At 48.2% G+C, this 44,519-nt stretch carries 39 protein-coding genes; 24 read left to right on the top strand and 15 right to left on the bottom strand.

Annotation, left to right across the window (positions count from 1 at the left end; genetic code table 11):
- Positions 1-113: 113 nt before the first annotated feature.
- The 3 genes from FJ444_RS20725 to FJ444_RS20715 all read left to right on the top strand — a co-directional run bounded on the left by FJ444_RS20725 (position 114) and on the right by FJ444_RS20715 (position 3,258).
- The gene (locus FJ444_RS20725) at positions 114-1,214 is read left to right on the top strand and encodes a sensor histidine kinase (protein ID WP_140961770.1); all 1,101 of its coding nucleotides are present in this window, start codon (positions 114-116) and stop codon (positions 1,212-1,214) included.
- On the top strand, positions 1,211-1,822 hold the full coding sequence (locus FJ444_RS20720; RefSeq protein ID WP_140961768.1) for a response regulator transcription factor: 612 nt from the start codon (positions 1,211-1,213) through the stop codon (positions 1,820-1,822). Before FJ444_RS20725 ends, FJ444_RS20720 begins: the two co-directional genes overlap by 4 nt.
- A 116-nt stretch (positions 1,823-1,938) precedes the next feature.
- Complete coding sequence (locus FJ444_RS20715) at positions 1,939-3,258, top strand: mechanosensitive ion channel family protein (protein WP_140961766.1); 1,320 nt, start codon at positions 1,939-1,941, stop codon at positions 3,256-3,258.
- Between the two features lie 48 nt (positions 3,259-3,306).
- On the opposite strand, the gene FJ444_RS20710 is transcribed toward FJ444_RS20715, so the two are convergent.
- The 4 genes from FJ444_RS20710 to FJ444_RS20695 form a co-directional block, all read right to left on the bottom strand.
- Positions 3,307-4,173 (bottom strand): trypsin-like serine protease, encoded by an 867-nt coding sequence (locus FJ444_RS20710; protein WP_140961764.1) that lies wholly within the window; start codon positions 4,171-4,173, stop codon positions 3,307-3,309.
- Positions 4,160-5,662 (bottom strand): amidohydrolase family protein, encoded by a 1,503-nt coding sequence (locus FJ444_RS20705; protein WP_140961762.1) that lies wholly within the window; start codon positions 5,660-5,662, stop codon positions 4,160-4,162. Before FJ444_RS20705 ends, FJ444_RS20710 begins: the two co-directional genes overlap by 14 nt.
- Before the next feature lie 118 nt (positions 5,663-5,780).
- A complete protein-coding gene (locus tag FJ444_RS20700; RefSeq protein WP_181405260.1) occupies positions 5,781-7,319 on the bottom strand; it encodes a transcriptional regulator in 1,539 nt (512 codons plus the stop codon).
- A 35-nt stretch (positions 7,320-7,354) separates the two neighbouring features.
- Positions 7,355-8,935: an SUMF1/EgtB/PvdO family nonheme iron enzyme gene (locus tag FJ444_RS20695; RefSeq protein WP_140961758.1), complete on the bottom strand. Its 1,581-nt coding sequence runs from the start codon at positions 8,933-8,935 to the stop codon at positions 7,355-7,357.
- Positions 8,936-9,190: 255 nt separating this feature from the next.
- Between FJ444_RS20695 and FJ444_RS20690 the strand changes: the two genes are divergently transcribed.
- On the top strand, positions 9,191-10,636 hold the full coding sequence (locus tag FJ444_RS20690; RefSeq protein ID WP_140961756.1) for an amidohydrolase family protein: 1,446 nt from the start codon (positions 9,191-9,193) through the stop codon (positions 10,634-10,636).
- Here the strand turns inward: FJ444_RS20690 and FJ444_RS20685 are convergent.
- Positions 10,633-12,243, bottom strand: coding sequence for an RNA polymerase sigma factor (locus tag FJ444_RS20685; RefSeq protein WP_140961754.1), 1,611 nt, complete (start codon positions 12,241-12,243; stop codon positions 10,633-10,635). The genes FJ444_RS20690 and FJ444_RS20685 overlap by 4 nt on opposite strands.
- Before the next feature lie 160 nt (positions 12,244-12,403).
- On the opposite strand from FJ444_RS20685, the gene FJ444_RS20680 reads away from it, so the two are divergent.
- From FJ444_RS20680 to FJ444_RS20670, 3 genes are all read left to right on the top strand, one after another.
- Positions 12,404-12,997, top strand: a complete 594-nt coding sequence (locus FJ444_RS20680; protein ID WP_219993934.1) for a CIA30 family protein — start codon at positions 12,404-12,406, stop codon at positions 12,995-12,997.
- A 28-nt stretch (positions 12,998-13,025) separates the two neighbouring features.
- Entirely contained in the window at positions 13,026-14,228 is a 1,203-nt protein-coding gene (locus tag FJ444_RS20675) for an acyltransferase family protein (protein ID WP_140961752.1), read from the top strand.
- Positions 14,229-14,353: 125 nt separating this feature from the next.
- Entirely contained in the window at positions 14,354-15,817 is a 1,464-nt protein-coding gene (locus FJ444_RS20670; protein WP_140961750.1) for a DUF1593 domain-containing protein, read from the top strand.
- Between the two features lie 15 nt (positions 15,818-15,832).
- Here FJ444_RS20670 and FJ444_RS20665 read toward each other — a convergent pair whose 3' ends face one another.
- A complete protein-coding gene (locus FJ444_RS20665) occupies positions 15,833-16,867 on the bottom strand; it encodes a sterol desaturase family protein (RefSeq protein ID WP_140961748.1) in 1,035 nt (344 codons plus the stop codon).
- A complete protein-coding gene (locus FJ444_RS20660) occupies positions 16,842-17,915 on the bottom strand; it encodes a glycosyltransferase (protein WP_140961746.1) in 1,074 nt (357 codons plus the stop codon). The genes FJ444_RS20665 and FJ444_RS20660 overlap by 26 nt, the downstream gene beginning before the upstream one ends.
- Before the next feature lie 192 nt (positions 17,916-18,107).
- Here FJ444_RS20660 and FJ444_RS20655 point away from each other — a divergent pair, with 192 nt between their 5' ends.
- A complete protein-coding gene (locus tag FJ444_RS20655; RefSeq protein ID WP_140961744.1) occupies positions 18,108-18,803 on the top strand; it encodes an SDR family oxidoreductase in 696 nt (231 codons plus the stop codon).
- Between the two features lie 166 nt (positions 18,804-18,969).
- Positions 18,970-19,476 (top strand): S-ribosylhomocysteine lyase, encoded by a 507-nt coding sequence (gene luxS, locus FJ444_RS20650; protein ID WP_140961742.1) that lies wholly within the window; start codon positions 18,970-18,972, stop codon positions 19,474-19,476.
- Positions 19,477-19,540: 64 nt separating this feature from the next.
- Here luxS and FJ444_RS20645 read toward each other — a convergent pair whose 3' ends face one another.
- Positions 19,541-19,999 (bottom strand): hypothetical protein, encoded by a 459-nt coding sequence (locus FJ444_RS20645; protein ID WP_140961740.1) that lies wholly within the window; start codon positions 19,997-19,999, stop codon positions 19,541-19,543.
- A gap of 178 nt (positions 20,000-20,177) precedes the next feature.
- Positions 20,178-20,657, bottom strand: coding sequence for a hypothetical protein (locus tag FJ444_RS20640; RefSeq protein ID WP_181405259.1), 480 nt, complete (start codon positions 20,655-20,657; stop codon positions 20,178-20,180).
- 255 nt (positions 20,658-20,912) lie between these two features.
- On the opposite strand from FJ444_RS20640, the gene yghU reads away from it, so the two are divergent.
- The gene (gene yghU / locus FJ444_RS20635; protein WP_140961737.1) at positions 20,913-21,770 is read left to right on the top strand and encodes a glutathione-dependent disulfide-bond oxidoreductase; all 858 of its coding nucleotides are present in this window, start codon (positions 20,913-20,915) and stop codon (positions 21,768-21,770) included.
- Positions 21,771-21,854: 84 nt separating this feature from the next.
- On the opposite strand, the gene FJ444_RS20630 is transcribed toward yghU, so the two are convergent.
- The 4 genes from FJ444_RS20630 to FJ444_RS20615 are packed head-to-tail and all read right to left on the bottom strand — an operon-like array spanning position 21,855 to position 27,246.
- Positions 21,855-22,460 (bottom strand): hypothetical protein, encoded by a 606-nt coding sequence (locus FJ444_RS20630; RefSeq protein ID WP_140961735.1) that lies wholly within the window; start codon positions 22,458-22,460, stop codon positions 21,855-21,857.
- Between the two features lie 4 nt (positions 22,461-22,464).
- A complete protein-coding gene (locus FJ444_RS20625) occupies positions 22,465-23,421 on the bottom strand; it encodes a hypothetical protein (protein WP_140961733.1) in 957 nt (318 codons plus the stop codon).
- A gap of 17 nt (positions 23,422-23,438) precedes the next feature.
- Positions 23,439-26,270, bottom strand: a complete 2,832-nt coding sequence (locus FJ444_RS20620) for an SLBB domain-containing protein (RefSeq protein ID WP_181405258.1) — start codon at positions 26,268-26,270, stop codon at positions 23,439-23,441.
- Positions 26,271-26,292: 22 nt separating this feature from the next.
- A complete protein-coding gene (locus tag FJ444_RS20615; RefSeq protein WP_140961729.1) occupies positions 26,293-27,246 on the bottom strand; it encodes a VWA domain-containing protein in 954 nt (317 codons plus the stop codon).
- 446 nt (positions 27,247-27,692) lie between these two features.
- Between FJ444_RS20615 and FJ444_RS20610 the strand changes: the two genes are divergently transcribed.
- The 10 genes from FJ444_RS20610 to FJ444_RS20570 all read left to right on the top strand — a co-directional run bounded on the left by FJ444_RS20610 (position 27,693) and on the right by FJ444_RS20570 (position 38,087).
- On the top strand, positions 27,693-28,580 hold the full coding sequence (locus FJ444_RS20610) for a sulfotransferase (protein ID WP_181405257.1): 888 nt from the start codon (positions 27,693-27,695) through the stop codon (positions 28,578-28,580).
- On the top strand, positions 28,577-29,869 hold the full coding sequence (locus FJ444_RS21450) for a hypothetical protein (protein ID WP_181405256.1): 1,293 nt from the start codon (positions 28,577-28,579) through the stop codon (positions 29,867-29,869). Before FJ444_RS20610 ends, FJ444_RS21450 begins: the two co-directional genes overlap by 4 nt.
- Complete coding sequence (locus FJ444_RS20605; protein ID WP_181405255.1) at positions 29,866-30,972, top strand: glycosyltransferase family 4 protein; 1,107 nt, start codon at positions 29,866-29,868, stop codon at positions 30,970-30,972. The genes FJ444_RS21450 and FJ444_RS20605 overlap by 4 nt, the downstream gene beginning before the upstream one ends.
- Positions 30,973-30,994: 22 nt before the next feature.
- Positions 30,995-31,915, top strand: coding sequence for a glycosyltransferase family 2 protein (locus FJ444_RS20600; RefSeq protein WP_140961724.1), 921 nt, complete (start codon positions 30,995-30,997; stop codon positions 31,913-31,915).
- Between the two features lie 196 nt (positions 31,916-32,111).
- Positions 32,112-32,555: a UDP-N-acetylglucosamine--LPS N-acetylglucosamine transferase gene (locus FJ444_RS20595; protein WP_140961722.1), complete on the top strand. Its 444-nt coding sequence runs from the start codon at positions 32,112-32,114 to the stop codon at positions 32,553-32,555.
- Positions 32,552-33,025 carry a glycosyltransferase gene (locus FJ444_RS20590; RefSeq protein ID WP_140961720.1) on the top strand — a complete coding sequence of 158 codons (474 nt, stop codon included), beginning with the start codon at positions 32,552-32,554 and terminating at the stop codon, positions 33,023-33,025. The genes FJ444_RS20595 and FJ444_RS20590 overlap by 4 nt, the downstream gene beginning before the upstream one ends.
- A 17-nt stretch (positions 33,026-33,042) precedes the next feature.
- On the top strand, positions 33,043-34,356 hold the full coding sequence (locus FJ444_RS20585; protein WP_181405254.1) for a lipopolysaccharide biosynthesis protein: 1,314 nt from the start codon (positions 33,043-33,045) through the stop codon (positions 34,354-34,356).
- 296 nt (positions 34,357-34,652) lie between these two features.
- The gene (locus tag FJ444_RS20580; protein WP_140961716.1) at positions 34,653-36,344 is read left to right on the top strand and encodes a GMC oxidoreductase; all 1,692 of its coding nucleotides are present in this window, start codon (positions 34,653-34,655) and stop codon (positions 36,342-36,344) included.
- The gene (locus tag FJ444_RS20575; protein ID WP_140961714.1) at positions 36,344-36,946 is read left to right on the top strand and encodes a gluconate 2-dehydrogenase subunit 3 family protein; all 603 of its coding nucleotides are present in this window, start codon (positions 36,344-36,346) and stop codon (positions 36,944-36,946) included. The genes FJ444_RS20580 and FJ444_RS20575 overlap by 1 nt, the downstream gene beginning before the upstream one ends.
- A gap of 13 nt (positions 36,947-36,959) precedes the next feature.
- Positions 36,960-38,087 (top strand): ThuA domain-containing protein, encoded by a 1,128-nt coding sequence (locus FJ444_RS20570; RefSeq protein ID WP_140961712.1) that lies wholly within the window; start codon positions 36,960-36,962, stop codon positions 38,085-38,087.
- Positions 38,088-38,189: 102 nt separating this feature from the next.
- Here FJ444_RS20570 and FJ444_RS20565 read toward each other — a convergent pair whose 3' ends face one another.
- Positions 38,190-38,549, bottom strand: coding sequence for a hypothetical protein (locus tag FJ444_RS20565; protein WP_140961710.1), 360 nt, complete (start codon positions 38,547-38,549; stop codon positions 38,190-38,192).
- Positions 38,550-39,112: 563 nt separating this feature from the next.
- Entirely contained in the window at positions 39,113-40,453 is a 1,341-nt protein-coding gene (locus FJ444_RS20560; protein WP_140961708.1) for a C1 family peptidase, read from the bottom strand.
- A gap of 103 nt (positions 40,454-40,556) precedes the next feature.
- On the opposite strand from FJ444_RS20560, the gene FJ444_RS20555 reads away from it, so the two are divergent.
- The 4 genes from FJ444_RS20555 to FJ444_RS21525 all read left to right on the top strand — a co-directional run.
- Complete coding sequence (locus tag FJ444_RS20555; RefSeq protein WP_140961706.1) at positions 40,557-41,744, top strand: hypothetical protein; 1,188 nt, start codon at positions 40,557-40,559, stop codon at positions 41,742-41,744.
- The gene (locus tag FJ444_RS20550) at positions 41,734-42,813 is read left to right on the top strand and encodes a hypothetical protein (protein WP_140961704.1); all 1,080 of its coding nucleotides are present in this window, start codon (positions 41,734-41,736) and stop codon (positions 42,811-42,813) included. Before FJ444_RS20555 ends, FJ444_RS20550 begins: the two co-directional genes overlap by 11 nt.
- Positions 42,814-42,842: 29 nt before the next feature.
- The gene (locus FJ444_RS20545) at positions 42,843-43,736 is read left to right on the top strand and encodes a hypothetical protein (protein ID WP_140961702.1); all 894 of its coding nucleotides are present in this window, start codon (positions 42,843-42,845) and stop codon (positions 43,734-43,736) included.
- Positions 43,737-44,217: 481 nt separating this feature from the next.
- Positions 44,218-44,519: hypothetical protein (locus tag FJ444_RS21525; protein WP_219993933.1), on the top strand; the 302-nt coding region annotated here is incomplete at its 3' end.

The raw sequence follows: 44,519 nt of genomic DNA, 5'->3' as shown, positions 1-44,519 counted from the left end.
AGTTGACTACACTTCACTTGCGCTTCATTGTATAAACGTCGCACAGACTGCTGAAAAATCATACAGCAAAGATCAACGCGCCCTAATTTCAGTAACGTGTTTTTTGAGTAATTATGACAAAGCCAATAAGCCAGGTGGCGCGATTTATTCACGGTAAGTTGTTGCCGGATGACAGTGAGATAGGGGTATTACCGTACTTTTGGCTGGTGTACCTGGGCATGTTTTTTGTGCACTTTTTCTTTTACGATCCGCCAGTCTGGCACATTTGGCTGAGTGCGGCGGGAACACTGGCCTTTCTGGCCTGTTACTTCCGCGCCTACTGGGTTTGTGGCCTGCATACCCTTTACTACATTGCGGCGATTTGCGCGATAGGTTCCGTGATGACGATGGTAAACCCTGGCGCGGGCGTATTTTTTGTGTACGCCAGTGCGTTTGCTGCGCATATCGGCCCACCCAAACACAGTATTACCACTATTGCTGCAATACTGGCGTACATTGTGTTGCTCACCTGGTTACGTGATTTACCGGCTTATTTTTACGGCCCGGCGCTGATTTTTTCATTAATGATTGGCGGCATAAATGTGTTTCAGCGGGAAATAGCCAAAAAAAATGCCGAGCTTAAACTAACTCAGGAAGAAGTGAAGCGCTTGGCTACCACAGCTGAGCGGGAGAGAATTGCCAGGGATCTTCACGATTTAATTGGCCACACGTTTGCCATGCTCACCATGAAAGCACAGCTGGCGCAAAAGCTATTTGACCACGACCCCGCTAAAGCCCGGCAGGAAATTGCTGAGCTGGAGCAAATCAGCCGTCGGACGCTGTCGGAAGTACGCGAGGCGGTAACCGGGTACCGGCAGAAAGATCTCGCCTCAGAACTTGCCAATGCCAAAACCCTGCTGAATTCGGTGGACGTGGCATTTGCTTATTCGGTACCAGCGCAAACACTACCGGCACGCATCGACGCGACGTTGGGATTTATTGTAAGAGAAGCCGTCACCAATCTGGTGAAACACGCTAACGCCAATCGCTGCCAGATAGACGCGACGGCAACTAACACACACATTCAGCTTACTATTTCAGATAACGGCAGCAGCAAGGTGTTCACCGAGGGGAACGGGTTAAAAGGTATGCGCGAGCGCGTGTCAGCGTTAGGTGGTGATATTGTGTTTAGCTGCAAGCCCGGATTCAACATAACCGTAACGGTACCACTATGACTACACCCATTAAAATTCTGATTGCAGAAGATCAGGGCATGTTGCTGGGCGCGCTCTCTGCGCTGCTGGATCTGGAGCCTGATTTACAGGTAGTCGGCAAAGCCAGTGATGGCAAGCAGGCGTTGAGCTTAATCGAGTCTTTACATCCGGATATTGTACTTACCGACATCGAAATGCCAGTGATGACCGGCCTGGAGCTGGCGCAGTGCATTCAGCAACAATCACTGCCCTGCAAAGTGATTATTCTGACTACGTTTGCTCGCTCAGGGTATTTACGCAGAGCCATGGACTGCGGTGTAAAAGGGTATTTACTGAAAGATGCGCCCAGTGATGATTTAGCGAATGCCATCCGCAGAGTTATGCAAGGACGTAAAATGATAGCGCCAGAGCTAATTGTGGATGCCTGGGAAGAGGCCGATCCGTTAAACGACAAAGAGCGCAAAGCGTTAAAATTAGCCGCAGACGGTAAGCAAACCGAGCAAATCGCGGCGGAAATGCACCTGTCACCCGGCACGGTGCGCAACTACTTATCAAGTGCTTCCAATAAGTTAAATGCGTCAAACCGCATTGAAGCGGCGCGCATCGCCCGACAAAAAGGTTGGCTTTAATGAAGGTCTATGCAGGCGAGAGTACAGACAAAATTAAATAAACAACAGTAAATGCTTTACCCTGCTCTTATTTAGCGTTACAACATGCGCAACGTGCTTTCCACACAGGTTCGCCCATGGACACTATCATTGCTGAAATCCAGGAACAGCTTGCGCTGTTGCAACAAACCATTGTCAGCCCAACCTTTGTCTATCAGGCAGGAGCCATACTGCTGATTTATCTGGTGGCCTGGCTGCTATCCGTTAAAGTACGCGACCAGTTTGCGGTTACCCGTGAAGCGCCCCATGAAGGCGCACACTCGTTGCAAGTGCTAGGCTATAAAGCGGGTAGTACCTTTTTTCCCATCATTACTATTTCGTTGTTAAAGCTCACGTCCGTTTTGGGTAAACAATATCAACTGGACGCCTGGTTACTGGAAATTGCAGTGGTTATAGCTGTGATGATATTCCTGAATTCCTTCATCCGAGCGTTTGTTAAAAGCGTGGGTATTGCCACGTTTTTACGTTGGGTAGGGCTACCCATTGTATTCTTACATATGATCAATGTGTTACCCAAAGTCATCGGCGCCTTAACCGCAATATCGTTTAGTGTGGGCAATGTGGATGTGTCCGCTTATGGTATTGCCAGAGTGCTGGTGTTTGGCGTGTTGCTGTTCTGGCTGGGGCGGGCCTCTAACTCTATTGGTAAAGACATCATTCGCAATCACAAAGAATTTGATGTGCCCACCAAAGAAGTCTTTGCCAAGTTGTTTGAAGTGGCCATGTTCTGCGTGATTTTTCTGTTACTGCTGAATGTGATGGGCATCAACCTGACCGCATTAGCAGTGTTCGGTGGTGCATTGGGTGTAGGGCTGGGATTGGGCTTGCAGACCATCGCCTCTAATTTTATCTCGGGTATTATCATTCTGCTCGACCGCTCTCTCACCGTGGGCGACTTTGTAGAACTGGATGATGGCAGTAAGGGATTTGTGCGCGAATTTAAAATGCGATATGCGGTGCTGGAAACCTATGACGGTAAAGACATCCTGGTACCGAACGAGAAGTTCATTAACTCATTGTTGGTAAACTGGACGCACAAAGATTCCAAACAACGGTACCGCATTGATTTTTCCGTAGCCTATAAAACCGATATTCGCGCTATGGTGGAAATCATCAAAGAGGCGGTAGCCAAGCATCCGCAGGTAATCAGTGGCGATGATATCCCGTTTGAAGAGCGCCCGGATTGTGAAATCGACAGCTTCGGTGACTCAGGCGTCAATATGTTTGTGGAGTTCTGGATGATCGGCGTCGATGACGGGAAAAACCGCGTTGGCGGTGACTTGCTGCTTATTGTATTTGAAACCCTGCGAGAGCACGGTATCGAAATTCCATTCCCGCAACGTGAAGTTCGGGTCATCAACGAAGACGCCATTAAGTTAAGTAATACGACGCCTTAGTGTGAGTCATACGCCGTGGAATGGAATTGCCCATTCCACGGCTTCCTATTATTCTCCGGCCTCACGAAACCCAATTTTTTCACACACGGCAGGTAAGTTGTCCTCTATCCCGGGTTGGGGGAACCGCTCTTGTGTTGTGAACCCGTCAAGAAAGTCTGGAGAGGACAGCATCACGCCTTTTATCCACGGAATGTAATCAGCGACTCGGGTATACACTTCCGTGACACCATAATCACCTATTGATTTAAACCAGGAGTCTGTTCGCGAGCTGATACCCAGCAAGTAATAACGGTTTTGTAGTTCAATGTATGCCGGGCCTCCGCTGTCTCCGTTGCCGGAGACCCCCTCCAATGGCAATGCGTCCTCACCATAGTCGAACTCAAAATACACATTGCCGTCTTTTGCTTTTTCTATGCGGTTTTGCGCTTTTCGCAATTGTCCTGCATTTTGCTTATAGCTGATCGTCTGTCCGACATGTCCATTGCCCGTGCCGCCTGCACCAATAAACCATACTACCTGGCCGGCCTCGGATTTATCGGTATTTAACATGGCAGGAGAGACCTGCGTGACCGGCTTTTTTAATTTTATCATCGCGACGTCGTGATCATCCCCGCGCTCATACTGATAATGCGCAAACCGGCCTGCGACCTGATACAAGGTATCTCCGACCTTTATCCAATCGTCAGGCTCGATACAAAACACCGTATGCGCTGCCGTTACTACCCATTCGGGGGATACCAGTGTGCCATGCGCGCCGACTCGGTAGAGTGTGGCGAGGGGAGGGAAGTCTCTGGTTGTTGCATGGTAGAGCTTATCGTCAACATCATGGCGAATAACGATGGCGTTAGTCGGCGCGGACATTAGCATTGTGACAATACACAAACACAGCGAAATGAACGGATTACGGCGCATCATGACTCTCCGACGAAGGGGAGTAGACGATCTTTCCGGATTTCACTACAAAGGATGGGCTTAATTCTGGCAGCTCCTCGCTGAGAGGTGATGTGGGAAATACAATAAAGCTGGCTTCCTTTGAACTAAGTAATGCGCCTTTAATGTTGTTGATCTTCATTGCCTCTGCTGTACCGATCGTCATGGCATGCAATAGCTCATCCGGGCTAATTCCGGCTTTCAGCCAGGCCCGCATTTCTTCGTGTATCGACACGCCATGTAATGTGCCCGGATTACCGGCATCTGTACCAAATGCCAGGCGTAGTCCGGCATCAGCAGCACGCTTTAAATTAGCAAACTGAATGTCCCGGATACGTTCAGAGAACATCGCAGACAGCTGCCCGACTATGCCTTGTTCCTGAACAGACAGCGTACCAATGGATGCAGTGTCATCTACGTAGGTCATATACTTCGACATCATTGCGTATATAGGTACGTCCTTTGCCGAGGCATTTTGCAGGGTGTTGAAGGACTGCAGCACTCGCTTGGGCGCTATCGCCCGTTCGCGCACAGTAAAGTCGATGTTACGCAAAAACAGTGATTTATAATGCTGATGTGCTGTCAGTGTTGGCATGTATGACACATTATGTTTTTTGGTTAGTGCGATAAATTCGTCGTCTATATAGTCGGTGATGACACCATGAACTAAAATATGTGCCCCTGCTTTTATCGCCGCTTTTGCATAGGATAATGACTCGGCGTGCACAGCCACAATTTTGCCTGCGTCACGTGCCGTTTTCATCGCTTGCGAATAGCGCTCCGTTAATGCCTCTGGGGATAAACCGGCTTCATGGGTCCAAACGAATTTCACCACCTGGCTGGACAGTAGAAGCTGACGCTTCACTTCGTCAGTAGCCGCTTTTGCATCCTTAACGGCTTTGAAAACCGGGCCATCTGCATCCAGAGCAGGAACGGGAGCGGCAGAAATAAGTTCAGCAGCGCGGAGGATGTATGGCGAACTTGGGTTTTTACTCAACTCGTCATAGTCCGGTATCCAGGCTGAAGGTCCGCCCATATCCACGATTGTCGTTACACCATTCATTACGTATGAATGCGTAATGTCAGGGAGAGACTTGCGTAACCAGGCTTGTTCAACCGCAAAGGGCTCAATTGCTGTTGCATCAATGATATCCGGCCGACTGTATGCAGAGCCGGATTGATTCAAATGCACGTGTCCGTCAATAAAACCGGGGACAACCCATTGGTTATTCAGATCGACGATCCGATAGCTATCATCAATAGGTGTACTGGCAGGCGCGATGGCCTCTATTATTCCATCTTTCACTAATAGGGTTGCGCCAAACACGGTATCTGCGGTTTGCATAGTGACGATATTGGCATTGGTAAACGCGATGCCGTTACCGGAGGAAGGTTCGTCTGCGTTGATATCAGCGGAATAGCAGAACATGGCCAAACAACCATTTACCAGTAAAGCCCGGAAGGGAATTGTCATAAATCACTCCATAGAATGTAAACTGGCGATGAGAACGCATCGCCAAACTGTTGTCAGCAGAGTGAGTAAAAAAGAAGAAAAAGTCCTATAGCGTGACTTATAAGCGTCTATAAGAAGCCTATAACTGTTGTATTTTCTGGCTTTTAGCGTTGATTAACGGCAAGGTTTGAGTCAGAGAGCGTTGGCTTGCCAACGCTTTCGCGTCAGACAAAGCCCGCATTGCTTCAGGCTTATTTTGCAGAGCCAGGTAGTAATCGGCCCAATCGAGATGTGACTGCACTATACCCATGGGGCAGTTGAGTACCTGCTGATATTTCATTGCTTCTGTAAAGTACCCGGACGCCTGTTCTGGCGTTTGAGTTTGCAAATAATAATGACCTATAAGCGACTGTGTATAAGCTACGTATAGCCAATCGTTGTTTTTCTCGGCAAGCGTTAGAGCGTGTTGCAAAGTGAGAAGCGCATCGTCCTGATGCAGGTTCAATAGAGCGCTTCCCTTGAGATAATAAAGGCGGGCGTAGTAGCGGTTGCTTTCTTCGCTTTTAAGCGTGTTCAGCGCTTCGTTTATTACCTGAAGGCTGTCTTCCGATGCTTGTTGCAAATAAAGCGCTCTGGCTAGCCAGTAACGAGGCTCTGGTGCATCGGGAAAAGTAATAATGGCACTTTCAAGAAAGGACTGTGCGGACACGTAGTCAGCGGCCGCAATGAGCTGCATGGCGTTGTAAATGAGCGTATTGCGGAATTGCTCTTCAAAATTGACGGGCCGTAAAGTCTGATTTACCTGGAGTTGTTCAGATAGCAATTCAGCGAGTTGGTGTAGCAGTGTATCTACCGTGACATCGTGTAATACCCCTTTTACTTCCGATACGGGGGATATAAGCCGATAGGTCATGACGTAGTCGCCAGGCACGCCGTTTAAAGCAGATTCGACAATCAGTGTAGCGGCGGATAAGTTAAACAGTGATTCGGGATGTTGCTCCGCGTTTTTCGTGCGTTTTAAAATATCAAATACGTCATCGGGCTGAAATACCGTGATGTCTGGTGAATCACTGAATTGCTGAATCAACGCATCCATGGCACCAAATCTGAGCCAATGCTGAGAGTTGTCCATGCCAGTTATTGAAACAGGCAGGATAACGACCACCGGATGTCTGACAACTGAATCAGCGTGTGTTGTGGCTATCGCTGATGATGTGGGTTGCTTTATCAGATAAACGGTGAACAGACTCAATAGCACAAGGCCAATGGCGACTCCGGCCAGCACGCGCCGGGTGGTAATGGCGCCAGACTTCGTTGTCGTTTGAACATCGATGCGTTTAACACGCTCAGCAGTTACTGCTTCTGCATTAACAACTGCATCTGCACCAACGTCGGTTGAGGGAATCAACCACGAGTAGCCTCTGCGCGGGAAGGTCTTGATAACATCCCGCCCTGCAAACGCTTTACGAATCTCATTGATGGACTGAAAGACAGCCTGATCCTCGACAATACTGCCAGTCCATACGGCACTTAACAGCACGTCTTTACTGATGACCTGGCCAGACCGCTCGGCAAGAAACTGTGCTAACTGAAAGGTTTTGGGGCGTAGCGAACGGGTGACGTCATCAATAGTCACTTCTCCCGTATCGCTGTTAAAGCTTACCTTGACTGATTCCAACTGCGATCCCTTCAGTTAACACGTTGGTGTTTCGGTTAATTATCCTTAGTTAAATGCAGAGTATCAAGATGCCAGCCTGATTGCTCGGTAATGAGTGTTAATCTTTGTATGCCTTTACTGAGCGCTAAGTACTCCATTGCACCGTCAGACAGGCTGACAACTCGGGTCTGTCCTGCTATTTCCGCGGTAAACGTTACCTCACCACCGCCTTTTGCACTTAACAAGTAATTGCCCGGCTTCTCGATTGCGAACTCATAGGTTAATAAGGTAGCACCTGAACCTGAACGAGGGCCTGTTACACACTCTGTGTCCGCCCCACAGGGCACCACTAACGCGTTGTCCATTGCAACAAAATGGGTGGCAGGAAGTGTCGGGGCAACAGGGAGTGGTTCAAGCGCAATATCCACAGGTAGCGAATAGGGTCCAATGGCATTGTTCTGAACGTTAGCAACAACATACTGGTAGGCCCGCTGCGCCCGAAAGGTATCCTTAAAGCCGGGCTTGTCAGAGAAACCGATGATGTCGAATCGTCCGCCTGGTTGTTGGTTGGCCAGAATGACACAGTGACCTGCTACCTTGTCAGTATCCCAGTTAAGCGAGATATCGTTTCCAGCAACATTAGCTGTAAGTCCTTCGGGCTTGTCAGGCAGAGGGGGCGGTATGACTCGTTGCTGGCGATATTGGGATAGGGCATTACGCAACTCTGAGCCCTGTGAGGCAGGCACAGCAATGTGTTCCGCGGTATCCAGTGCTAATCGGAAACCTTCCAATACCCCGATCCAGTTACGTGGCTTCGCGTCTCTGATGCGAACAGGCCAGGCCGGCCAGTGCCAGGCGCCACCGCGTAACACTACCGTTTCGCAACTTTTCGTATAAACGGCTCTTCCTGAGGTAGGCATGTCTGCGTAATTCTCGACGTAGCAATCGCTTACGAATTCATTCACGTTGCCAATCAGGTCATAGATACCCAGTTTATCAGGTGCATACTGCCCAACAACACTGACCGTGCCAGCCCTGTCATCACAGGATTCAATACCAATTAAATTGATATAGGACGTGTGAAATTGACGCTGTGCAACCGATTCAGCCCTTTGATCTGCAAGGTTCGCCGCGTCACAGACTGAATCAGAAGGCGACGCAAACTGCGTAGCAAGGTATTCCCATTCTGCTTCACTAAGTAAACGGTATGGCATGCCGGTTTCTACCTGCAACCATTCTGTGTATGCCACCGCTGCATCATAGCCAACACAGGATACGGGCTCCAGTTCATGCTGATTAATCGCATTGTTGGTCCAATTCCCCTCGCTTTCCTGTTCAAACCACCATTTTCCAATCTCGTGGTAACAGGTTTGCGGCACTGCGTAACCGGTACTGTCTGCAAAACGTGCGAACTCAGCCCGGGTGACTTCATACTGACTGACATAGAATTCAGCCACGTTTACACGTTTTTGAGGTTGCGTATCTTCATACTCCGTGCTGCCTAATACAAAGTCTCCGGCGGGCACCTTAACCATGGAAGGCAACAGCGGCTCTGCTAAAGTTTTACCGTTGATTGACCCTGTTATCAGTACGATGGAAACCACTATCAATAGCCGGTGTGACGAACTTCTGATCATTAAACAATTACTCCTAAAAAAATCCGGCTGTTCGAACGGTTCGGGAGTGAAGGGTTCACTGGATGAATTGCATTTTAAGAAGGTTTTTCAGTTAATCCTTTAATTACAGTTGGTTACGGGGTCTCTTTTGATGAGCTTATAGGCTTTTTATGGGCAGGTTATAATGAGTGAAGAGGATGGTTAGGTTATTGTTTGTACAGTATTCAGGCTGAACCAGGGGAGTCACACCGTGCGCAAGAATTTAAGAGATAAAAGATGAAGCGTTTTATGATGATCGTTGGAACGATGTTGTTCGCACTGGGAGTGTGGGTGATTTACGAAATTAACGCGATACCCGATGTGTTGGTAATGAAGGCGCAGCCTGTAAAACGGTTAACTCTGCATCACGTGAACATTATGACTATGACCCCGGATGAACCTCAGATTCAGTTTGATTATTCAGTCGAGGTTGAGGACGGTGTGATATCCCGAATTTACCCCACACCAGAGGCGACCAGGATTATTGCCGAAGACCGCAATGTGATTGACGGGCAAGGTCAATTTTTATTGCCCGGGCTAATCGATGCTCACATTCACTTAAGCGATGAAACTGAACTGGCAGGCTATCTTGCTTATGGGGTAACGGGTATTCGCAATATGGGCGGTTATCCTTTCCACCTTCGTTTAAAAGAGCGTATCGAGACTTCTCAGCTTTTAGCGCCGGATTTTATGACTACCGGGCCCATTCTCAACAGCGAAGGCCCGAATGCTGCGGTCAATCAGCAAATCGTCAATACTGCGGCGGAAGCGAGAGCGGCTGTGCGGCAACATCATAAAGCAGGGTTTACAACGCTAAAGCTTTACTCAAACCTTACTGAAGACGCGTTTGACGCCATTCTGGATGAAGCGCAACAACTAAATATGCCGGTAGCAGGACATTCACCTGAAGGAAAACGGGAATCGGGAATGCCTTTTGAAAAGCCATTCAGTATGGCCTGGAGCAAAACGTTGGGTGCGGGTTTTCAAACGCTGGAGCACACAGAAACACTGGTATGGCATGCGTTTGAAGATAACCTTGAAGAACAACGCATAGCGGAAATTGCTTCGCAGTTGATAAAGCATGATCAGGCACTGGTACCGACCCTCATCGCGCACAGGCGGTTAGTGGATATTGCGCTTACAAAAGGCGCGTATCTCGACGAACCGGAATATCAAATGATCAGTCCGCTAGTTGAACTGGTAGACGGTGGCAGTATTTCATTTTGGCAGGACATGGATCCGACTCATTATGAGGTCCCCCATGCTGAATTCTTTGCGAAGGTGACGGGGGAACTGCATCGTCAGGGCGTCACCTTGTTGGTGGGAACCGATGCCGGGGGATTCGGAGTTGCACCCGGCGCGTCCATTCACAAGGAGTTAGCCCTGCTATATCAAACAGGCATACCTGCTTACTATGTATTAAAAGCTGCTACCGCGGTAAATGCAGCTCGATTGGGGTTTGGTAATACCGGACAAATCAAAGTGGGATATCGGGCTAACATGTTGTTGCTGAATAGCAATCCGTTGCATTATTTATCTGAGTTGGAAACTCCGGCTGCTGTTATCGTAAGAGGTCAGATGCTGGATAGCGGTAAACTTCAGTTACTCAGGAAAGGAGCAATGGATACCTCACTAACAAGAGCCATCATCAGGGCTATCGAACTATTGTGGTTTATTCATTAACGATGGAACTTCATTCGCGTGCGAACCTGCGCGGCATGCCAAATGGCAGGCACAATAACCAATAAGGCGATTGCGGCCAGAAGCCAGTAATACACCTGGCCAAAATCGGCCAGATTGGTGAGTGAAGCGGCCTGCTCGTTATTGATATATGCGGCCTGAGCCACTGGCCCGATAGCAGCGTCACGGGCCAGTGATACGCCATTGCTGAAGGCGCTCTCCCATCCCGTCGCTGACAGTGACGCATAGGCTTTATAGCCAATGGCAGATGCACCAAATGCCAGTAGTCCAATTGCAACCGTGCCTGTGCTGATAACACCTATGCCCACCGCGCCAACGGTAAACCCGCCAATGGCAACGATGCCGACACTTACCGGCGCAATGGCGACGCCGCCCCAGGCGAATAAGAGTCCGTAGGCGTGGCTGCCGCCAGCAAACCAGCCATAGGCAGCCCTATCACTATGTTCCGGCATGCCAAACTGGAAATGCATCAACGGCACGCCAAACAACCGCAAGCGACTCTTATATTCACGTCGTGCAGAACCTGGTGTATCGGATTCATGTGTAAAGGCTTCAGGATGAAAAATCCGTTCATGGGCCCGCAGAGTACGCATGGCCTGAAACATATAACTCACCAGCCACAGGTTAGCGGCAGTAAAACTCAATACCAGTATCTGAACGACACCCGTGATTAACCGCGAGAAAGCAAGGTTGTGAAGCGCGAGGTATTTCAAGCCAAACATACCTCCCACATATACCGCGGTTACGCAAAAAAACAATGCGACAGATTTAAACACTAATCTGCGTTCGTTGCGGGTGCGAGACTGATCCAGGCCTGCACGCACTCCTAAAAATGAACTGATAAAACCAGAAAAAACCGCCAAAAAAGTAAGCAGGGTGGTAAATGAAAACACACTGCCAAGTTTGGCAGAACCCGTGCCCACCAGAGCGGCTTTGGCTGGTGGGGAGATGCCACTGATCAGGGTCATTACTGATACCGTGAAGGCTGCGCCGGGCTTGCTGTGTTGGAGCGCCTCTTCAACCACATCGCTCATGGCTTGTTTTAGCAGATTGCGTCCACGCGAAAGACGTTGTTTAACCGTATCGGTGGACAAGTCTAATTCAGCCGCCACGGTTTCTACCGATTGCTGCTCGCGATAAAACAGGACCAGCGGTTCCCGGTAAGTTTCATCCATTGCGTGCAGGGCCTGCCACATCAGCGCGTGGTGCTGCGCTGAGATAACCTGCGTTTCCAGTTCAGTAGGGGATGTTGCTATGTCGGACAGTGCTTCTGTGTCTTCTACCAGTTGTTCTTTTGCTGGTTGCTGACGTCTGAAACGGCTGATCTTAAAACGCACAATGCCGCACAACCAGGATTTCAGCTTTTCCGGATTGTGCAATGTATCGAGTTTCTTCCAGGCTTCCACAAATGTGTCCTGCGCCACGTCTTCACTGTGTTTTATATCGCCGAGGGCCGAATACGCAATGCTGCAAAGTAGTGTTTGGTAGCGCTTTACTATTTGACAAAACGCATCGCGGTTTCCGCCCAAAGAGAGCATTACCAGGGATGCATCATTGTTGTGTTCGAAGGTGGTGCGCTGTGAAAACATAGTTATAACTCTGGCCATTTTTTACTAAGTGCCATATCGGGGCAAAAAGGTGACAAAAAATAAAAAAATAGTTTTCGTCACCTTTTTCGGATTGGCTGGCACTTATACACAACAGGCCCTTGCCTGCTGTGATAACTACCTTAAACCCGGAGCAATGGAAATGAAAACAATTAGCAGAAATCGAATCGTGATGTTGATGGCAGGAGTCATCACCCTGACGGCCAGTATGATGGCACACAGTGCGCAAACTGCTGCCTTGATTGATGACTTTTCGGCATCAGACAACACCAGTTATGGCCTGCCTCGTCAGTTCATTAATGATGCGATGGCGGGCGGCGCTACCCAGGACAAGCACACGCTGACTAACGGCATTATGCAGGTTACCGGCACAATCACCCCGCCTCGCGGTCAGCCCGGTTGGTCGAGCACCGTTGTGCCGCTGGCCGAAATGGGGAAATTTATTGATGCCAGTGTGTACCAGGGCATACAACTGCGGGTGCGGATTACTCAGGGGAGCCTGAGCGTGTCAGCCAACAGCCAGGATATCACTAATTTTGACTACCATGCCGCGCCGATTGTAGTGAAAGCCGACGGCAAGTTTCACGACGTGACTATACCGTTTACATCAATGAAGCGTGCATGGTCGGAGCAAACACCGCTGAATACCTCAAACCTGAATAGTCTGAGTATTGTGGCGTACAGCCTGCAGCCCGCCGCGTTTGATTATGAAATTGATGACGTGCGTTTTTATTAATTCAATGTGTATTGATTAGGAGCCTGCTATGCATACCGGCACGTCGACACGACTTCACTATTTGGATGCAACCCGTGCATTGGCATTACTGCTTGGCATTGTTTTTCATGCCAGTTTGTCATTTATGCCGGTATTCATTGGCTGGGCGGTGATGGATGTCTCTACCAGCAATCTCGTGAGCGCATTTGCTTTAGTCAGCCATACCTTTCGCATGGCGCTGTTCTTTCTGATCGCTGGTTATTTCAGCCGAATGACACTAAATAAAACCAGTATGCCTTCCTTTTTACAATCCAGAGCTGTCCGGCTGGGTGTGCCCTTTGTCGCGGGCTGGTTTTTGTTACGACCGCTGCTGGTAAGTGGTTGGATTGCCGGTGCACAGAGTTTGCGCGGTGATGTGGATGCCGTAACGGCGATATACGAAGGCATCGCAACATTGGGCAGTCTGCCAAATGGGTTACTGGTGGGTACACACTTATGGTTTTTGTATTACCTGATGTTATTTACCGTTTGTGCACTTGCGCTGCGAATGTGCTTGGTTCGGATACCCGTAGTTCACGGTATTGTAGTGAAGTTGAGCAGCAAGCTGGTGAGCAGTATGTCGGTGTCACACTGGTCTCCCGTATTAATGGCGCTACCGACGGTATTGTGCTTGTGGTGGATGAATAACTGGGGAATCGATACGCCAGATAAATCGCTGGTGCCGCACTTGCCCACGTTTTGTTTGTATTTTGGGAGCTATCTGATGGGATGGAGTTTTCAGCGAGACTCCCTCGGACTTCAGTCTTACAGCAAATTGTCGCTGTCACACGCTGTATTTGCCCTTGTGAGTATCACAGCATTAATTCTGTTGGCACCTTACGAGTCGCAACCTGGCCACCCGGATTTTTTAGGGTACAAAGCTGCATATGCGTTCGCCTATGCCGTCACCATGTGGTCGATGATCCCGCTTACGCTTGGCGTGTGTAAAGCGCTGTTTAACACCCCTAAAGCCTGGATAAGCTATTTGGCGAACGCGTCATACTGGCTTTACCTTATCCACTTGCCACTGGTTATCGCGCTGCAAATTGCGGTATCTGAACTACCGTTGCATTGGAGTGTTAAATTAACCATGGTGTGTTCAGGGACCCTATTTACCGGACTTCTGTTGTACGAGATTCTGGTAAAGAAATCCTGGTTAGGGAGAATACTGAACGGGCAGGAAAAACAGCGCGTTGGCTTAATCAAGACGTAGGTAAAGACATGAGGCAGCTTGCGTGGAAAAATAAAATAAATGCGTAATTAAAAACAATAAAAGTAAAGTCACGGGTTAAGACACACTCTGTTTCGTGAGCTTGCTGAAGAAGGATGTTGTTACGTATGAAACTGATTTGTGTATCTGCTATTAAGTCTGTGTTGATAGTGATTGTTAGTGCGATTTTTTGCACATATGCATTTGGAGAACAACAGCCTGAAATAAAAAATCGTGTCTTTGTGCTAACTGATATCGAAGCCGATCCTGATGATGCTCAGACGCTGGTGAGATTTTTACTGTATTCAAATCAGTTTGATGTTGAGGGCCTGGTTGCTACCACATCGGTACATCAGAAAGGGATGGTTGCACCTGAAACCATTCATCAAATTATAGACGCTTACGCCAAAGTTCATAATAACCTGTTACTGCATGAGCCTGGCTATCCGACAGCTGAATACCTGCGCAGCGTAGTGCGGGCCGGACTGCCCATCTATGGCATGAACGGCGTTGGTAAAAATAAAGATTCAGAGGGATCCAGGCTGCTGATAAACGCAATTGAAAAAGACGATTCCAGACCACTATGGATCAGTGTGTGGGGCGGTGCCAACACGCTGGCTCAGGCGCTGTATACCTTACAGCAGCAAACATCCCCACAACAGCTAGCCCAATTGATTAGCAAGCTACGTGTTTACACTATTTCCGATCAGGATGATTCTGCTGCGTGGATCAGAAAAACGTTTCCGGATTTGTTTTATATCGTTAGTCCGGGAGGTTACGGTGCCGCTACCTGGCTGGGCATGAATATGTATATCGAAGGAATAGATAACACTTCTGTGAGTAATCCTTGGATTGCCAACAATATACAACAAAATCACGGTCCTTTAGGACAGCAATATCCGGATGTTGCCTACGGTATGGAGGGGGATACACCAGCCTGGCTAAATTTAATACGCAATGGTTTAAACGTTCCGGAGCAGCCCAATTTTGGCGGGTGGGGCGGGCGGTACGAGTACTATATACCGGATATAAACGCCACTGACCCAGATGGGTTTACTGGCGGTGTTCCTATTGAACAGGAAACACGTCCAATCTGGACAAATGCCACCGACACGTTTTTGCTGCCCAGGCGCAACGAGTTTGGCCGTTCTGTGTCTGCCAGCGAACAGCACTTTTCCGGCTACCGGGAAACGTTGTGGAGATGGCGCGACGATTTTCAGAACGATTTTGCCGCCCGTATGGACTGGACTGTGTTCGATTATGCACATGCGAATCATCCACCTGAGCCGCGACTTCGTCACGAACAGCATCTGAAGGTAAAAAGTGGTGATTATTTTTCCCTTGATGCCCGTAATTCACAGGACCCCGATGGCGATAGTATGGAATTTTACTGGTTTAACTATGCCGAGGCCGGCAGTATGCCAGCTTCGCCTGTTGCCATTCAAAGTGCTGAAAACATGGCGAGGGTAGCGGTAGTCGCACCAGAGGTATCAAAACCGGAAACCCTGCATTTTATATTACGGTTAACCGATAGGGGCACGCCTGCTCTGACTCGCTATAAACGAGTGGTAGTGACGGTGGTACCAAAATAACAAAAAACTGGCGGGCTAACGCCAGTATAACCGTATTGCTTTTACAAACGGGTAATACAACTGTCGGGTAATAACCCAGGGAAGGGTATACCAGGGTTTGCCTTTTTCTTCCGGAAAATCGGGGTCGTTGATCCCGGTTTTCGGATACACAAAATCAGACGGAGAGTGGGTACCGAACAAGCGATCCCATACGCAAAGCGTCACGCCATAGTTCATATCGTAGTACTCGGTTTCTGACGAGTGATGTACACGGTGCGATTGAGGTGTGACAAATATATACCGCAATGGCCCAAGGTTAGTGCGAATATTGCTATGGGTTAATGCGTCGTGTAAACGCGAAATAATTAAATAACTCAGCACAATGCCCAGCGTTTCCTCAAACAGAAGGGCGGGCAGAAAGATAATGAACTCCGCGAACAAATAATCCATAGGGTGCACCCGAAACAAGGTAAACGGGTTCATTTGGCTTTGCGAATGGTGCACCTCGTGAAACACCCATAACACTCGCACTTTGTGGCGCAGCATGTGGCTAAACCAGCCAACCAACTCTACCGCAAGGTACCCCAGTACAATCTCAAGCCAGGCGGGTACATTACTGAAAATGCCCACTTTCAAGCTGCTGGTCCAGGGCATTAACGCCTGATTCAGGGCTGCAATGACGATAAGCACGAACCCCGTTACCATAAAACCGTGAATAAATACCCATACCATATCTACCAGAATGCCGGTATTAAACGGTTTTTGGGAGCGAATTGCCGGAAACATCGCCTGTATACACAACAGGGCCGGTATACCTAAGTAAAGCTGAGGATCCGCGCCGAAGGGCACAATCACATCGTGGTGGATATGCCAGTATATTTGCTTGATGCCATACCAGGGGATGTTACTGGCTTGGGCAAGTTGATAATAGTGATTAACTACCACACCAATACTGGCCAGCGATGCCAAAATCAAAAAAAGCAGAATAAGGCCATTGGCGAGCTTCGACTCGATAGCCCAGGTTTTTCTGCTGCCGTCGGCGGTATTACTTTCCGGATAAGTATTTTGCATGATCTAATAATTGTTGCTGAATATAGGTTGCCTGACGCACATCCTGCTGTGAGGTGGCGATAGCGCGTTGCGACAGGGTAAGGTAAAAGTCGTTGTCGTTAAACAGATTTTCCAGTTGTTCAATCCAACGAGCGACAGGCGCGTCAATGCCCACAATAATGCCGCCATCACCGACGGTTTCTGGCAATGCGCCCTGATCGGAAGCTACTACCGGGATGCCGGCAATTAAGGCTTCAGCGGCGGTTCTCCCATACGCTTCTGCCACTACACATGGCATTAACAAACAATGTGCCCTTGAAAACACGGTGCGCATATCATCAACGTGCGCTTCACGCTGAACATTGGGTAGTTTTTCCAATGCCTGCTCAACGTCAATCACTTCCTGATCTTGCTGCGTATTGGCCCAGCCTCCAACAATTAAAAACGACCTGTAGGGCATCAGGCGCGCAATTTCCGCAATTAACCGGCCGCCTTTTTTGGGATGCGGATTAATCACCAGAATGGCATCGCCCGATGTGGATATTTGAAATTTCTCGGGCGGGAGTATAGGGCGAATCACGTCGATGGGGGCGTTGCTCACCTGTTGAAACTGCGCTTTTATGAAAGAGGATTCGCAGGCAAATACAAAACGATGATTATGGGGCAATGTGCCAAACAGCGGGGATATTTCCCGCGTGTGAATATAAAACAGCGTTGGATAATTGATGTCGATGAGTTTTTGTAACAGGTCATCGCACATGGATACATGACACACAAGAAACGCAGGGTTTAGCTTGTTGATTAACACACTGAGTGCATTAGGGTGCCAAAAATCAGTATAAACCTGATGATTTTTTACCTTGTGTGTTAACGAAAATGGCCCTTTGAATCTGCGGGCGATGCGGCTTTTTACTGTTGCCCAGAAGGTTGGCGGACATTTGGCTGCAACCGCTCCCTGGTATCCCTGCTCAATGAAAAACTCGATGGTTTCCATGGCACAAATTTCAAGTCCGCCTGTTAATGCAGGTAAATAGCCTCGCGGAACGATTGAAAGTACCTTTTCCGACATAATTGTGTTCCTTACTACAATGATGCAGATAGTAACATTGCTTTTTGAATTGCTGAATTAAACATTGTTATTTTGAGAGCAGGCTAACGAGTAATTATCGCACATACCTGTAGTTGGCCTGAAAACAACTGGACACGGAAACGGGAATCAATAGTACACTGTGATGAATTATTCTCGTATCCCATTCCATTTATGAGCAAACACTTACTTTTAACCGGCGCGTCTTCGGGTATTGGCCGGGAGCTGGCGGTGCTGGCTGCTGAACAAGGCTATCGTCTGAGTTTGTGCGGCAGAAGCGCTGATAAGCTCAATAGCACACTCGCACTACTGAATACGACTGACAACGTACACAGCCAGGCATTTTGTGTTACCGATGAGAGCGCCCGCACTGCGTTTTTCCACAATGCCATTGCCGCAAACGGAGCGGTAGATGTACTCATAAACTGCGCAGGGCTGAACAATGTGCGGTTGAAGGCCGATGTAACGTCCATTGAGCAATTAGACTGGCTGATGAAAGTGAACTGTTATGCACCGATTGAATGTATAAAGGCGGTGTTACCGGGTATGAAACAACAGGGATGCGGCACCATTATTAATGTGCTCTCAACGGTTTGTTTATTCTCGAATCCCGGCATCGCGGCGTACACGGCGAGCAAAGCAGCATTGGATGCCTATACTAAAGTAATGCGCAAGGAACTTGCCGAACAGCACATTAAAATGCTGTCGGTGTACCCCGGTGGTGTGGACACGGATTTTCGCGAAGCCTCGCGCCCTGAATACTTAAGCGCAAAAGACGTTGCCGATGCGATTATGACAATGCTGAGTAGCACAGCCAACGCGCATATTCATGAATTGGTTATTCGGCCTGAAGCTGAACGAAATTATTGATTGCTGACTGGTGTAGTATTGTCAGATAACTAACACTACTGGCGATAAGTAAGATGCAAATCTGTTTATCCCCGTGAGTTGATGTACAATACTGCCCATTGTATTTTTATGGTTTGACGGGCCACAATAAGCGGGCTCGGTCACCCACTTTTTAAGGACATACCTTATGCCATTACTCGACAGTTTTCGTGTTGATCACACCCGAATGCATGCACCCGCTGTACGTATTGCGAAAAAAATGACCACGCCTAAGGGTGATGATATTACCGTTTACGATCTGCGTTTTTGTGTGCCTAATCAGGAAGCGTTATCGGAAAAAGGTATTCATACCCTGGAGCATTTGTTCGCTGGCTTTATGCGCGACCACCTGAATGCTGCGGATGTTGAAATTATTGATATTTCTCCCATGGGATGTCGTACTGGCTTTTATATGAGTTTGATCGGAACGCCAGATGAGGAGCGCGTAGCGAAGGCCTGGCTGGCAGCCATGAACGATGTACTGAAAGTACAAAACGAATCAGACATTCCTGAACTGAACGAGTACCAGTGTGGTACTTACAAAATGCACTCACTGAAAGAAGCGCAGGAGATTGCCCAGGACGTGTTAAATCGCAAAGTTGCTATTAACAGCAATGACGAATTGTACTTGAGTGACGAGTTTTTAGCTCAATAAAAACACAAAAGACGCTGTTACTACTACAGCGTCTTCGTTACTTCAGGGGGGCTTTTGGGGTTATTTAAAACGGCATGACAAACGCCACGCCTACTACAACAGATGTTTCCCCGTCTAATAAATCCACATCAATAGTTGGCTCTATTTCAAAGGGTTCTGCGTGGTACTCATAAGCGGCAGACAGTCGGTAAAACACATCACTTCTGGCGTCGTGACCGCCAATTCTTTCCTGCCCAACGCCTACACCTAATTTAATATGCGTATTCGGGTGATAAAACATCTGTAGGGCAAACAGGTTGGCGCCTGCGCCCTCGTGGTAGTCGCTCACATGCTCGTACGCCACACCAACACCGGTGGACTGCGAAAGGCGGTACTCGTATTCCAGGCCAATCGTATTGTAAAACTCATCGTCAGCGTGGGTGGTGCCTACAAATATACCGGGAAAATGGTGTTTGTCGTCGTTGGCAAAAACCGGTAAAACGTATAACAGACAAATTAAGCAAATCAGTAATTTCTTCTGCATAACCGCCCCTTCTTTTACTCGTCTCCTTCGAAATTAGCCGAAGCCGGTACGAATAACGAACAATGGGGTTATACAAAAATATATAAATACATACCTTACAAATCGGTTTCTATGATGAAATTCATGCGAATTCAACGAGATTTGTGCTCAGGATACACACCACGAAATTCGCAAAATGTCAGTCCTTTTCAGCATGCGCTTGCGCAAATTTCTCACAATCACCCTCGAACACGTTGTCGATTAGATAATGGATTTTCCAGCCCTGCTCAGTGTGTATTAACTGAAAGCTGTTGATCCCACAGTGGCTAACCTTTTGATCCAGGTAAAACACATAGGGAGTCCATACCGAAGCCAGATTACCGCTTTGCTGAACGCGTTTTGCCAGCAATTGCTCATCCAGAAAGGACGTCGATTTTCCAATGGCTACCGCGAACTTGGCAATATCGGTTGTTTGCACATTGCCATCTTTTCCTGCTCTTTGCAGCAGGGCGCTGGCGGTAAACTGATTAAGCAACTTTTGTTCGTTGTGTTCGCGCATGGCATCAAACAGGTGATCAATGGGTTGGGTAACCTCATTGGCCAGTGTGCTGAAAGCGGTAAATACCAAAGGAATGAATCCCAGAGTTCGGATGGTGTATTTCAAATGCATAACTCTCAAAAGGGCTCCTGTTTATTCATGTCAGTCTCAGCAAAGGCTTTGATTACTGATGGAAAATGACACGCAGATTTTTATAAATTAGTCAGAATGTCTCGTGAAAACAACTTATAACAACAGTAACGGAATAAGCTAGATGAATTTGATTGCAGCGAATCCCTTTAACTATCGGTCTTATGTACCAACGTAGTGATTAAGGCCAGTCAGTGTTCCACGACACCATTGGCGAACAGACGAAATCAAAAAGGAGTGATACGAATGACAGAACACAAGCAGTACACACCACCTGAAGTATGGCAGCAACCCGAAAGTGACGGGAATAAATGGGCCAGTATCAATCGACCTGTGTCGGGTGCAACGCATCAGAAAGCCCGTCAAACGGGTAAACAACCGCTGCAATTGTATTCGCTTGCTACCCCTAACGGGCAGAAAGTGACGATCATGCTGGAAGAATTGCTCGCTGCTGGTGTAGCCGATGCCGAATACGACGCCTGGCTGGTAGATATCAGTTCGGGTGACCAGTTTTCATCTGGTTTTGTTGAGGTGAATCCAAACTCCAAAATTCCGGCCATGGTGGATACCACTACGTCTCCACAAACCATGCTATTCGAGTCGGGTTCTATCCTGTTGTATCTGGCAGAAAAATTTGATCATTTCATTCCTGCATCGCCGCACGAAAAAGTGGCCTGCATGAACTGGTTATTCTGGCAAATGGGCTCGGCGCCCTATTTGGGCGGAGGCTTTGGGCACTTTTACAGTTATGCACCCTATCCAATGGAATACCCCATCAACCGCTTCACCATGGAAACCAAGCGACAGCTGGATTTACTGGATAAGCATTTAGCAAGCAACGAGTATATGGCTGGCAGCAGTTATTCCATTGCTGATATTGCGATTTGGCCTTGGTATGGTCAATTGGTACTTGGGCGTCTTTACAATGCGGCTACCTTCCTGCAAGTGAATGAATATACCCACCTGCAGCGCTGGGCAAAGCAAATCGACGCAAGACCGGCTGTTCGACGCGGGCGTATTGTTAATCGCACATGGGGTGACGACGGTCAGGTAGCAAATCGTCACTGTGCCCACGATATCGATAACGTGCTTAGCGGCTTGTAAGCCTCAACATGCAGCAGTGCGTGGTATCCAGCGCTCTGCTGCTCTTTGCTTTTGAGGATAAGTCTTGCTTCGGCTGGGGTCCCTTTAACCCGATATCATTGTTCGCTCTGCTTCTGCGCCCAACGGGATGCGATTCATATACCTTGCTTCAACCAGGCCAAGCACAAAAAAGCCTGTTGACGTCCATATATACAACTGAACAGCCAGACCATCGGTGTAAGGCGGCAACTGGTGGTCCCAATTCCAGATCAGTACCGGGATCACGGCCGCAAAACCGGTTAGCATTGCATAGCAGGTATTTCTTATCAGTCGGTAGAGCAGGGCCAGCATAGGCTTTACCGAAGCGGTAGCACGCGTGTTGAAAATGAGAAAATACGCGCAGGTATGCACTATTCCCACACTCACCAGAGTAACAAAGAAGACATCCAGTCGGTGTGTTTCGTAAAACGTATTGCCCAGAAAACCTTCAATACACGCGGCTAACACCAGCACAAATACAATGCGCAGCACCAGTTCAATACTCACTACCATGAAGGTAGGAATACGGGCCAGTTCTCCGTGATTGGCCTTTTCAGACAGCTTTATTCTGAAAGCACGCGGAGGCGCGATCAATAGCAAATACATGATGACGTATAACAGCAGGTGATCCTCGAAACGCGATTTTGTTACTTGTTTTGCAACGTTTCTCATGGGGTTACTCCGTATAGTAAGAAGGGGCCGGCGGGTTTAATCTTTTGGGTTCATGGCGTTCAGCAAAGGCTTTTAAGTCACGGCGTAATGCATTGACTGCGTTCATGGATATCACAAAGAAAATGCCGGCAAACAGCAGTAGCACAAACGTAATGGCTGCCCATTGCTTGCGAGCAGGGTACGACTCGAACAGGGGAACTGTTGCTGGCTGAATCACTTCCAGTGGGTAGTTGGCCCGCGCGTTGATCAACGATTCCACTGCCAGTTGCGTTTCCAGCAAACGGAATATGGAGCGCTGAATTTCAGAGTTTTTGATTTCGCTCAGGCGTTGTTCCAGGTAGTTTCGGCGGCTTTGAATTTCCTCCAGATCCAGCTGACGCAGGTAATCGTTAAATGATTTCACGAACACATTGGCCAGCTTGGTGGAAAACTCAGGGGATTTTGATGTGATCCGCACATTCAGCAGGTCGGTTTTTTTGTCGGTAAACACGTACAAAGCATCGGTTTTAAACTTTTTAACCGCTTCGCGCATATCGGGCTCAAAGCCGTCCAGCCATTGTTCAGTGCTGGCGTCCCATTGATCCTCGTACAGCCATTGCAGCAATGTTTGTTGTTCGATGAAAGCGCTGATAAAACCAAATGAGTCCATTCTTGCCAGCAGGCGTTCGCGTTCGTTTTCCTGGGTGCCATCAATAATGAAATCGTATTCCAGCACGCCAATGGTGTTTACCCCTCTGTAATTGTTGGGTTGAACGCCACCGGGATCTTCGCTGATGTTAATAGCTACCGTGGCCTGTGCCGAATAACGGTTGTCCAGCATCAGCGATAAGCCCAGCACAATGGCGGCCCCGGTAATGGCTACCAGTGCGATGCGAAACTTGTACGTAAGCAATTGATGCAGGAATTTAAGGAGCAGTTCATATTCTGCTACATGCCCGCCTGTGTCGTTGTGATGTGCCATATCGAATTACTCCGTACTTAGTTAAGCAGGTTGGCAAGCATTGCGGTGGCAATGATGTTTTTATAAATAATGTCTACCCATTTTTCGGCAGATTCCCGGCCGTTGATACGGTCGACACTCAGTGGTACAAAAATGGTAGAACCCGGTGTAACTTTTACGTTGGCAGGCGAATTGAACAGTCCCCACCCGCTGGTGCTGGAACGAACAGACATCACCTCGCCGTTGGCCTGCACAATATAAGCATGCTCATACTGGGCCAACTCTTTCACGCCGCCACTTAATCCTATGTAATCCAGCGCAGCGCGGTCAGAGCGGAATTTGTGCGAGGTAGGGAAATATACCTGGCCAATTACACTCACTTCATCCAGGTACTTAGGCACAATAATGCGGTCGCCGTTTTCCAGCACGATATCTGAGGTTTCGTCGCAGCGTGTTACCGCGCTATGCACATCCACCACCATACGGCCGACGGCTTTTTCCGGCGCCATCTTTTTGATCACGTCGTAAATGTCATCGGCACGCTGATCTTTTGGCATTTTTTCGTCTTTGTTCACACCTTGAGATACATGGGTGTCGGCGAGTAAACGGGTTAATTCCTCAAACATGCGATCCAGTGCTTTTTGTTCTTTTTTACGCACGCTGTCGCGCAGGAAAACGGTGCCAAACAGGTAGGCGTCTTCGGTAAAGCCACCGGCTTTTTGCATTAATGAGCACAGGGTTTCGCGTTTGTCGATGCGGTATCTGCCTGGGAAGGTGATTTCGCCTTCAATCTCAACATACTGTGGTGCCTGAACCCACTCTGGTTTCATGCGCAGCACCAGATGATCCCGGGGATGCAGAATCAAATCGGTGGTATCGAGCAACGGATCGTTTTTGGTGAGGCTGATGGCCCGCGAGTCGGTGCGACTGAATTCGCTATCCATCAGTACCTGACGAGACAGCGTGGCAGCCAACCCATAGGTTTCCTCTTTCATACCGCCGGCGGCAGCAATCAGGTCTTCCACCCGCATGCCCGGTACCATAGGGTATGCACCGGGGTGAAATACCGAACCACTCACTTCCACTACCGGTGCCTGCTGACCAAACTGGGTTTCCCGCTTAACACGCTCCAGTGGCGTTTGAATTAAACTGGCGCGGTCGATGTCTTTGTTAAACAAATACACTTTGTCTTTAGGCTGAAGTACCAGGTTGTGATCGGTGTTGTTGTTCAGGGCTTCATTCAGCGATATCCGAATGAAATACAAACGGTCGGTCGCCAAATCGGTTCTGGCCAGCAGGGCATAGTTGAGATCAACGCCTGCTTCTAAACCGCCGGCATACTTCACCATATCCAGTAATCGAGCCCCCATGTGCAGCGGGTAAGTTCCTGCATGGGGTATTGCACCCTTAAAGTCCACCACTTTAATAGGATTGTCGGCGGTGGCTTCGTTTTCCAGTTTGTTCACTACTTTAGTGAGTTGACCGGCGCGAGGAGAATGGGTATCAAAAATGATCAGTTGATCGCGGGGTTGCAGCGTTAAATTGTCTGCTGAATATTTGTCGGCAATGGCATTCCACAGGTTGAAGTAAATGACTTCGGTACGTTTGTCTTCACGGTTCTCGCGCTGGATCATTGCGGCATCAAATTCCGCCCCCTGGCGCAGAATACTTTTAGACTGAATCAGATCGGTCACTTTCATGCCTTCAAACCATTGAAATCCGCCCGGTGTGAGTACATGACCCGACAGCAACACAACGTCGTCCATTTTATCCAGTACCGGGAAAATACGGATAAGATCGCCGTTGTTTATGGCGACATCGTTGCCGTTGTTTTTCAGGTTGGCTTGCTGCAACGTGTACATACCGCCATTGGAGATACGCTCAATTTGCGCGGTTTTGGCGTTGGCAGTAGGTAGTAACCCTCCGGCCAGTTCCAGAATCGCTTTTACATTCTTTTCTTTGGACACTTCGTAAATAGCCGGGCGCAAGATCTCGCCAGCAATACCTACGGTTGGGCCCACCGGAGGCACAAAAATCAGGTCACCCTGGCGAAGGTAAATATTGGCGCTGTCGTCACCTTTTAGCAGTAAGGCATACAAGTCAAACGTAGTGACTACCTGGCCGTTGCGCTTTACCTGAATGTTGCGCAGCGAGCCAGTGCGTTTAATGCCACCACTGGAAACTAACGCGTTGATAAGGGTAGAAAATCCGCTAACAGAATAGCTGCCTGGCTTAGTCACTTCACCTACCAACATAATGTGAATAGAACGAAACTCCGATAACGTGACAATGGTTTTAATACCAATGCGCTTTATTTCAATGGCTTCGGAAATGACTTTTTTGGCTTCTTCAAAGGTTAGCCCGCTAACGGTTACCGCTCCCGCATCGGGAATTAACAGCAGACCTTCGCGAGTAACGGTAAGATCGTATTGTACGTTCGTTGCGGCAAAAGCCTGAATGGTGAAGGTGTCGCCGGGGCCGATAACGTAGTCGTAAGGCACAGGCATATCAGACACCGGTGCAAAGGTAGATGACACGCCTGAAAACATGTCGTAGCCGAACAGTTCCAGTTTGTCTTGTACGCGCTGCTGCTGGATTTCCTCTTCCAGGGTAACCGGGCGCAGCGATTCCGTTACGTTCTGTTCCAACTGACTGGGCGTGGTGGCTTGTTGCATGTTGCTGTCTTGTACAATTACCTGATAGCGGGTGGTATCTTGTGATGAATCGGCAGATTGTGCGGTTAATAAGGCCTCACGGCGCTGTTGCTCTTCCAGCGTGGGTACCATCACGCGCTCTACCTGTGCATGGCTCACGCCGCTTACTGTAACCGCACCCAACAGGGCTAAAATCCACTTGTTTAATTGTTTCATGATGAAAATCTCCAGGAGCGGTTTACTGAAAACGCGGGCAGCCTCTGTAATCAACAATTTTGTGAGCAGGTGTGGCAGGACACAGGTCCTGGTAGTCATAAATGCCGTCGTTATCTTCGTCGGCCGGGCCTCTGAACAGCACTGATTCCACAAAGTTTGCCATGTTGCTGGGTTGAGCAACTTTATCTACCGCTGATGAGAAGCCACAGCTGTCAGCATTTTCCAGGCGGCTGCGTGACAGACGGTTGCCTACACCCACAGTGTAAAAGCACAAGCCTGAATGACTTTGCGGCCAGGCAATTGCACTGGCCTCTGGCACTACCACATGGGCATTGCGTCCAAAGGTGGTACGCTGACGCATACGCATGACAGCCAGTTCAACAGATTCGTCGATTTGGGCCCATTCAGTAACCAGTACCACAGCGGACGGTCCGGGCAGATTGCCAACCAGCTCAGACACAAAATCAATGGCAACCGACAGTGATTTCACCTGAATATGCTGCGCGGTGCGGTGACCCGACAACAAAAATTCAAGTTCATTGGGGAAGCGCGTGGCAATGGTCAATCTTGCGTCAAGTGGCGCATAAAGCTGTAATGCAGGTTCATTGTTATAAGTCACAATGGTGCTGCTTATCGGCTGGGTAGGCATGGTTTTTACAAAACGACGCACCACTTCCTTGGCGTAAAAGCGGGTATCCAGTCCTTGAGCTGAGTCGTTCAACGATGCGCTTTGATCCACTAGAAATACCAGATGTTCAACTCGGGGCTGTAAACGCAATTGCATGACGCGTGCATCAATTGGCATGGGATTGAAGATGTGCTGCGACTGACGATAAAGACGCAGGTCGTAGTCATCGACACTAGTCATATTGTCGTGTCTTGGAACATGAACCAGGTTCTCTGTAGCAAAGCAGCCAGACAGCATAGCTACCAGCAGCAGTGAAAATACGATTCGGGTCTGGGTTTTCCAGCTCATCTTTTTCCATCCTCGAAGCACGGTAAATGGCTTCAAAAAAACATCTCAGATGGAATGTATTCAGCAAGAAGCAAACCGGCCTGATAAATTAGCCTGAAATAGGGCGTGTTAATGTTGTATGTATATGAATTAGCGAAATTATTTTTTTCTCGACGTTTTAATGGGAAATGTTGTGTTCACAGGCGCATTCTTATTTTGCAAAGAGAATTGCGGATATTTCATGGGTTTTGCAGCGGTATTCGCATATTGCAAATAGCTCTGCAAAAAGACGTGATTTCAGGCAATTAGCCCAATCAGTCTGCAGGCCGCAGTCTGATTGGCACGTATACACTCCGTACCGCGTTGGTACAGTTCTGGCACTGACCCTTTTGCAACAGCGGGAACAAGTTCGTTGTTGGCGTTCAAATTACGCGCTCAGCTATTTGTGAGTAAAACAGGAGGTGTCTGTGCCAGACGTATTTATTTTGGGCTTTACCAAATGTGCAACAACCAGTTTGTACAACCAGTTGATGCAACATCCTGATGTGTCGAAAACCAAACGCAAAGAGCCCCACTTTCATTTTGCCAAGGTGATGGGCAACCACTTTGCCGGCCCCGCCGACAACGACACGGTGAGTCAGATGTTTGTTACCGATGAATCGCAGTATCAATCACTGTATGAACCTGGAAAGCTGTCAATCGACGGGTCTGCCATGTCAATTGAACATCCTGGTGTGCTGCAACATATCAACGCACAATTTCCCTCTGCAAAGTACATCATTATGTTGCGCGACCCGATTGAGCGCGCATTTTCTGCGTATGCGCATCTGGTTCGCGACGCCCGGGAAACCTTGTCGTTCAGGGAGGCAGTAGAGCAGGAGTTGGCAGGGGCTCGCGATCGCTATTTGCCTATCTGGCGCAATTTGCAATCCAGTCGGTTTGTTGAGGCAACACAGTACGCCCGACAGTTGTTGGGCGATCGCCTGATGGTGGTGAGTTACCGTGATTACGCCAAGGATAATCAGCGGGTAATGGACGTGGTTGCCGGGTTTATTGGCCTGTGTTCGATTACCTGGCAACAAGACTTTGCCAACCGCTCCGGCGTGCCTCACTCCAAAGTGTTGCAAAAAGTACTGATGCGCAAATCCTTCGCCAAGAGCCTGTTTGTAGCAGCGTTTCCTGAGAAGTTTGTCACATCGATGAAGCGCGCACTAATGGAACGCAATACGGGTAAAAAGCCAGAGCTGTCTAATGAAGACAGGGCGTACTTTCTGCAATTGCTCAACGATGAGAAGAGCAAGATATTGCCAAATACCCCTGACACTCAGTTGTTGTCGGCGTTGTATCAACAATGAACGACACAAAGCAAGTCTCTATCGTACCGCATATTTTGTTCGGGATGTTTTGTCTCGAACTGTTTTTCCTGTTTGTGAAAAAGATAAGCCTTGCTTTGTATGGTCCATTCGATCTGATTGAAAAACTGTTCCCCATTATCGCGATTGGCCTGCTGGTAACCGTTATTAAACCCAGGCTCAATTTTTACTGGTGGCTGTCGCTGGCGATGTACATTGGCTATTTGCTGTATGGCGTTCTTATTTCGCTGGCGAATCAGAAAGGCATGAAGATCATTTTGGTTCAGATGTATCACGAGCTCAAATTCTTTCCCATGATGATGCTGTTCTCGGTTGCCAAGTGTGAAGAAATCTGGACCCGCCGCACAGTGAACGTGATCAAGCCGCTTATTTTTCTATGCATTTTACTGATTGTTTTTCAGGCTGGGGCATCCGGTGCTTACAACGCGCTGTTTTCCAGTGGTGGGCATTTTGAACCCGGACATTTCGGGGGCATGTTATTACCCCGGTTTGTTGGTTGGTTCTGGCATCCCGGGCAGTCTGCCTTGTTTTTTACTATTGCCGCTGTGCTTATCAGTGTGGAGTACCGTCGCGGCAATATCCGCTTTGGTTACTCGATGATCTTCATTTGCATCGTATTCGTGTTCGTTGCTATCCAGCGCCTTGAGCTGATGCTGATGTTTATGGCGCTAATGGCGCTGAAAGTGCAAAACGCACTCAATGTAGACTACCGCCCGTTGCTTGCACTCATTGTGTTTGCGTTTTTCACCTGGCTCATTGCCTACCTGTGTATCGACAAAAACAACGTGTGGTATGTGCTTGAAAACTTCGAGTCACCCCGAGTTATTTTTCTGGTCGAGGCAGTCTTTGAATTATTCGACAGCAATTTTTGGGGCGGCGGTTGGGGCACCATTGGCAGCCATGCAGCGGCCGATGTGGCCAAGGTTTACGAATATAACGCCATGAAAGATTTATGGTGGATCCAGTTGGGCCAGTATTTCTACGATACCTACTGGCCGCATGTTATCGGCGAAACCGGTATTCCCGGCTATTTTCTGCTGCTACTGTCCATGACCTTCATGGTATGCGCGCTCAAACGCCCGGAAGCCAGCCTGTTGTTATTTTTGTTGTTGTTAACCAGTGCGCTGTCTTCAAACGCCCAATCACTTTACCACCTGACCATTTTTGGGTGGTTTATTACGTTGCTGGAAAGCGATCCGAATGGATGGCGCAAAACAGCGCGACAACCCGTTTCAAATCACGTTGGCATTCCTGCCGGAGGATTATCATGAACACTGTAACTGAACGCAAAGGCATCGCCGTTGTGGGTACCAAGGCCAAAGGCGGTATTCACGCCGTTATTGAGAATCATATCCAGGCCGGGGTATACGACGATTACGATCTCTATCTGATTGCATCCCACGACGATGGCGGCATGATTAAGCGTTTTTATACTTATTTCGCAGCGCTGGCTTCGCTGCTGAGCTTGTTATTCAGGGGGAAGGTGTCTGTTTGCCATTTACATGGCTCACACAAAGGCAGCATTTACCGTAAGGCCCTGTTTATTTTTGTATGCCGCTTGTTTAAGTGCAAAGTCATATTTCACCTGCATGGTTCGGTGTTTGCCCGCACCTACGACAGTGCTGGTGGGTTTTACCGGGGACTGGTGAAATACGTTCTCAACGGCGCAGACAGCGTTTTTGTGTTGTCGCAGTACTGGGCAAACTATGTTGGATCCATTGCGCCCGACGCTGATATTCGCATCATTAATAACTTTCCCTCGCCAGTATTTGAAGGGCTTTTTCATGAACGCCGTTTCAGTGCCAATGCGGTAACTAAGCTGCTGTTTCTGGGGTATATCGGACAGCGCAAAGGTATTTATGATTTAGTGGACGCAGTAGCGATATTGAAAGCGCAAGGCGTTACTGGGTTCACAATAACCGTTGGCGGTAACGGCGAAATTGAACAGCTAAAAACGCTGATAAAAGAACGCGATCTGTGTGCGTATTTCGACGTGATTGGCTGGGTAACCGGTGAGCAAAAGTACCGCTTGATGAACGAATCGGATGTACTCTTGTTACCGTCTCACAATGAAGGTTTACCCATTGCAATATTGGAAGCCATGTCTGCCGGACTGGCGGTGATCAGCACTACCGTGGGTGGTATTCCTGAAGCCATCCCCAACGACCAAACCGGGCTGTTAATTGAACCCGGCGATCAACAAGCGCTGGCATCCGCGATTGCCAGATACATTGCAAACGCAGGGTTAGTTGAGCAGGCGGCACGCTGTGCCCGTCAACGATATGATGCGTCGTATTCATCAGCAGCGAATCTTCAAACCATCAGATCAGTATTACGTGGATTGGTGAATTTAAAATTGTCTGCGGTTTTATAATGCTACAGAGTAAATTGACGATATGAATACCTTAGTGTCAGTGGTCATTGCTGCCTACAATGCCAGCCAAACCTTACCTGTGGCAATTGAATCGGCATTACAGCAACAAGGGTGTGATGTTGAACTGCTTATTGTAGATGATTGTTCAACCGATAATACCCTGACCATTGCCACTCAGCTTGCTATGCGCGATAACCGAATTCGCGTGTTTCAAACGCCGGATAACCGCGGGCCTGGTGCGGCTCGAAATCTTGCATTATTGGCAGCCAAAGGACAGTGGATAGCAGTACTGGATGCCGATGACAGGTTTGCCCCTTACCGCCTGGCTACGTTACTTGCTGTCGCCCAGCATCAGCGGCGGGATATGGTAATCGACAGTTACTATCTTACTAAAGCCGGAGAGCACATACCTTCAGGCTCCCGGTTTACATCGCTGTGTTCCCAAGCCGACATGCGTTCAGTTAGTGCAACCGATTTTGTGAGTCTGGGGCTGGGTTCCACAAAACCGCTGATCCGCACAGTGTTCCTGCGTTCACATCAGCTCAGGTTTAACCCCGCTATAAAATGCGGCGAAGATTTGTTGTTATATAGTCAGCTTTTGATCGCCGGCGCTTCCTGTACGTTTGTGAATTTGCCCTTATATTACAGAACCGAATCAGCGGGATCGCTGAGTAGAAAAAACAAAGTGCAGTCGCTATCGGCATTAGCTAACGCACTTATATTACTGCATAACAGTGTTTCGAAGACCTCGCTTTCGCCTGGCACGCTTAGCAAAGCCATTGGATATCGTATGAAAGTAACCAATGATGCTCTTGCTGCTGCGAAATGGCGGTATTGGATGGCCAGCCCCCGTACCGCACCACTTCCATCACTTCGTAACGCCTTCGAACTTATTCGCCATGTGTGCTTTCGCAAAGTGCGATATGCCACAAAATCGCTCTGAATACTGCGCGTTTTGCATTCTGCATACGGGTATTTTAAAAACCATTCCTGATTTGCGAAAAATTCTGAAGTGATAATTCCGAATTCTGTTAACTCATTGTATTTAAAGGTATAAAAAGTTGGCTCGCCCTATGCAAAACCTATGGTGTCGTTAGTACAGCAACTGTATTAACCCTTGTTAATACTGGAGTCACACCATGAAAAACAAAAAAATATTAGCAGTAGCTTCTCAAGGCGGCCATCTCATTCAATTGTTAAGACTGAAGCCAGTGCTTGACCGTTTTGATACCAGCTATGTATCAAACCAATATCGCGAAGGCATGGGGAAAGACTTCTCCCTGGTCACCGATGCCAACGGCGATGAAAAATTAAAACTTATTCTTCTCTTTTTGCAGATGAGCTGGCTGATTATCACCAAGCGTCCTGATGTGGTGATTTCCAGTGGCGCAGCACCGGGATTTTTTGCCGTCATGCTGGGCAAGCTCATTGGCGCGAAAACTATCTGGTTAGACAGCATCGCCAATGCTGAGGAGTTATCTCTGTCGGGTAAAAAAGCCGGTACATTCGCTGATTTGTGGTTAACGCAATGGCCAAATCTGGCGTCGCCAGCCGGCCCTAAATATCAGGGGAGAGTACTATGATATTTTTAACTGTTGGCACTCAATTACCGTTCGACCGTTTTGTTGAAATTGTTGATAACTTTGCGGCAACACACCCGGAAATAGAAATTTTTGGTCAGATTGGTGAAGGCAGTTATCAACCCAAGCACTTTGAGTATTGCGCATTTCTGGATGAGCACGCTTACAAAGCGCAGTTCGATAAGGCGTCGTTGATCCTGGCCCACGCAGCTATGGGATCCATCATTACGTCATTAATTGAGTCTAAACCGGTTGTTGTGTTTCCGCGTCGCGCGTCGTTAGGTGAACACAGGAACGAGCATCAACTGGCAACGTGTAAAAACTTTGAATCGCTGGACGGTTGTTATGTTACGTATGACAAGGCGCAGCTACTGTCTACCCTCGATGACGTAACCAATTTACACGGTGGGCATCTGGGTCTTTATGCTAACCAGGAATTACTGAATAGCATCGAAAAATTCATTCTGGCGTGATGTTGGAAGCGACTCCTATGGTAAAAACACTCAACTGGCGGGCTTATCTTTCTGAGCCAGATATGCGCGACATGTTGCTGGGTAGTCTGGCGGGGCTGCTGGTAAAGGTGCTGGCAGCGATCAGCCTGTTCGCAATGAACGTCGTGGTAACCCGAACCATAGGAGCCGCCGAAGCCGGACTTTTCTTTTTAGCCTTTACCCTTATTACCATTATTGCCACCGCTGGGCGCATTGGTTTAGATCAGGCGGTTGTACGTTTTATTGCCAGCGATGTCGCAAGTGGAGGCAGTAAACAAACATACAGTGTGTTCAGTAAAGCTATCCAATGGACGCTGGCGGTAACGCTTGGACTCTCTTTGGTATGCTGGCTAGGCGCGGAGTGGCTGAACAATAACGTATTTGAGTTACCTGGCTTTGAAATGGTGTTCAGAACGATGTTGTTCAGTGCACCATTTATGGCGTTGTATCTTATTCACGCCCAGGCGTTGCAGGGGCTTAAGAAAGTATCCCGCGCGATGCTGGTGTCCAGTGTGGTGTTGCCAGTTGGTATATTGCTACTCATTTTATTAATGCCAGTAAACAATGCGAAAGCGCTGAGTGACTATGTTGTTTTCGCCAGTGTGCTCACACTCGCTACCGGTTGGTATTTTTGGATGCAGTCTGCGCCTGAAGCAAAGGGGCAAACGCCTTTTTCTTCGGCATTGTTGCGCGCAACCTGTATGCCACTTTGGACAGTAGCCATAGTGCATCAGGTTATTCAATGGTCTTCACAGCTGTTGCTGGGTGTATGGGAAAGCGCTGAATCCGTAGCCTATTTCGCCACTGCACAACGCACCGCTATGCTCACCAGCTTTATCTTGTTTGCCGTTAATACCATAGCCGCCCCCAAGTTTGCCGCCATGCATTCCACAGGCAATATGCCGGGAGTTAAACGGATGGCACTGATTTCAGTGCGGATCATGCTGGCGGTTTCGGTACCGGTTACGCTGTGTATTTTATTATTCCCGGCATGGCTGATGAGTGTATTCGGTGAAGAATTCAGGCAAGCTGCCCCGGCGCTTGTGATCTTGGCGATTGGCCAGTTTATTAACATTGCCACTGGATCGGTCGGGTATCTGCTGAGTATGACAGGTAACGAAACGAAAGTGCGTGACAACGTAGTAATTAGCGGCGTTGTCACCGTTGTGCTGGGGATCTTCCTCATTCCTTCATTTGGCGTAATTGGCGCATCGATAGCCTATGCGTGCGGGGTTGCTTCGCAAAACCTGCTGGGTGTCTATCAGGTAAACAAGCACCTGGGATTTAATACCCTGTGCTTCTGGAGAAGTTAGTTAACCGTCAGTTAACCGTCAGTTAACCGTCAGGCAAGATGCCTGTCTGCTAATACACGCTCCCTTTCTTAACGATAACGATGTCATAGCTTGATCGGTGATATTGGGCTTACTAGTCTTTCTGCTTTTCATCTCAAATTAAAATGCGACGAACTGCTTTGTTTGTGATTGACAACGATGTCGGTGGGGGGTATTTTGCACTCAATTTATACATTTTGTTAACAAAGCTAACAAAAGGTTGTTGGGTTACACAAGCCGTGCAGCGCAGCGAGTTTTTAATAAACACAGAGTTGAATATGTCAAAAAATACATACGATGCCATTGTCGTTGGTTCAGGGATTAGCGGCGGCTGGGCGGCAAAAGAGCTGACCGAAAAAGGGCTGAAGGTACTGATGCTTGAGCGCGGCGAAAATGTCGAGCACATCAAAGACTACACGAACATGAATAAAAACCTGTGGGATTATCCGCACCATGGTCGTCCAAGTCTGGAAGCACTGGCAACTGAACCGAACATGGCGCGAGGCAAAGGCTACCCGTTTAACGAGCCCACCATGGGCGCCTGGGCAAGTGCTACAACGGCACCGTATGTTGAGAAAGAACCTTTTCAGTGGTTTCGTGCCTATCAGGTTGGGGGCCGTTCTCTGTTGTGGGGGCGTCAGTCATACCGGTTAAATCCGGCAGACTTCGAAGCTAACGGCAAAGAGGGCATTGCGGTAGATTGGCCGATCCGTTATGAAGACGTTGCGCCCTGGTACTCCTATGTAGAAAAGTTTGCTGGTATCTCCGGTAATCGCGATGGTTTGGACGTGTTACCTGATGGTGAGTTCCTGCCCGCTTTTGCGTTTAACGCGGTGGAGAAGGATCTGCAGGCACGCCTGAAAAAGCAATACAAAGGGGCGCGACACATCATTATGGGCCGCACGGCACATATTACTGAATCACGTCCTGAACAGGGGCGTGTAAAATGCCAACACCGCGATAAATGCTGGACCGGCTGTCCGTTTGGCGGCTATTTCAGTACACAGTCAGCTACCCTGCCAGCCGCACTCAAAACCGGTAATCTGACCTTGCGACCACTGTCTATTGTTAAAGAGCTGATTTACGACAAAGACAAAAAGCGCGTAACCGGTGTTGAAATTATTGATTCTGAAACTGGCTTAACCGAAGTGTTTCACAGCAAAATTGTCTTCCTGAATGCGTCTGCGCTTAATTCAGCCTGGTTGCTGATGAATTCTGCGCGCGATCTGTGGGACAACGGTCTGGGATCCAGTTCTGGCGAGTTGGGGCATAACGTCATGGATCACCATTACATGCTGGGTGGCGTGGCCGAAATTGACGGGCATCTCGACAAATACGTGTATGGCCGCAGGCCAACGGGTTTCTATATTCCGCGATTTGCCAACTGGGGGGACGATAAACGCGATTTCCTGCGTGGGTTCGGATTCCAGGGTAACGCATCGCGTTCCGACTTCAGCCGCAACGCTGATGAATTAGGCATTGGCGCCAGTTTAAAAGACGGTTTAAGTGAGCCTGGTCCATGGAGCGTGAGTACTGTTGGGTTTGGTGAAATCCTGCCAGACCACCGCAATAAAGTATCGCTTAACCACGACGTGAAAGACGCCTGGGGACTGCCGGTACTGGAAATGGATGCCAAAATCCGCAACAACGAACTGAAAATGCGTAAAGCCATGAAAGAAGACATTGTAGAGATGTTTGATAGCATTGGTTTAAAGAACGCGATGGCCTGGGAATCTACCTATCATATGGGTAAAGGGATCCACGAAATGGGCACCGCACGCATGGGGCGGGACCCGAAAACCTCAGTGCTTAATAAGCACAACCAGGTGTGGGACGCGCCAAACGTGTTTGTTACCGACGGTGCTTGCATGACGTCATCGTCTTGCGTGAACCCATCTTTAACCTATATGGCACTGACTGCCCGGGCGGCGGATTTTGCCGTGGAAGAACTGAAGCGGGGGAATTTGTAATGAATCGTCGCGACCTCTTAAAATTTATTGCTACCGCCACTGGTGCCAGCTTCGTGTGTTCACCTGCCATGGCAGTGTGGCAGACGCAGCCTGCATTAACTGCCGTGAAAGACGCAGGTCTCAGTGAGAACACGGTGGCGCTGATCACAGAATTGTGCGAAACCGTGATACCTCGCACTGACACGCCCGGAGCCAAAGAAGCGGGTTTGCCAGCGTTTTTCATTGGTATGCTTCGCGATTGCTATACCGCTGAACAGCAAGCGCTGATGGAAGCCGGGTTTAACCATATTGATGTTCGGAGTCAGCAGCAATTTGGCAAACCGTTTGTAGCGTTAACGCAATCACAAAAAACAGCGTTGGCGAGTGAGCTCGATGCTGAAGCGCTGGCGTTTAACCGGGGCGAACAAACGGCGTGGAAGGGGGATGAGTACGAAGGACTGCCCCATTATTTTACGCTGTATAAACAGCTCATGATATTTGGCTTCTTTACGTCAAAAGTAGGCGCAACAGAAGTACTGCGCTTTTCCGAAGTGCCTGGAGACTACCGGGATATTCCTTACAAAAAAGGGGATAAAGCGTGGATGACCGTGTGGCCATTATAAGGAATCAGGAACAATGAAAAATAACAATCTGCTAAAAGCCATGATGGTTGCAAGTGTTTCGTTAAGTGCACTGTTTACCACGCATTCTACTCTGGCTGCCGAAGCGCTCACCGACTGCTCACTGCGCGATGTGCCATTTTCCAGTTCGTTGCCAGCATACGACGTAGTAATGCGACCCAAAGCTAAAGCTATTGTAGATCAGTATTATCCAGGCGTACTGGCGGCTATGCCAGCCTGGATTTTAAATGAATCCATGCCGTCGTTCAGCACACTTATTACCCTAGATCAGCTGCTGGAAAGGGCCGGTGTGAAAGATGACGACAATGCCGCTGCAATGCGAAAAGCGTTGGCTGAATTACCGGTTACCCGTGAAGACAAAATTGCACGCTGTGCGCGCTTCGACGCAGAGCCGGTGTCGTTTGAATTAGGTGATGAGCCAATTCAGGTCCTGATTTACCAGAAAATCAATGGTTATGATCACGGAGACTCTGTTACTACGGCAACTGCAAACCTGACTAAGCTGGCCAAAGAGATGGGTTATGGCGTGTCAGTCAGTGCCAAGGGCAGTGCATTTACTTCGGAAAACCTGGCAGATTTCGACCTGGTAATCTGGAACAACGTTAGCGGCGATACGCTCACGGTGTCTCAGCGCGAAGCCTTCGAAGATTACATGAATAACGGCGGCGGTTTCCTGGGCATTCACGCATCAGGCGGCGATTCGGTGTATTTTTGGGACTGGTATCGCGATGTGCTGATTGGCGCACAGTTTATTGGCCATCCTTTGGGGGATAACTGGTTTCAGGACGCATCGTTGGATGTAACACATCACGACACCGGGGTGGCCGACGGCATTCCATCGCGTTGGGTTTTAAACGATGAGTGGTATTCGTTCTCTGATAGTGTATCTGCCAAGGGGTACGACATTGTGATGTCGATTGATGAAAGCACGTACACGCCGGGCAAAGAACTGGAAATGGGTAAAGATCATCCGCTGGTCTGGACACACTGTATTGGTGCTGGCAGAGCGATGTACAGCGCCATTGGTCACCGCAAGGAAGTGTACAATGCCGAGCACAACATCACCTTGCTGAAAAACGGCATGAAATGGGCCTCAGGGCAGGGAAATGATACCTGTCAGTAACTACCCAGCTCAGAGAGCTAGCTTTGGAAACCACGGGTAACCTGAGCATCTAATCCATCCAGGCCCGGCTTTGACCGGGCTTTTTTATTACAATCACCCCAACTAATTTTCTAAGTAGAGCAGCGTTCGACTGGGTTTGTGCTCTGCTGCATAAGTAATATTCACATGCGCAGCCCGATGCAAATCAATTACATCAGATTTATTCACTGTTTCATAAAGTTTATCCGGTACGGTCAGTCGTCCATGTGACGTTATCAGGCAGTATTTAGTTTTAGCCCGGTTGGAGGTTTCGGTTATTTTATCGTTTATACGTACTTGTGTTACCGATTTAGCGCGAAGCGATTTAGTGAAGTGGTTATATTCGGAGAGCGCGCGAAGTAACCGATAAGTCTTGAATATCAAATACGCACCCAAAGGAAAGGTAAAGATAATCAGCCCTGTGGTAAATACCGTTATGCACATTGCGTAATGTCTGGCAGTAATACCAGTGCCAAGGTATGTAACAGGTAAAATCCAGCGTTAAAATATGCTGCGGCTTGTAAAGTAAAATGCCTGGCGCAGCAACCATGTCACTGCTTTAAATCATTATGCCTTAGTCTTCTTGTCGCAGATGACTATGACTTCTTTACCCACTTAAGTTCAGCTTCAATGTGGTCGATCTTTATCTACACTGTGACTTCTGTTATCGCGCAAAATTCAATCGGGGAAATTGACTAAGTTGCGTGAGAACCTGTATCGACAAAAAAGTTGGCGGCACGGTGGACACTGTTAACGCTGCCCACACTAAACTTGCACAATTGGTGTAACCAACATGAGCTCACATAAATCCTTTTATATGGTGTGCGGTATTGGGGCTGTGGCGGGGATGGTTGGAATCCTGCCGCTCCCGCTTAGCTTAAAAGCGATACTGTTGATAGTTGTGTTGTGTGCGCTGTTTTTGATAAAAACGGATGACGGGGATAAATAACGCCTTTGGTGTTGTTTATCCCATTAACTGCCTTGAATACGTAAGCGGAAAAATATTGCTACAACATGTGCTTCTCGTACTCGGAGGTTATTTCTACAGATGATAAGGAATCAAAAGCTATCTGATGTTTACGAAGCCAGTTTTCGGTAATACAAGCATAGCCACCTGCAGCCCAACCGTCGCCCCAACTGTTTGCCGTTACCATGCAGTAGTCCCCTTCATTCATGCTTGAAGGTAACCGAATATAGCCAACAAATAAGATGGCATGGCCCCCCGCGTGACTGTCTGTTTTACCGGAATACTTTCCTATATTACCTGCAGTGATAATGGCATCTTCATAAAAGTTGTCGCTGAGTTTAACACCAGCCATTACCGGATGATTTGCCCTGATTTCCTGCAAAGCCTGGTTTAATGTTAATTTGTGCTGAAAGGCACCTGAACGAATGCCTGGCTTAAACTTACAAAACCCCAGAGGCGTTTGTGTTTCGTTAGTTGAGATGGGTAATGCCACATAAGGACAGTTAGCTTCAGATAACACCCCCTCGCTGTTTTGCTTACTATTTAGCAGCCCATCGGTAAACCAGGAGCCACTTTGCTTGTCGTTACAGGGCGATTTTTGACATGAAGGTTTACTTAACCAGTAGAAATGTTGTTCCGATAAATCCGCCGCAATATCACGTTGTATCAAAACAGTTTCCATGGCTCTGACGCCAGCAAATGCCGCGCAGGTTCCCCTGAAAGCCTGATTTTTTATGGGTACATCCATGGCATTGGGGATCACATAGAACTCACCGGGTCGCATACTATCAAGGGGATTAGAAACGGCGCTGACCATTAATGGTGAGCTAACAGTAAGAGCTTGTTGAGCCTGGGCTTCGATATCAATAGTTGCGCTCTTATGCTTGTCTATATTTTTGACGTATTGTTTTTTTGCCTTCGCCCATTTGGCTACCGTTTCATCATATTCTTTCTGCCACGCCGCCTTGGTGTCGGCATAGTCTTTTTTCATTTTCTGCTTCATTTCCTCATAGCTGAGATCAGATGAAAAAAAATCATCGTCTTCATCGTCACCGAAAAAATCGTCTTCTTCGGGTTCAGGCTCGGGCTTTGGTTCAGGTTTTGGCGTGGGTTTCGGTTCGGGCTCAGGCGCTGGCTTAGGTTTAGGTGTCGGCTGAGGCTCTGGTTGCGGGGCTGGGGTCGGTTTTGGCATGTCCTTGTCATCATCGGGCAAACTCATCCCCATTTGGGAGAGCAGATTCTGCATCACGATGGAGGTCCGCGTGGACATGGGTACGTTGTGCGTTGACGGGAGTGTTTTTACCTCCTCTGCCAAGGCCGGCGAAAAAGCCAGTAACCCACTGAACAACAATAATGAGGCATCGACGTGTTTAGTAAACATAATTCTTCCCTGAACCGACGTGATAGAAATTAGCACTGTCATAATTGAAAAAAAAATGTACTATAAAATGCTTAAATAATCGACAACTATTCCAGGGTGGATCATGGCCGTTGACGACAGTGGAAAGTCATTCATAAAACGGTGTTTACAACGCAAATTATGGCTGGTTGTTTGCCTTGCTATAATCAGTATCCCAGCAGTAGCCAAAACCACTGAGCGCGACGTGTTTTTTGCCGGTGTGTCGTTTCTTGGCTCTTACGCCATGGTTGAAGCCAATTACCCCGCCGGCCTGAAACTCAATAACCCGTCGCAGGTTGGCCGCGACAATACGCTGGACAATCGCTTTCTTACCTACTTACAAGCGCAGCCACCCGTTCATTATCAGTTGAATACCGGCCTGGCAAATTTACGTCGTTCAGAGAGTGTGGTGGTTAGCCTGGCCATAGAAAGTGAAAAAATCAGCCAGGAAGTGATTGGCCGGAACCGAAAGATTATTTTCGAAGTTGGCGCTCAGTTATTGTTCATGGACTTTTCGAATATGACCCTGCTGGCCAATTACCCCATTGAACTGGCGATAAATCATATTGTACCCGCTGATATGCCGCTCCAGGACGATACCTTCAACGGTATGGAGGCTTTGTATTTTGGTCAGGATGGCGCAAGTGGCTTATTGCAGAAGGCCGCGCAGCTGGCGCAACAGGTTCAGCCCTTTGCTCAACAACGGATCCGTTTTCAGGTTGCCAGCGTGAGTACCCACGAGCAGGCCAAAGCGTGGTTTCCACCAACCCTCACGGAAGCGCAGTTCAACCAGCATATTGGACAGACCTTTACTGCGCAGCTTTCGTCACAGTACGGGCTTGCGGTGCTGCCTTTTGTTAAGGGTTATGCGGTGGGCAATAAAATGGCGGGGCGCTTCGCCAATGGTGATGTGTATAACCTTACCTTGCCAGAGCCTGATTATGAGTTTGTGATCCTGGTACGCGATTTTAAAAAGGTTGAACAGGATTCCAACTATCTGTTTGGCGCCCGTGTTGGCCTCAAGTTTAGTCATCGTTCTACCGGACGGGATTACATCAATGGCTTTTATCACCTGGCCGTGCCTAAACTGGGATCGGAGAATATTAGTGAAGCTGACGACTGGAGCCCATCTGAGGACGCGGTTGAATCGCTGCTCTCGCAATGGATACAGCAACTGAGTAGTCCTTCTGAAGCGTGGCACAAAATTCATGCGTCTAATAAAGCGAGTTTTAACGAGTTTAACCAGAAAAAGGAGTTGTTTAATGGTGAATAATGCATCCAAGGTAATGATTATTGTTGCACTATTTATTGGTGTATTGGGGATGTCGCCGGTGCTCGCTGTTGAGCAATCCGCCACTGCCAAAATAAGCTACGGCGGTTGGGGGCTGGATTCTGACGAAAAAAAGGAAGCAGAGCAAGCGGCGCTCCGTAAAGCCATTGAAACCTACATCGCTGAGGTACAGCAAGCGCATTTTCGAAATTATAAAAAAGTGAAGGCTGAAATTGATAAAAACATAGAAAGCTATTTTTTAGACTATGTGGTTACCGATGCTAACGAAGACAAAGACGACGATACCTATGAAGTAACCGTGCGAGGCACAATCAACGAACCCATGTTAATGGCAAAGTTGATTAGCAGTGGAGACGAAGTGGATATATCGAAACAAGCGTATTTAACCTTCGTTTTTGTTGCCAGAGAAATTGCCGAAACCACTTCAACAACGAATGAATCCACCAGCAATACCAAGTCTCAGGGTAAAGGTATTGCTCAGTCGGGTACAGACGAGACCACCGAAACCTTTAAATCCAAGACTGAAACAGCAAGCATTAAAACTGAGAATAAACGGATCAGTGACGTTATTTCCTATCGGGTGGCTACTGCAAACGAGGTGGATGTGGCTATGGGTAACGTGTTTACCAATGCCAACTATCTGGTGATCGACGCCGCCATGCTGGAAGAAGAAACCGACTACCTGCTGGACGTAAACAGTTTTATTGAAGACTACCAAACCGGAAATGATCTCAGCAGCAAAACCAAAGGCAATGCGTTAAAAGGGCTCAGAGGGCTGGAGGATCCTATTGATTATATGGCAATAGGTACACTGGATATTGATGAACAGCAAACCAACGAACAAACCGGTATGTATCGGATTTCGGTATCGGTAACCGGGCAAATTTTGTCGGTACGTCACCGCGGTGCTGCGGTGGCCAAAGTTGGGCCGGTGCAGTATTTCGGCGAAGGCCCTACACTCACTGTTGCCAAGAATAATGCCCTCAAACTCGCGGCTGAGGAAGCGGCTCAGGAACTGGTTGCCATGTTAAGCGGTAAAAATATTCGATAACCCGATACACACGATTCGAGGAGCAGAGGATGCGTAACACTATTTTTTATAAAAGCGTAATTGGCAGCATTGCCGTTGGTTTATGTTTGTCGGGGTGTGCCAACACTGAAAAAGGTAACGGTGGCAATGTGTTTTCCGGCGTTACTGATATGTTTGAAACATCGACTTCTACAACAACAGCACCAGCCTGGGCGAATGAGCCGCTCATTACCGCCGGGGAATGTAATTCTTTTACCATGGATAATGTGAGCAGCTTTATATCAACTTACGATTCGCAGCCAATGGGGCCGAAGGACAGTGCTGAGCTTGCTGGGCAAAAAGCCATGGATAAATATACCCTGGCAGCCGTGTTGGTGAATCGGGCGCAATTGTGTATGGCTCAGGCACTGGATTTGAAGGGGACCATTGAAACCCTGGAAAAAGAGCGGGAAATTCTGTTAAGTGGTACCAGTTTAAGCAAGGAAGAAATCGAAAAACACCGTGAATACTCAGCGCAGGCCAGTGCGGAAGTAAAGAAATTTACCAGCGAAATTGACACCATTGAGCCTGAAAAACGAGAATCACTTACCTTGGGTATCGCCACATTTTTAACCGGCTCTTACACTACCGTTAGAGTTACCGATGCAGTACAAACCTACATCCAAAGAACCTCAGACGACGTAAGCAGCAGCGCCAAACTTGCCCAAAGTCAAAATACGGTGCAAAGCTGGCTGGCCGCAGGCCAAAGTATATTCAGTAAAGCTTCCGGTGGGGGAACAGTCATTTATAACATCGCTTCAGGTATGACCGACCACGTGATGAGCCTTTACGATACCGGCAACTACTTTATGGAATTTGCTAAGAGTCAGGATCTTAATTTACCTGCCGACGCGACCAGTGGTTTTCTTTCCGAGTCTGACTGGGGTACTGAAGAGACATTATAATCAGCACCGCTATGCTGCAATAACGGTATCTGAAATCAGGCCTGAAGTGATAGCTCAGGCCTGCATGTTGGCTTAACACTTTGGTTAAGTGAGTGCAGTAAGGCAGAGTATTACATTTACCAACTCATACAAGACCTGCCAGTCAGCAAAGAGCGAATTGCGGTCACATTCACCAGCCCATCTAATATTTGAAACCACCCAAGTTCGTCATCCCTGAATCGCGGAGCGATTTCAGGGATCTCATCAAAAGGCTGGTTCACCACAAATAGACTTTTTCGCTTATCCAAATAAATCATTGGAAACTGGCACATGATCAGGTGTAAGGTATTGTTATTAATAAATTATGTTGGGAGTTCAGGGATGGGTAAGACTACGTGTTACTGTGAATTCTCTATAATAAGTTGTTAGATGCCTAGGGGAATCCAATATCAACCCTAAATTTAAAAAACTAATTGTTATTTTATTACTGGTCCCATCTAGTTTGTTTTGGCTGGTTTTTTCTGCTTTTGGACTCGCTTACTTCCAAATTATGGCCTTTGTCAGCATCGAATACTTCTTAATATGTTTGGCCTCTTGGAGTGGCGTTTTCTTTTGTATCTGTGCAATTCATGCTGCTAACAGTTACCCAAAAGTGACAAAATTCGTTGCGATTTCAGCTTTACTTGGAAGTGCAACACTTTTTGCCACTTTGTTGGTACTGCATTTCTCCTTCGAAATGCCCACAGTACACATTCTATCAATACCCGCTATCTTGTTGTTCTCGGGTGTTGCATTGCTAATTCA

The organism is Aestuariibacter sp. GS-14, from assembly GCF_006494365.1.
Lineage (GTDB): Bacteria > Pseudomonadota > Gammaproteobacteria > Enterobacterales > Alteromonadaceae > Alteromonas > Alteromonas mangrovi.
Note: the sequence above shows the minus strand (reverse complement) of the source record. Positions and strands in the feature narration are given on the sequence as shown.

Bases quoted from the DNA above. Each gene is read 5' to 3' on its own strand.
- FJ444_RS20725 (WP_140961770.1), top strand. From the start codon at position 114: ATGACAAAGCCAATAAGCCAGGTGGCGCGATTTATTCACGGTAAGTTG.
- FJ444_RS20660 (WP_140961746.1), bottom strand. From the start codon at position 17,915: ATGTCGGAAAAGGTACTTTCAATCGTTCCGCGAGGCTATTTACCTGCA.
- FJ444_RS20680 (WP_219993934.1), top strand. From the start codon at position 12,404: ATGAAAACAATTAGCAGAAATCGAATCGTGATGTTGATGGCAGGAGTC.
- FJ444_RS20595 (WP_140961722.1), top strand. From the start codon at position 32,112: ATGAAAAACAAAAAAATATTAGCAGTAGCTTCTCAAGGCGGCCATCTC.
- FJ444_RS20575 (WP_140961714.1), top strand. From the start codon at position 36,344: ATGAATCGTCGCGACCTCTTAAAATTTATTGCTACCGCCACTGGTGCC.
- FJ444_RS20570 (WP_140961712.1), top strand. From the start codon at position 36,960: ATGAAAAATAACAATCTGCTAAAAGCCATGATGGTTGCAAGTGTTTCG.
- FJ444_RS20710 (WP_140961764.1), bottom strand. From the start codon at position 4,173: ATGATGCGCCGTAATCCGTTCATTTCGCTGTGTTTGTGTATTGTCACA.
- FJ444_RS20665 (WP_140961748.1), bottom strand. From the start codon at position 16,867: ATGCAAAATACTTATCCGGAAAGTAATACCGCCGACGGCAGCAGAAAA.
- FJ444_RS20615 (WP_140961729.1), bottom strand. From the start codon at position 27,246: ATGAGCTGGAAAACCCAGACCCGAATCGTATTTTCACTGCTGCTGGTA.
- FJ444_RS20670 (WP_140961750.1), top strand. From the start codon at position 14,354: ATGAAACTGATTTGTGTATCTGCTATTAAGTCTGTGTTGATAGTGATT.
- FJ444_RS20655 (WP_140961744.1), top strand. From the start codon at position 18,108: ATGAGCAAACACTTACTTTTAACCGGCGCGTCTTCGGGTATTGGCCGG.
- FJ444_RS20585 (WP_181405254.1), top strand. From the start codon at position 33,043: ATGGTAAAAACACTCAACTGGCGGGCTTATCTTTCTGAGCCAGATATG.
- FJ444_RS20580 (WP_140961716.1), top strand. From the start codon at position 34,653: ATGTCAAAAAATACATACGATGCCATTGTCGTTGGTTCAGGGATTAGC.
- FJ444_RS20605 (WP_181405255.1), top strand. From the start codon at position 29,866: ATGAACACTGTAACTGAACGCAAAGGCATCGCCGTTGTGGGTACCAAG.
- FJ444_RS20675 (WP_140961752.1), top strand. From the start codon at position 13,026: ATGCATACCGGCACGTCGACACGACTTCACTATTTGGATGCAACCCGT.
- FJ444_RS20695 (WP_140961758.1), bottom strand. From the start codon at position 8,935: ATGATCAGAAGTTCGTCACACCGGCTATTGATAGTGGTTTCCATCGTA.
- FJ444_RS20600 (WP_140961724.1), top strand. From the start codon at position 30,995: ATGAATACCTTAGTGTCAGTGGTCATTGCTGCCTACAATGCCAGCCAA.
- FJ444_RS20705 (WP_140961762.1), bottom strand. From the start codon at position 5,662: ATGACAATTCCCTTCCGGGCTTTACTGGTAAATGGTTGTTTGGCCATG.
- FJ444_RS20630 (WP_140961735.1), bottom strand. From the start codon at position 22,460: ATGAGAAACGTTGCAAAACAAGTAACAAAATCGCGTTTCGAGGATCAC.
- FJ444_RS20625 (WP_140961733.1), bottom strand. From the start codon at position 23,421: ATGGCACATCACAACGACACAGGCGGGCATGTAGCAGAATATGAACTG.
- FJ444_RS20545 (WP_140961702.1), top strand. From the start codon at position 42,843: ATGCGTAACACTATTTTTTATAAAAGCGTAATTGGCAGCATTGCCGTT.
- luxS (WP_140961742.1), top strand. From the start codon at position 18,970: ATGCCATTACTCGACAGTTTTCGTGTTGATCACACCCGAATGCATGCA.
- FJ444_RS20555 (WP_140961706.1), top strand. From the start codon at position 40,557: ATGGCCGTTGACGACAGTGGAAAGTCATTCATAAAACGGTGTTTACAA.
- FJ444_RS20620 (WP_181405258.1), bottom strand. From the start codon at position 26,270: ATGAAACAATTAAACAAGTGGATTTTAGCCCTGTTGGGTGCGGTTACA.
- FJ444_RS20690 (WP_140961756.1), top strand. From the start codon at position 9,191: ATGAAGCGTTTTATGATGATCGTTGGAACGATGTTGTTCGCACTGGGA.
- FJ444_RS20560 (WP_140961708.1), bottom strand. From the start codon at position 40,453: ATGTTTACTAAACACGTCGATGCCTCATTATTGTTGTTCAGTGGGTTA.
- FJ444_RS20720 (WP_140961768.1), top strand. From the start codon at position 1,211: ATGACTACACCCATTAAAATTCTGATTGCAGAAGATCAGGGCATGTTG.
- FJ444_RS20685 (WP_140961754.1), bottom strand. From the start codon at position 12,243: ATGTTTTCACAGCGCACCACCTTCGAACACAACAATGATGCATCCCTG.
- FJ444_RS20645 (WP_140961740.1), bottom strand. From the start codon at position 19,999: ATGCAGAAGAAATTACTGATTTGCTTAATTTGTCTGTTATACGTTTTA.
- yghU (WP_140961737.1), top strand. From the start codon at position 20,913: ATGACAGAACACAAGCAGTACACACCACCTGAAGTATGGCAGCAACCC.
- FJ444_RS20565 (WP_140961710.1), bottom strand. From the start codon at position 38,549: ATGTGCATAACGGTATTTACCACAGGGCTGATTATCTTTACCTTTCCT.
- FJ444_RS21450 (WP_181405256.1), top strand. From the start codon at position 28,577: ATGAACGACACAAAGCAAGTCTCTATCGTACCGCATATTTTGTTCGGG.
- FJ444_RS20590 (WP_140961720.1), top strand. From the start codon at position 32,552: ATGATATTTTTAACTGTTGGCACTCAATTACCGTTCGACCGTTTTGTT.
- FJ444_RS20550 (WP_140961704.1), top strand. From the start codon at position 41,734: ATGGTGAATAATGCATCCAAGGTAATGATTATTGTTGCACTATTTATT.
- FJ444_RS20715 (WP_140961766.1), top strand. From the start codon at position 1,939: ATGGACACTATCATTGCTGAAATCCAGGAACAGCTTGCGCTGTTGCAA.